We start from the raw sequence: 55,046 nt of genomic DNA, 5'->3' as shown, positions 1-55,046 counted from the left end.
ATGGCGGTGATGGATCACGGCCGGCTCGTCCAGATCGGCCCGCCGGACGAAATCTACGAAGCCCCGGCCAACCGCTACGTCGCGGAGTTCGTTGGCGACATCAACATCATCGAAGGCCATGTGGTCTTGGTCTCGGGCGATCTCGTCGCCGTCGAGACGGCGATGGCCGGACCGGTCGAACTCGACGAGGACGCACCTGCCTTCGCTGCGGGCGACGCCGTGCTCGTGGGCTTGCGGCCCGAGAAGATCGCGCTCTCGCACGACGAGCCGGTGCAGGCGGTCAACAAGGTCCGGGGCGAGATCTGGGACATCGGCTATCTCGGCGACATGACGATGGTGCAGGTCATGGTCGGCGGGGAGGGCGGGCAGTTGTTCAAGGTCGCGCTCGCCAACAGGACGCGGCGGATCGCTCGGCCCTTCGCCTGGGAGGATGAGGTCTGGCTCTCCTGGGATGTCGAGGCCGGTCTGGTGCTGCGACCATGAGCGCGCGGGCAGGACGGCTGGTCGCAGGCGTGCCGTATCTGTGGCTTCTGCTTTTCTTTCTCGCGCCCTTCGCAATCGTGCTGCGGATGTCGCTCTCGGACGCGGCGACCGCGCTGCCGCCCTATCTCCCCCAGTTCGAGGGATTTTCGAAGCTGCGCGATTTCCTCGCCGCGCTCGATCTCGACAACTTCCGGCTGCTCGCCGAAGACGAGCTCTACTGGCAGAGCTATCTCCAGTCGCTGCGGATCGCAGCCACGACCACCCTGATCGCGCTCGCGATCGGCTATCCGCTTGCCTATGCCATGGCGGTTGCGCCGCGCCGCTGGCGGGGCGTGCTGCTGGTGCTGGTCATCCTGCCGTTCTGGACCTCGTTTCTGATCCGGGTCTACGCCTGGATCGGCATCCTGCGGCCGGACGGGCTGCTCGACGCCGTCCTGCTCCAGCTCGGCCTGACGCAGGAGCCGTTGCGCCTCCTCAACACGGAAGCCGCCGTGCTGATCGGCATGGTCTACAGCTATCTGCCCTTCATGGTGCTGCCGCTTTACGCCAGCCTCGAAAAGCTCGACCGGACGCTGCTGGAGGCTGCAGCCGATCTCGGCGCAAGGCCGACCAGCGCGTTCCTGACGGTGACGCTGCCGCTCTCGCTGCCCGGCATTCTCGCAGGCTGCGCGCTGGTCTTCGTTCCCGCCGTCGGCGAATTCGTCATCCCCGATCTGCTCGGCGGTCCCGACACCACGATGATCGGAAAAGTGCTCTGGACCGAGTTCTTCTCGAACCGAGACTGGCCGCTGGCCTCTGCGGTCGCGATCGTTCTGTTGCTCGTACTCGTCTTGCCGCTGATGCTGCTGCAACGCGCAAAGCTGGCGCGGGGAGAGGCGGCATGAAGCGGCTCGGACCCGGCCTCGTGCTCGCGCTCGTTATGGGCTTCGCCTTCCTCTATCTGCCGATCGTCGCGCTGATCGCCTATTCCTTCAACGCCTCGCGGCTGGTCACGGTCTGGGGCGGGTTTTCAACGCGCTGGTATGGCGCACTACTGGCCAACGAGCCCTTGCGCGAGGCGGCTTGGCTCAGCATCAGGCTGGCTTTCGTCTCGGCCACTCTGGCGACGATTCTCGGTACGCTGGCCGCGCTCGCCTTGACCCGCCACGGCGCCTTCCGCGGCCGGATGCTGTTCTCAGGCATGGTGCTGGCGCCGCTGGTGATGCCGGAGGTGATCACCGGCCTGTCGCTGCTGCTGCTGTTCGTGGCGCTCGATGTCGAGCGCGGCTTCTGGACGGTGACCGCCGCGCACGCGACCTTCGGGCTGGGCTTTGCCTGCATCGTCGTGCAGGCGCGGCTCGCGGGCTTCGATCGTTCGCTGGAAGAGGCGGCCCGCGATCTCGGCGCGACGCCGCTGGCGACGTTTGCGACCGTGACCCTGCCGCTGATCTGGCCTTCCGTCGCCGCCGCCTGGATGCTCGCCTTTACGCTCTCGCTCGACGATCTCGTGATCGCGAGCTTCACGACGGGGCCAGGCGCGACGACTCTGCCGATGCGGCTCTATTCGGCGGTCAGGCTCGGCGTATCACCCGAGATCAATGCCGCCTGCACGATCCTGATCGGCGCGGTTGTGCTCGCCGTGACCGCGGCGTCGCTGCTGCTCGGGCGCGAAGCGCGCTCCGCCAGCTAAATGGCGGGTGAATGGCCGGCTCAACGGCCGTTCAGGCTGGCAATGCGATGGTCTTGCTCAGGACGGGGATTGCCTCCGGCCTCCGCACAGGATCAAGGACCATGTTCCGTAAGATCGCTTCCACCAGCCTCGCAACCCTGCTGATAGGCGCGGCCGTCCTGACGGCCGCCAGCGTCGCGACGGCCGCCCCCGCCGCTGCCTACGACGGCCGCTACGAGCGCTACAGCGAGGGGCCGCGCCCCGGCTGGCGTCCGCCTCCGCCGGCGATGCATGGTTATTGGGGTCACCGGCAGTGGCGGCGCCACCATGACGGCTACGGCTTCCGCGCCCCGCCTCCGCCCTATGGCTATGGTTGGCGTTGACGTAGGGTGATCGGCGGCGGGGCCTCGTATCGCCGCCGCCGCCGCCGCTCATGGTCATCGCCCCCGAGCGCTTGGGAACAATCCGGCCGCGACCGGTGTTTGCCTGTCTGAAGAGAGGACCACGACAATGATCCGCAAGTTTCTCGCCGCATCGGCCACCGCCATCGTGCTCGGAATCGGTATTTTCGCGAGCTGGGGTGTCGCCGTTCCCACCGAGGCGGCAGCGCAGGGCTGGCGCGAATACGACCGCCGCTACGCCTATGATCGCCGTTACGACCGGCGGCGCGCCTATCGCCAGCCGAGCTATCGCCAGCAACCCGCTTACCGCCAGCAGCGCCCGGTCTATGGCGGTGGCTTTCGCAATGGCGGCGGCCTGCAGAATGTTCCTGCCGGTCCTGGCGGTCGGGGGCGCGCCGGCGTGCTGCCCAATGGGCGCGGCTACTATACGCCGCCGGGCGGCCAGCTGCCGAACGGGCAATCCTACGAGACCGGCCCCGCAAATCAGGGTGGCGGCCGCAACTGAGCCGGATTCAGTCGGGCTCGTTCACCGAAAAGGCAGCCGCCGGGGTCACTCGGCGGCTGATCTTTGCGCGTAGCCGAGACGCTGGTTGAGGTCTTCGAGCAACTTTTCGGCCGCATCGGCGATCACGGTGCCCGGCGGGAAGATTGCGCTCGCACCAGCCTCGTAGAGCGCATCGAAATCCTGCGGCGGGATGACGCCGCCGACCACGATCATGATGTCGGGGCGACCGGCCCGGGTCAGGGCTGCCTTCAGTTCCGGCACCAGCGTCAGATGGCCTGCAGCCAGCGACGAGACGCCGACGATGTGGACGTCGTTCTCGACGCCCTGGCGGGCGGCTTCGTCGGGCGTCGCGAACAACGGCCCGATATCGACGTCGAAGCCGAGATCGGCGAAGGCGGACGCGATGACCTTCTGGCCGCGATCATGGCCGTCCTGCCCCATCTTGGCGACGAGGATGCGCGGCCGTCGGCCATCGGCTTCCTCGAAGGCCTCCGTCATCATCTGCACGCGCGTGACCGCAGGGTTCATGGTGCCGACCTCCCGCTTGTAGACGCCCGAAATCGACTTGATCTCGGCCCGGTGACGCCCGAAGATCTTTTCCATCGCCATTGAGATCTCGCCGACCGTCGCCTTGGCGCGGGCCGCCTTGACGGCGAGGTCGAGCAGATTGCCATCGCCAGCAGCGCCGTTTGTCAGCGCCGTGAGAGCGGCCTGCACGTCGGTTTCGCTGCGCTCGGCTTTCAGGCGCCTGAGCTTGTCGAGTTGCTGGCTGCGGACCGAGGCGTTGTTGACCTTTAGAACATCGATCGAGGCCTCGTTGTCGGGCTTGAACATGTTGACGCCGATGATGCCCTGCTGGCGACCGTCGATGCGGGCCTGCGTCTTGGCGGCGGCCTCTTCGATGCGCAGCTTGGGAATGCCGGCCTCGATCGCCTTGGCCATGCCGCCGAGCGCCTCGACCTCGGTGATATGGGCCCAGCCCTTTGCCGCGAGCTCGGCGGTGAGGCGCTCGACATAGTATGAGCCGCCCCAGGGATCGATGATCCGACTCGTGCCGCTCTCCTGCTGCAGCACGATCTGGGTGTTGCGCGCGATCCGGGCGGAGAAGTCGGTCGGCAGGGCGAGCGCCTCGTCGAGCGCATTGGTGTGCAGCGACTGGGTATGCCCTTGTGTCGCCGCCATTGCCTCGATCATCGTGCGCGGCACGTTGTTGAAGACGTCCTGCGCCGTCAGCGACCAGCCCGAGGTCTGGCAATGCGTGCGCAGCGGGAACGATTTTTCCGAGGTCGCGCCGAATTCCTTGACGAGTTTGGCCCAGATCAGCCGGGCCGCCCTGAGCTTGGCGACCTCCATGAAAAAGTTCATGCCGATCGCCCAGAAGAACGACAGGCGCGGCGCGAAGGCGTCGACGCCCAAGCCCGCGCGCTGGCCGGCGCGGATGTATTCGACGCCGTCGGCCAGCGTGTAGCCGAGCTCGAGATCCTGCGTCGCTCCCGCCTCCTGCATGTGATAGCCGGAAATCGAGATCGAGTTGAACTTCGGCATGTGCTGCGACGTGTAGGAGAAGATGTCGCCGATGATCCGCATCGAAGGCGTGGGTGGATAGATATAGGTGTTGCGGACCATGAACTCCTTGAGGATGTCGTTCTGGATCGTCCCCGAGAGCTTCGCCGCCGGCACGCCCTGCTCTTCCGCCGCGACGATGTAGAGCGCCAGCACCGGCAGCACCGCGCCGTTCATCGTCATCGAGACGCTCATCTGGTCGAGCGGAATGCCGGAGAACAGCGTGCGCATGTCGTAGATCGAATCGATCGCGACGCCGGCCATGCCGACATCGCCGCCGACGCGCGGATGGTCGGAATCATAGCCGCGATGGGTCGCCAGATCGAAGGCGACCGAAAGACCCTTCTGGCCGGCAGCAAGATTGCGCCGGTAGAAGGCGTTGGAATCCTCCGCCGTCGAGAAGCCGGCATATTGCCGGATCGTCCAGGGTTGGTTGACATACATCGTCGGGTAGGGGCCGCGAACATAAGGCGCGATGCCCGGCAGCGTATCGACGAAGGGCAGGCCGTCGCGGTCGGCAGCCGTGTAGAGCGGCTTCACCGGAATGCCCTCGGGCGTCAGCCAGATCTCGCCTGCCGCCCAGGGTGCGGTGGCGATGTGCGTGGTGTCGAAGGCGATCTGCGTGAAATCCGGGATGGCGGTCATGACTGGCTCCCGTCGGGTTTGTCCCACCAATGATGGAAATGATGCACCGGTCCGTGGCCATGGCCAACTGGAACCTGGTCGGCGGCCGCTATCGCGGCGGTGATATAGGTTTTCGCGTGAGCCACGGCTTCCGGAAGATCGATTCCCCTGGCGAGCCCGGCTGCGATGGCTGACGACAGCGTGCAGCCGGTACCGTGGGTGTTGCGGGTCGCGTGGCGCGGTGCGTCGAAGCGCAGGCGCTGGCCGTCCGCCAGCAAAAGCAGGTCGGTGCTGGTTTCACCCGAGCCATGCCCGCCCTTGATCAGCACATTGGTCGCGCCGAGGTTTTGCAGCTGGAGCGCCTGCGCGTCGATCGCCGCCTCCTCCTGCGCCATGCTTGCGCCGAGCAGGGTCGCCGCCTCCGGAAGGTTCGGCGTGACCAACGTCGCCAGCGGGAAAAGATGGCGGCGGATCGCGTCGACGGCGTCGTCCTGCAACAATTTTGCGCCCGATGCCGCGACCATTACCGGATCGAGCACGATATTGCGGGCCTTGTGACGGAAAAGACCGGCGGCCACCGTTTCGATCAGCTCCGCCGTGGCGAGCATGCCGATCTTAACCGCCGTGATGTCGAGGTCGGAGAAGACCGCATCGATCTGCGCCGAGACGAATGCGGCCGGTGCGAGATGGATCGCGCTGACGCCCGTCGTGTTCTGCGCCGTCAGGGCGACGATCACGCTCGCGCCATAGACCTGATGCGCCGCGAAGGTCTTGAGATCGGCCTGGATGCCGGCGCCGCCGCTGGAATCCGAGCCGGCGATGGTCAGCGCGATCGCTGTCAAATGACCGTTCCCCGCGATGCCACCGCGATCGCGTGCGCATGGCTGAGCGCCTCGACGACATCGCCGCCCGCATGGATGAACGCGGTGACGCCGGCATCGTTCAACGCGGCCTCCAGTTCGCCGGGCCTGCCCGCGAGCCAGACCGTCGCGCCGCTAGCCTTCAGGGCTGTCGCAGCGGCTGCGCCGTCAGTCGTATAGCCGGCGTCCGAACCGCAAAGGCAGGCGAGGCGCGCGCCGGAAGCGACATAAGCCGAAACCAGGCCTGCGGTGTCGGTCGCGCCTTCGTTGTAGAACCCATGTCCGATTGGGGCGGCAAGCCCGCCGGCCTCGAACAGGTTTCGGGCGAAACCGGCGCGTGCCGTGAAGTCGGCGATGGGGCCCAACGTGGCGAGGAAGACCTGCGGCCGCTGGCTGTCGACAGTCGCGGCGTCGGCCCGATCGCGCAGCGCCTCGAACGGTTCGGCCAGCCGCACGGACGGCAGCGGCTCGGCCTTGAGACCTCCCGCCGGGGCGGAAGGTGTCTCGACTTTACGAGTTACGACATCCAGAACCTTGACCGGCGCCTCGGTCAGGTTGGGATATTCGCTCGTGCCGGTCAGCGGTTCGCGGCGCGTTGCTATGGCCTTGGCGCTGACGGCGCGCTGCCGGGCGAGGCCGCCCTGGACATGGCCGTTGGCAAGCGCGGCGACGATGCCGGGCATGTCGTCCCTGGCCTCGCGCTCCAGATCCTGCAGCTTCGTCCACGCCTGTTCGCAAAGCGCCTGCGTCAGCGCCTCGAAACCGCCCGCGCCGGCGGCGGGATCGACGACGCGCCAGAGACTGGCTTCTTCCAGCAGGACGAGTTGGGTGTTGCGGGCGACGCGGCGCGCAAAGGCGTCGGGCAGGCCAAGTGCCGCCGTAAAGGGCAGGACCGTTAGCGAGTCCGCGCCGCCGACGCCAGCCGAGAAGGTTGCTATCGTGGCGCGCAGCATGTTGACCCAGGGATCGCGCCTGGTCAGCGCGCGCCAGGAGGTTTCGGCGTTGAGCACCATCGGTTTCGGGTCGAGGCCGCAGGCCTCCTGCACGCGCGCCCAGAGCAGGCGGGCGGCGCGAAATTTGGCGATGGTCATGAACTCGTCGGTGTCGGTGACGAGCACGAACGAGATCGCGTCGCGCGCATCGGCGAGCGTCATGCCCTGCGCTTCGAGCGCGCGCAGATAGGCGATGGCCGTGGCCAGCGCGCCGCCAAGCTCCTGCGCCTCGGTCGCGCCGGCCTCGTGATAGGGGCGGGCATCGGCTGTGACGAACGGGCCGGCGAAGCCTTGTCCCTTCAGTGTCGCGACCGTCTCGGCCAGATCGCGGCCGGTCTCGGGCCAAGAGACTGCAAGCCGTCCGGTGCTTGCAAAGAGCCCGATCGGGTCGAGTCCGAAATCGATCGATACGCCGGCAGGCGGCAGGGCGCGCTTCTCGACCAGAGCCGCCAGCATGAGCGCATTCGCGCGTCCCTGTGGCGCGGGATCGATGCGCAGGCCGATCAGGTCGAGCATCACCCCGTCGAGCGCGGTATCCAGCGCTGCGACATCCCCAGCGGCGAGCCCGAAGCCTCGCGCGGCCTGCGCTCCCGCAAAGCTCAGCGCGAGCGAATCCGCCCCGCCCTCGAGATCGGCAAGCGCCAGCGTGCGCGCTTCGTCGGCGTCGGGATGGTCGACACGGGCGCAGACCTGCCAGCGGCCTGCCTCCGCGCGCAACGGGCGCTGGGCCGGGTTTGCGGCAGCGTAGAGCGGTTCGATGCGAATGCCGTCAGCGCTGCGGGCGACGAGGCGCTTCTCGAAATCGCCGCCCTTGAGCACCTTGTCGACCGCTGCACGCCACTGCGCCGTATCGGGCAGCGGAAAGGCGTCCATGAAAGGCAGGTCTGACAAGGGGGCCGAGTTCATCTGCGCCGGTGCTCCTTACGCCCCGCCATTGTGCAATCGCGAAGCGCTGATTGCCATGGGTGCTGCCGCACCGCCATCCCTACTTCGTCGCAAGCGGCGTGCACGGATGTGCGCAGCAACGCAAAACGCCGCCACGAGGGCGGCGTTACGCGATCGCGGATCGGGCAGCGTGAAAGCTCAGACGAACTGGCTCAGGCCCGGAATGGCGCCGACGATCGCGCCCATCGTATCCTCGCCGGCCTGCTCGCGGCCGACCGCGAACATCTCCTTGGAGACGGTCTGGATCTGGCCCATCGACAGGCCCGCGCCCATCAACTGGCCACCGAGCGCCATCACGCCGCCGCCACCGCCCATCAGGCCGCCTACCATGCCCATCAGTCCGCCCTTGGCGCCGCCCTCGGCATCCGCGAGTTCCTGCGCGCCGGGAAGCGCCGCCATCAGCTGGCCGATCTCGGCCGGGGGGCCTTCCTTCTGCAGGAAGGCGAGGATGATGCCGATCGCCTTGCGCGCGAGTTCCTCATTGAGGCCCGAGGCCGCGATGATGCGGGAAATCAGTTCGTCCATGGCTCTCATCCTTCAGTGGAGTGGCAGCGGATAGTTCACATATTAACGATCTATTCAAGCCCGGATCGGGCTTCCGCCGACAGTCGCGGTTCGCTACACCCTTTGCCTGACGCATCGATAACACAACAGGCAGACATCATGAGCGATGACGGCGCGATTCTGATCGGCAAGAGCTGGAAAGAGGAAAATCTCCTGCTCAAGCTCGCCAACCGCCATGGCCTGGTGACCGGCGCGACCGGCACCGGCAAGACGGTGACGCTGCAGGTCATGGCCGAGGGTTTCGCCCGTAACGGCGTCCCGGTCTTCGCAGCCGACATCAAGGGTGATCTGTCAGGCATCGCCGCGCCGGGCAGCTCCCAGCCGGCCTTCGTCAAGCGCGCCAAGGAAATCGGCGTCACCTACGAGGCCGACCAGTTCACCACCGTGTTCTGGGATGTCTTCGGCGAGCAGGGGCACCCGGTGCGCGCCACGATCTCGGAGCTGGGGCCGCTCCTGCTGGCGCGCCTGCTCGATCTCAATGACACGCAGGAGGGCGTGCTGAACATCGCCTTCCGCATCGCCGACGAGCAGAAGCTGCTGCTTCTCGACCTGAAGGATTTGCGCGCGATCCTGTCCTACATCGCCGAGAACGCGCAGGACCTGACGACCAAATACGGCAACGTCACCGCACAATCGGTCGGCACGATCCAGCGCTCGCTGCTCGTGCTGGAGAACCAGAAGGGCGACTTGTTCTTCGGCGAGCCGGCGCTGGACATCAACGACCTGATGAAGACCGACCGCGACGGGCGCGGCATCGTCAACATCATGGCCGCCGACAAGCTGATGGCCAATCCGCGGCTTTACGCGACCTTCCTGCTCTGGCTGCTGTCCGAACTGTTCGAGCAGTTGCCGGAGGTCGGCGATCTCGACAAGCCCAAGCTCGTCTTCTTCTTCGACGAGGCGCATCTGCTGTTCAACGGCGCGCCCAAGGCGCTGCTGACGGCAGTCGAGCAGGTGGTCAGGCTGATCCGCTCCAAGGGCGTCGGCGTCTATTTCGTGACGCAGAACCCGCTCGATATTCCCGATACCGTGCTCTCCCAACTCGGCAACCGCGTCCAGCATGCGCTGCGCGCCTTCACCCCGCGCGACCAGAAGGCGGTCAAGGCGGCCGCCGAAACCTTCCGTCAGAATCCGAAATTCTCGACCGAGGAAGCGATTACCCAGCTTGCCGTCGGCGAGGCCCTGACCTCGACGCTGGAGGGCAAGGGCACGCCGACCATGGTCGAGCGCACGCTGATCGCGCCGCCGATGGCGCAGGTCGGCCCCTGCAGCGTGCAGGAGCGCCAGCAGGCGCTGGCCAATTCCGGCTTCAAGGGCAAATACGACACCATGATCGACCGCGAGTCGGCTTATGAAGAGCTGATGAAACGCAAGAACCTCCAGCCCGACGGGACGCCGGTCGAGGCGTCCACGACGGGTGGAGGCGGCATCATGGACACGATCGGCGGCTGGCTCGGCACGGCGACCGGCAGCGCGCCGCGCCCCAAGACCGGCCCCGGCAGCCGCGGCGGCGCGATGCCCCAGAGCATGACCGAGAAGATCATCACCTCGGCGGCCCGCTCCGCCGCGACCTCGATCGGCCGGCAGGTCGGCACCGCGATCCTGCGCGGCGTGCTCGGCTCGATGATGGGGGGCAAGCGCTGAGGCGGAAGCCGTCCGCCCGGGCTTGACCCGACATCTTCTGGAAGAGCTTCCCGGGTCTGGGCTGCGCTCCGCCCGAGAATGATGCGCAATCGCGCCATGCGGCGGGGCGGGCTGACGAACTCGTCCGGCCTTGCCATGATGGCGCAACCTGAATCGGCTCCCGCCCGAGCCATCACAACAAGTCGAGTGCCATGACAAAGCTTCCCGCGATCCTCTCCCGCCTCGATGCCGATCTCGACGGCTCGCTTGCAAGGCTGTCGTCCTGGCTCGAAATCCCGTCGATCTCGACCGACGCAACCTATTGGCCCGACAGCCGCCGTGCCGCCGAGTGGTTGAGCAGGGATCTTGAATCGCTCGGCTTCAAGGCCGGCCTGCGCGAGACGCCGGGCCAGCCCGTGGTGCTCGGCCACCGGCCGAAAGCCGGCGCGCCGCATGTATTGTTCTACGGCCATTACGACGTGCAGCCGGTCGATCCGCTGGAGCTCTGGGAGACCGACCCGTTCAAGCCGGTGATCAAGGAGCTCTCGCCCGGCCGCAAGATTATCGTCGCGCGCGGGGCCTGCGACGACAAGGGCCAGGTCATGACCTTCGTCGAGGCGATGCGCGCCACCATCGCCGAAACCGGCGACCTGCCGGTCGGCGTCACCATCCTGGTCGAGGGCGAGGAGGAATCGGGCTCGGTCAGCCTGCCGGCCTTCGTGCGCGAGAACGCCGAGGAGCTGAAGGCCGATTTCGCGCTGGTCTGCGACACCGGCATGTGGGACCGGCAGACCCCGGCGATCACCGCCTCGCTGCGCGGCATGGTGTATCAGGAGGTCGCGATCACCTGCGCCGATCGCGACCTGCATTCGGGCCTGTTCGGCGGCGCGGCCGCCAACCCGGTGCATCTGCTGGCGCGCATCGTCGCCAGTCTGCATGACGAGACCGGGCGCATCATGGTGCCGGGCTTTTATGAGGGCGTCGAGGAGCCGACCAATCAGCAAAAGGCCGATTGGGCCGATCTCGGCCTCACCGAGGAGGAGTTTCTCGGCCAGATCGGCCTGAAGCACTCTATCGGCGAAAAGGGCCGCATGCTGATCGAACAGATCCAGTCGCGCCCGACCTGCGACGTCAACGGCATCTGGGGCGGCTATACCGGGCAGGGCACCAAGACGGTGATCGCGGCGAAAGCCTCGGCCAAGGTCTCGTTTCGCCTCGTCGGCAAGCAGGACCCGCAGAAGATCGCCGCCGCTTTCCAGGCGTTCGTGCGCGAACGGCTGCCCGACGATTGCACGGCGGAGTTCATCACCCATGGAGCCTCGCCGGCCATCGCCGTACCGCTCGATTCCCCGGCCCTGCGCAAGGCGCAGGCAGCGCTGACGCAGGAATGGGGCCGCAAGGCGGTGACCATCGGCTCGGGCGGCTCGGTGCCGGTCGTCGGCGATTTCAAGCGGCTGCTTGGCATGGATACGCTGCTCGTCGGCTTCGGCCTCGACGACGACCGGCTGCACTCGCCCAACGAGAAATATGATCTCTCGTCGTTCCACAAAGGCCAGCGCTCCTGGGCGCGCATCTTGCAGGCCTTGGGTACGGAAGAGGTTGGTGCATGAAATCGGTTTGTGTCTTCTGCGGCTCCAATCCCGGCAATGATCCAGTCTATGCGGCCGCCGCGCGCGCGATGGGGGCGGAAATCGCCCGGCGCGGGCTGGTGCTGGTCTATGGCGGCGGTGCGGTCGGGCTTATGGGCATCGTCGCCAACGCCGCGCTGGACGCCGGCGGTGAGGTCCATGGCGTGATCCCACGCGCGCTACGCGAAAAGGAGGTCGGGCATCACCATCTGACCCGGCTCGAGATCGTCGAGACCATGCATGTCCGCAAGGCGCGCATGGCCGAACTCTCGGATGGCTTCATCGCGCTGCCCGGCGGCATCGGCACCTTCGAGGAACTGTTCGAGATCTGGACCTGGGGCCAACTCGGCATCCACTCCAAACCGCTCGGCCTGCTCAATGTTGCGGGCTTCTACGACCCGCTGGCGACGTTCCTCGACGCCACGGTCGAGGCCGGCTTCCTCAAGCAGACGCATCGCGCCATGGCGATGACGGACACGGAAGGCGCGACCCTGCTCGACCGGATGGAGCAGTATGTGCCGGCTGCGACGATCAAATGGGTCGAGAAGGAGGAGGTGTGAGATGGGCGAGGTCAGGATAGAGCATTGCGTCCTCGGCTCCCAGCATGTCTTCACATCGCCGGATGTGCCTGGGCTTTTCGTTGCGCATACCGATCGAGAGACAGCCGAGCGCGATGTCCCGGCAGTGATCGACATGTTGAAGCGCATGCAGGAACGGCTCGCCCTGCGGAGGCAAAAATAGGACTGGTCGGCATGTAGTAATTCCCGGACCCAACTATTATCGTTCGCGGGCGAGTGCGTCGTGACCCCGCTCAGTCGCAAGCCGTGGCTGCCGTCCGGCTTTTCATTTCCTCTCTGGATTGCCAGAGCCCGCCAGAAGGCGCAGGGCCCTAATGCCAGTACAGGTATTCGCTGACGAAAGTGAAGGCGCTCCCCCTGGGGTGCGCAATCATTTCGTTATGGCTGGTCTGATCGGTTATTCGGAGGACTGGGCGCTATTTTCGGACGAATGGCGCATTTGCCTTCTCAGTGGTCCTCGTCGTCTCGCCTATTTCGAGATGAAGGAAGCTGCCGGACTCAGTGGCCTCTTCTATGGATGGTCGGAAGGTGAGCGCGATGAAAAAGTCCGCGCGCTCGCAAAGATCATAAATAAGTACGCCAAAATATGCATTTGGTCGGTCATCGACCTTGAGGCTCATGCCCAAATTTGGGCAAAACGGCTCCCCAAACCAAACTCAGAGCCCTATTTTTGGCCCTTTCAAAATACGATCTTAGCCGCCTGCTTTACGCTGTGGGATGCTGGCCTGCGTGAGAGATTTGAGATGATATTCGACGAGAATGTCATCTTCGGCCCTCGCGCAAATGCTTGGTATCCGATGGTTCGGGAAGTGGGATCGATCCGTGAGCCGGAAGCCTCGGTGATACTTCCCGTCGATCCTCTGTTTAGAGATGACAAGGAATTCTTGCCGCTGCAGGCAGCGGACCTCTACGCGTGGACGATCAGAAAGGCGACCAATGAGCCCACGTACAAAGGGTTTCACTGGCTCTTAGATGAATTGAGAGACGTCCGGGCGACTGAGTATTCGCAATATTACGACGCGGAACGCATGGAGTCCGTCTGGGCAATGACGATGGAGAACGTTCGCGAAAAGAAGGTCCCTAACCACTTACTCGAAAGAGCAAGGACCATCCGGGGAAGCGCGCCCTCGGCGCGTATCAGATCATTCACGCCAGGCTAGGTTTAGGTGCGGTTGCCGCATCGTCGTACCCTATGATATGAAAAATAGGAATTTATCCCTTGACATCGTGACGCTGATCCGATAGACATCAGGAACGCTCACGAAGTGTGACCAGACGCCAAGCCGCCGCGCTCTCCAGCCGGCGGCTTTTGTGTATCCGGTCCCGGAGATTTCGCCATGTCCGACGATGAAGACGACGCTCCGGCCTTGCCGGCGGCGAAGGGCAGGCGTTTGCCCGTCAGCCGCAAGGCGGTGGTGACGAAGCTCTGGCGCGCCGCGAAACGCCAGCTTGAAGCGCATGAGGCGCATCTCGACGAATTGCCGAAGGGCGCGGCCGCCAGCGAAAGCGACGCCAAGGCGCTGGCGGTGCTGGCCCGCACGGTCCGCGAACTGGTCGCGCTCGAAGGCGCGACCGCCAGCCACGAGGGCAAGTCCAACGATGATCTCTCGCCCGCCGCCGGACTGCGCCATGTCGCCGAACTCCGAAAGGAGCTTGCACGACGTCTTGATGCGCTTGCCGATCGCGAGTTGGGCGAGGCTCATTCCCAAGGATCTCCTGCCGGATCTGAGCCCTGACCTTACAACGGTCCTCGGCGAGACCTGGCGCCTCTTCGGCCGGAGCGACCAACAGCCCGGAAAGCCGCCGCAAAAGCCTGTCTGGCTAGTCCTCGGCGGGCGTGGCGCCGGCAAAACCCGGACCGGGGCCGAATGGGTCAAGGGTATGGCGCTCGGGCACGCGCCCTTTGCGGACCGGCCGACCGAACGGATCGCACTGGTCGGCGAGACGCAAGGCCAGGTCCGTGACGTCATGATCGAGGGCGTCTCCGGGCTGCTCTCGATCCATACGCGGTGGGAGCGGCCGACCTGGCATCCCTCTCGCCGGCGGCTGGAATGGCCCAATGGCGCGATCGCGCAGGCCTTCTCGGCGGAAGACCCCGAAGGGCTGCGCGGTCCGCAATTCGGCGCGGCCTGGTCGGACGAACTGGCCAAATGGCCCAATCTTCAGGAGTGCTGGGACATGCTGCAGTTCGGCTTGCGGCTCGGCGACAGGCCGCGCCAGATCGTGACCACGACGCCCCGCCCGCTGCCGCTGATCAAGCGGCTTCTGGCCGATCCCCATGTAGCGGTCAGCCGGGCGGCGACAGGCGCGAACCGCTTCAATCTCGCTCCCGAATTCCTGCGCAGCATCACACACGCCTATGGCGGCACAAGGCTCGGGCGACAGGAGATCGACGGCGAAATCGTCGAGGAAAGCGCCGACGCGCTCTGGACACGCGCCATGATCGAGGATTGCCGCGTGGCGACCGCGCCGGCGCTGGTGAGGATCGTGGTCGCGGTCGACCCGCCGGCATCCTCGTCGCAACGGGCCGATTCCTGCGGGCTCGTCGTCGCCGGCGTGGATCGCGATGGCATCGGCCATGTGCTGGAGGACGGCACGGCCTCGGGCGTCCGCCCGCATGAATGGGCTGCGAAGGCGGTGGCGCTCTATCAGCGCTTCGAGGCCGACGCGCTCGTCGTCGAGGTCAACCAGGGCGGCGAAATGGCGGAGAGCGTCATTCGCGAGGTCGCTTCCGACGTGCCGGTGACGGCGGTCAGGGCGACGCGCGGGAAGTATCTGCGGGCCGAGCCGGTCGCTGCGCTTTATGCGCAAGGCCGGGTGCGCCATGCCGGCCGCTTTCCGCAACTCGAAGACGAGATGTGCGATTTCGGCCCGACTGGCTTGAGTTCCGGGCGCTCGCCCGACCGGCTCGACGCGCTGGTCTGGGCGCTGACGCATCTGATGCTCGCAGCCAGAGGAAGGCCGCGGGTGAGGGGGATTTAGAGGGCGTCATTCTCGGGCGAAGCGCAGCGCAGACCCGGGAAGCTCATGACCAGTTCTGAACGTCATGCTCGGGTCGAGCCAGAGCATGACGACGCGTCCTGACTGCAACAGCGAGACATTCATGCTCAACTTCCTTCGCAACCTGCGCGGCACAGCCGCGCCGGACCAGAAGCGTTCGCGCGTCGGGCCGCTGATCGCGCTGCATGAGGCCGGGCGACCGGTCTGGACGCCGCGCGACTATGCCGCGCTCGCCCGCGAGGGCTATGAGCGCAACCCGGTCGTCCATCGCTGCGTCCGGCTTATCGCCGAGGCGGCAGCCCAAATGCCGTTCGTCGCCAAGATCGGCGGGCGCGAGGAGCCGGAACATCCGGCGCTCGCGCTGATCGAGCGGCCCAACCCGCGCCAGGGCGGCATCGCATTCCGCGAGATGCTCTATGGGCATCTGCTCGTCGCCGGCAACGCCTATATCGAGGCGGCCAGCGTGGGTCGCGAGCCACGCGAACTTTTCGCGCTACGGCCGGACCGAATGCGCCTCGTGCCGGGCCGCGACGGCTGGCCCGAAGCTTACGACTACACCGTCGGCGGCGAGACGGTCCGCTTCCGGCAGGACGAGGGCGCGCTGCCCTCGATCCTGCATCTGACGCTGTTCCATCCGGTGGACGACCACTACGGGCTCTCGCCGATCGAGGCCGCCGCCTGCTCGCTCGACATCCACAATGCCGCGAGCAACTGGCACAAGGCGCTGCTCGACAACGCGGCCAGGCCCTCGGGCGCGCTGGTCTATGACGGGCCCGATGGCGCGGGCCTGACCGACGTCCAGTTCGAACGGCTGAAGGCCGAGCTGGAAGAGAGCTTCCAGGGCGCGCGCAATGCCGGCCGGCCGCTGCTGCTGGAGGGCGGGCTCGACTGGAAGCCGCTCTCGCTGACGCCTGCCGAACTCGATTTCGTTGCCGCCAAGGGTGTCGCGGCGCGCGAGATCGCGCTCGCCTTCGGCGTGCCGCCGCTGCTGCTGGGCCTGCCGGGCGACAACACGCACGCCAATTTCGCCGAGGCCAACCGCGCCTTCTGGCGGCAGACCGCGATCCCGCTGGTCCGGCGCACGGCGCAGTCGCTGGCGCAGTGGCTTGGGCCGGCGTTCGGCGATGCGCTGACGCTGGAGCCCGATCTCGACGCCATCGAGGCGCTGGCCGACGAGCGCGAGTCGCTATGGCGGCGCGTCGATGCCGCGACTTTCCTCAGCGACGACGAGAAGCGCGAAGCGGTCGGCTATGGCCTGAAGGCGCAGACGCAGGAGGCGTCCCCATGAACGTGCTCGACCAGATCATCACCGCCTTCGTCGGGCGCGGCGATGTCGGCCATCTCGGACTTTTGCTCTGGGCGGGATCGGCCTCGGCCTTCGCCTATTTCATGCTGCGCGAGCTGACCGCCGCCAATCGGCGCTTCGACGAATTCGTTCGCGAACTCAACCGCTTCAACGCCCGCCATGAAGGAGAACAGCCATGACGCGTGCCAATGAGAAGACACCGTCGCCATCTGCATCGACCAGCGCGGGCCGCAGCCAGAAGCCGACGCGGCCGAGCGCCGGCGCCGAGGCGTTCGGCCGCTTCGTCGGCACGCTGGCCAGGCTCGAAGGCGGTTCGCCAGGCAAGGGCCAGTCGCGCAGCGGCAAGGAGGGTGGTCGATGAGAATGGCTCCTGCCGCAGGCCCCTTCGCGCGCGAGTCGAAGTTTCTGGCGCAGCCACCGACCAGGGTTCGGCTCGACGGCATGTTCGAAGGCTATGCCAGCCTGTTCCGCATCGCCGATCTCGGCCGGGACGTGGTCGAGCCCGGCGCCTTTCGCGAGAGCCTGGTGCGACGCGGGCCATCCGGGATCAAGCTGCTCTGGCAGCATGATCCAGCCGAGCCGATCGGCCGCTGGATCAGCCTGATCGAGGATTCGCGCGGGCTGTTCGTTCGCGGCCAGCTTTCGCTCGCCGTCGGGCGCGCCCGCGAAATCCACGCGCTGATGCGAGAAGGCGCAGTCGACGGCCTGTCGATCGGCTTTCGGCCCGAAAAGGCCCGCACCGAACCGAAGACGGGCCTGCGCCGTCTGGAGCGGGTCGATCTCTGGGAAATCTCGCTCGTCACCTTCCCGATGCTACCGCAGGCCCGCGTCTCCGCCGTCAAGGCGCTGCCGGGTGCAGCGGCTTTTGCCCACGCCTGAACCTGTTCCATCCCCGAGGAGAGACTATGACCACCTTGAACCATGCTCCCGAGACCAAGGCCGCCGGCGCCGATCTGTCGCTGGCTTTCGAGGATCTGCGCTACACGCTGGAAAGCTATCGCGTCAGCAACGACGAGCGCCTGGCCGAGATCGAGACCCGGCGCGGCGTCGACCCGCTGACGCAGGAGAAGATGGCGCGCATGGATGCCGCCCTCGACGAGACGCTGCAGAAGGTCGACCGGCTGACGCTCGACCGCAACCGCCCGGCGCTCGGCCGGGAGGACCATCGCGATCCGCTCGTCGGCGAGCACAAGGCCGCCTTCGCTTCCTATATCCGCAGCGGCGAGGCCGGTGGCCTCAAGCGGCTCGAAGGCAAGGCGCTGTCGGCTGGCTCGGGTCCCGACGGCGGCTATCTCGCGCCCTCCACGGTCGAGAGCGAGATTCTGCGTGGCCTCGCCAATGCCTCGCCGATCCGCGCGATCGCGACGGTGCGGACGATCTCGTCGGGCACCTACAAGAAGGCGTTCTCGACCACCGGTCCGGCTTCGGGCTGGGTCGCCGAGGCTGCCGCGCGTCCCCAGACCGGCTCGCCGACGCTGGCCGAGTTGTCCTTCCCGGCGATGGAACTCTACGCCATGCCGGCGGCGACGCAGACGCTGCTCGACGACGCCATCGTCAACATCGACCAGTGGATCGCCGAGGAGGTCGAGAGCGCCTTCGCCGAACAGGAGGGCGCCGCCTTCGTTTCAGGCGACGGGGTCGACAAGCCTAAGGGCTTCCTGGCCTATCCGACGGTGGCCGACGCAAGCTGGAGCTGGGGCAATATCGGCGTGCTCAATACCGGCGTCGCCGGCGCTTTCGCGGCGTCCAACCCTTCCGACATCCTGGTCGACCTGGTCTATGCGCTGAAGGCCGGCTATCGCCAGAACGGCTCCTTCGTGATGAACCGCAAGACGCAAGGCGTGGTGCGCAAGTTCAAGGACTCGACTGGGCATTATCTCTGGCAGCCGCCGGCCTCGGTCGGCGCGCCGGCGACGCTGATGGGCTTTCCGCTGGTCGAGGCCGAGGACATGCCCAACATCGCCAACAACGCGATCTCGCTGGCGTTCGGCGACTTCCGGCGCGGCTATCTCGTGGTCGACCGGGCGGGCGTGCGCATCCTGCGCGACCCCTACTCCGCCAAGCCTTACGTGCTGTTCTACACGACCAAGCGCGTCGGGGGTGGCGTGCAGGACTTTGCCGCGATCAAGGGCCTGAAGTTCGCCGTATAAGGCTTCGCCATGTGCGTAATTCGCCTCGGGTCGTTCTTGCGATCCGGGGCGAAGGCTTGTCGGCTCAGCGCGAGAACCACCAGCTGTAGCCGGCGCGCGGGACTGCAGGCTCGCTGCGGCCGTCGCCGCCCAGAGCGAGCAGGCGGCCGCTCGCTTCCGAAATCCAGGAGCGGTGGTCGCTGACCGGCGTGATCGCGGTGAAGCCGCCGCAAATCCGTCGGATGCGCGAGTTCAGCGGTCCGCTCGACCAGCTGATGATCCCGACGAGGTCGCGCGAATCCCCCGCGCCGCGCAGGACCGGGCCGCCGGAATCGCCCCGGCAGGCGCCAGCGCCGGGGCTCTCGCCCCTGGCTTCGGCGTCGACCGCGACCTTGACGGTGTTGGCGGTGGTGTAATTGCCGGCATTCACCAGCCGCGTCTCGCGCAGCTTGCGGGCGGTGTTCTTGTTGTCCTCGATGGCCAGCCCATAGCCCGCCATCGTTACGGTCTCGCCCTGCCAGAGACCGCCGCCGAGCGTCAATGGCTCGATGTCGCGCGGCAGGGGCGAGGCCAGACGCAGCACCGCGAGATCGGCTCCGGGCTGGGTGCGCGGCGTCGTGCCGGGCACGAAACTCGGATGCGGTAGCACGGCGATGACCAGGTGCCGGCGCGGACGGAAGCGCGGGTCGAGGCTGACGACGCTGACCGAGCCGCCGCCCATCAGGCAATGCGCGGCCGTGATGACGAGTTCGGGCGCGATCGCCGCGCCGGAGCACAATTCGCCCTTGCTGGTCTCCACGCGAAGGGTCGAGGCGCGCACGCCGCCGGCATCACGCGAAGCGGTTCCGCCGACGACCGCCAGCGCAGGCGAGGCGACAGTCGCGAGGGCGGCAACGAGAACGAACGCACGTAAGATCATCGGAGCAACCGGGTCCAGAGCAGCCCGCAGTCTATGGGTTGCAGCGGGCCAGTCCAGTCCTTCGCTCAGCGGCGTATCGTCCATGAGGCGCTCTCGCCCCAGTTCGACAGGGTCGTGTCGATCCAGTTGCGTTGCGGCGCGACGAGAACGCCCTGGCTCAGAAGGCCGCAGCTTTTGCCTGATGGTCCCGTGGACCAGCTTGTGACGGCGACGACGCCGCCATCGTCGAGCGTCATCGGCCCGCCGGAATCGCCCTGGCAGGCGCCAGCGCCCGCCTTCTTGCCACGGCCGGCGGAATCGGCCGCCCAGATCAGGATGCGGCCGGGTCCATAGGGCTCGACCGTGGAAAGCCCGGCCGAGCGGTAGGTACCGGTCGTGCGCGCTTCGCCCTCGCGGCTGACGCCATAGCCGGCGAGCGACACGGGCGAACCGGCGCGTGGCAAGTCGCCGTCGACCAGCGTTGCTGGCGCAAAGCGCGGCGGCAGGGACGTTTGGACACGCAGCAGGACGAGATCGATCGAGCGCTGGCGATTGGCGACCGCGCCGCCGTTGAAGCCGGGATGGATCGCAACGCCAACCGGCGCGATCAGCACGGGTTCGTCGCTGCCGCCTTCCTTCCAGTGCAGCCGGAGATCGACATCGCCTGCGGCGCAATGGGCGGCGGTCAGGACCGTGCGCGAGGACAGCACGATCCCGGTGCAGACGCCGCCCCGGGCATTCAGGACCATCAGCGTCGAGGCGGCCGCCGGGCCGCCCTCGCGCCCGCCGACCACCGCATGCGCCGGCACGGCAGTCATTGCCGCACCGAATGCGACGCACGCCGTAGCCATCCATCGTCCGATGTTCATCAGGCGCTCCTTGTCCGGGAGCGCTGGATAGCGCGTCGGCTCCCTGATTTGAACCCGCAATCGGAGCGACCATGACGCCCCTTGCCCTGACCCCGCCGGCTGCCGAGCCGGTTTCCCTGTCCGAGGCCCGGATCTATCTCCGGCTCGACCAGGCCGACGAGGATACCCTGCTCGCCACGCTGATCACGGCCGCGCGGCTGATGATCGAGGCGGTGTCGGGCCGCATGCTGATCGACCAGTCCTGGCGGATCGTGCTGGATCGCTGGCCCGATGGCGGGGAAATCAGGCTGCCGCTGTCGCCGGTCCGCACACTCTCGGCCGCGCGCGTCTATGACGCCGTTGGAGCGGCGCAGGCGGTGGATGGCGCGGCGCTGCAGCTGGATGTCACCGCCGATCCGCCGGTCGTCAGGGTCACTGGCGTGGTGCCGACGGTCGGTCGGTCGCGGGCCGCGATCGAGATCGATGTCGTCGCCGGCTATGGCGGAAGCGCAGCCAGCGTACCTGCTTTGCTGCGGCAGGCGGTGCTTCTGCTGGCGGCGCGCTGGTTCGAGCAGCGCGGTGACATCGCCGGCCGTGACGCCGCCGTGTTGCCGCCCGAGATCATGGCGCTGGTTGCGCCCTTCCGCCGCGCGAGGCTTTAGCGCCATGGCGGGACACGATCACCGTGAAGGCACAGTCGGCGCGCTGAGGCGTCGGCTCGTACTGGAAGCGCCTGTCGCTACGCCGGACGGGCTCGGCGGCGCGACGGAGAGTTTCCAGACGGTCGCAAGCCTGTGGGGCCAGGTCGAATGGCTTGCCGGCCGCGAGATGTGGCGCATGGGCCGGCCCGAACAGCTCGCCACGCATCGCGTCACGCTGCGCTGGCGGCCAGGCGTCGATGCCGGCCAGCGCTTGCGCGACGGCGCGCGCCTTTTCGATATCCGCGCGGTCGCCGATCCCGATGGCGGGCGGCGCCGGCTCGTCTGCCTCGTCGAGGAGAGCACGCCATGAGCGACGCCATTCTCGCATTGCGCGCCGCGATCCAGGCGCATCTGGCAGGCCATGCCGGGCTGACGGCGGCCATCGGCGCGGAGCGTGTCCATGACGAAGCGCCCCGCGCGATGAGCGGCGTGTACGTCGTTCATGGCGAGGTCGAGGCACAGGACTGGTCGACCGGCAGCGACGATGGCAGCGAGCAGGACGTTACGCTGATCGTCTGGGCCGGCCAGAGCAGCTCGTCGCGACAGGCGCTCGAGGCGGCCGCCATCATCGTGACGGCGTTGCATGACGCGGCGCTGACGCTCGTCGGGCACCGGCTGATCAACCTGCGCTGGCGTTCGAGCCGGCTGGCGCGCGACGCCCGAACCGGGCTCGGCTTCGTCTCGATCCGCCTGCGCGCCGTCACCGAGACGCTCTGAATTCAACGCAAAAGGAGAAGCCGATGTCGGCACAGAAGGGCAAGGATCTGCTGCTCAAGGCGGCGGACGGCGGCGGCGATTTCGTCACCGTCGCGGGCTTACGCGCCCGCCAGATCGCGTTCAACGCCGAGGCGGTCGACGTGACCCATGCGGAATCGGCCGGGCGCTGGCGCGAATTGCTGGCCGGGGCGGGCGTCAGGCGCGCCAGCATCAGCGGCGCGGGCATCTTCAAGGACGAGGCTTCGGACGCGCTGGTGCGCCAGATCTTCTTCGATGGCGCGATCCGCGACTGGCAGGTGATCGTGCCCGATTTCGGCACGATCGCAGGACCGTTCCAGCTCTCCAGCCTGGAATATCGCGGCGACCATGCGGCCGAGGTGACATTCGATCTATCGCTCGAATCGGCCGGGCTGCTCACCTTCACGCTGCTTTGAGGAGGCGGGACATGGTCAACCGCTACCGGGGCGAGACACCCCTGCTCGTCGACGGCGAGACCTTGCCGATGCGCCTGACGCTGGGCGCGCTCGCCGAACTGGAGGACGCCTTCCGCGTCGACAGCCTGCCGGCCTTGGGCGAGCGCTTCGCGACGGGACGGCTTTCGGCCCGCGACGTTACCCGTATCCTGGCGGCGGGCTTGCGCGGCGCAGGCAGCAGCGTCGCCGACGATCAGGTCGCCGGGCTCGCTTTCGACGGTGGCCTCAACGGCGCGATCGCAGCCGCGATCCGGCTGCTCGACGCGACCTTCGGCGAGCCCGCCGGGAGCGAGGCCAGGCAGCCGGACCCTCTGACGCCGCCGTCCGCGTAAGGCCGGCGGCGGCTCCCTTTCCCTGGCGCGAGATCATGAGCTTTTGCCTCGGGCGGCTGGCCTGGACGCCGGAGACGTTCTGGACTGCGACGCCGCGCGAGATCGCCGCCGCGCTGCAGGTGCATCAGCGTCCACGATCACAGGCGACCGAACGCGCGGCGCTCGACGCGCTGATCGCGGCGCATCCCGATCGGTGAAGCGCCCCAACCTCCGATCCCGAAAAGGTTCGAAATATCATGAGCGATGACGAACTGGTTTCCCCGTCGCGCCTCTCCGACCTGCGTTCGTTGAACTCCCTGACTCAATCTCTGAGCAAGGCTTCGGAAAGCTTTGGCAAATCGATCACAAACGCTTTCGCCAAGGGCATCGTCGAAGGCAAGCGCTTCGAGGACGTGTTGCGCAGCGTCGGCAAATCGATGACCGAGAGCCTGCTCAAGAGCGCGCTCAAACCGCTCCAGTCCGGGATTTCGAGCCTGCTCGGCAGCGGCGTCAAAAGCCTGAGCGGGCTCTTGAGCGGCGGCCTCGGCGGGAGCCTGGGCGGTGGCGCGGCGAATATCCCTGTCGCGCCCTTCGCCGATGGCGGCGTCGTGGCTTCGCCCTCCTATTTCCCGCTCGGACGTGGCCTTGGATTGATGGGTGAGAGCGGGGCCGAGGCGATCATGCCGCTGGCGCGCGGGCCGGACGGGAAGCTCGGCATCCGTGGTGGGGGGACGGGCGGGCGACCGCTCAGCGTCACTGTGCAGGTCTCGACGCCCGACGCCGACAGCTTCCGCCGTTCGGAGGCGCAGGTCTCGGCGGCCATCGCCCGCGCGGTCGCGCGCGGCAGCCGCGCGTTGTGATGACGGGAGCTTCTCGATGAGCGATTTCCACGACATCCGCTTTCCGCTCGACATCGCGCGCGGCGCGCGCGGCGGCCCCGAGCGCCTGACCCAGATCGTCGCGCTGGCCTCTGGCCGCGAGGTCCGCAACAGCCGCTGGGCGCATTCGCGCCGGCGCTACGACGCCGGCTTCGGCATCCGCACGCTCGATGCGCTCGCAGAGGTCGTCGCCTTCTTCGAGGAGCGGCGCGGGCGGCTCCATGGCTTCCGCTGGCGCGACCAACTCGACTGGAAGAGCTGCCCGCCCTCGCAGACGCCATCGCCGACCGACCAGACGATCGGCATCGGCGACGGCACGACGCGCAGCTTCCAGCTCAGCAAGGACTATGGCTCCGGGATCGCCGACTATCGCCGGCCGATTACCCGACCCTGGGCCGGCGAGGTGCTCGTCGCGGTCGACGGCGTGACGCAGCCGCAGCCGGGCAACGTCGCCTGCGATGCCTCGACCGGCGTCGTCACCTTCGCGCTCGCCCACACGCCCGCAGCCGGCGCGGCGGTGACGGCCGGCTTCCTCTTCGACGTGCCGGTGCGCTTCGACATCGACGCGATCGAGGTCGACCTCTCGGCGTTCGAGGCCGGCGAAATTCCGAAGATCCCGATCATCGAGATCATGGCCTGAGGGCACATCATCATGCGCGACATTCCCGCCGGCCTAGCAGCCCATCTCCAGCAGGGCGCAACACGGCTCTGCCGCTGCTGGAGCCTGACGCGGCGCGACGGCCTCGTGCTCGGCTTCACCGATAATGACAGGTCGATCTCTTTCGACGGTGTGACCTTCGCCGCGACGACTGCGCTGGAGGCAGCCGAGACCACGTCTGAACTCGGCTTCGCCATCGGCGGCGGCGAGGTCTCGGGCGCGTTTGCGGCGGTCGGGCTGAACGAAGCCGATCTCGCGCGCGGGCTCTATGACGATGCGCGGGTTTCGGTCTGGCTGGTGAACTGGAGCGATGTCGGCCAGCGCATGCTGCTCGATAGCGGCTTCGTCGGCGAGATCCGGCGGGACGATCTCGGCTTCACCGCCGAGGTGAGGGGCCCGGCCAAGGCTTTCGACGAGGAGCGCGGCCGGCTCTATACGCGCTCTTGCGCGGCCGATCTCGGCGATGCGCGCTGTGGTGTGGTTTTGGTCCCGGTCGAGGCCGAAGTGGCGACCAGCGACGGCCGCATCGGTCTGACGACATCGGGGCTGTCAGCCTTTGCCGACGGTCATTTCACCGGCGGCCGGCTGACCTTCACCAGCGGTGCGAATACGAGCTTCGTCACCGAGATCAAGCGCCACTCCGCCCGCGATGGTCTCGTCGCGCTCCAGCTCTGGCAGCCGCCATCAGTGCCGATCGCTCCCGGCGACGCCTTCACAGTGACGGCCGGTTGCGACAAGAGCTTCGCGACCTGTCGCGGCAAGTTCGCAAATGGCATCAACTTTCGCGGCTTCCCGCATATCCCCGGCAACGACTTCATCATCGGCGGCGTCAGGCCCGGCGATGGCGGGCTCGATGGCGGAAGCCTTTTCCGATGAGCGTTGCGCGTGCACGGGTCGTGGCCGCCGCGCGGCTCTGGCTCGGCACGCCCTATCATCATCAAGCCTCGCTGCGTGGCGTCGGCTGCGATTGTCTCGGGCTGGTGCGGGGCGTCTGGCGCGAGCTTTACGGGCCAGAGCCTGAAGCGCTGCCACCCTATTCGCCCGCCTGGGCCGAAAGCCTGCGCGAGGATGCGCTGGCCGAGGCCGGGTTGCGCCATCTGCAGCCGCGCCCTTGCGGCGAGGAACAGCCGGGCGACGTCCTGCTGTTCCGCTGGCGGGCGCATCTGCCGGCCAAGCACTGCGCCATCCTGAGCGGGCCGGGCGCGATCATCCACGCCCATGATGGCGCTGCGGTCAGCGAAGTCGCCTTCGCGCCGTGGTGGCGGCGTCATCTCAGCCACGTCTTTTCATTCCCGGAGATGTCCGACTGATGGCAACGCTTCTTCTCCAGGTCGCAGGTCGGGCGCTCGGCACGGCGCTGGGCGGGCCGATCGGCGGCATCATCGGCCAGGCCATCGGCGGGATTGCCGGCGCGCAGATCGATACTGCCTTGCTGAACAGCGGCGGTGGCAACCGCGTCGTCGAGGGGCCGCGCCTGAAGGAGATCGGTGGTCTCGCCTCGACGGAAGGCGCGGCGATTCCGCGCGTCTATGGCCGCGCGCGGCTCGGCGGCCAACTGATCTGGGCGACGCGCTTCGAGGAGGAGATCAAGGTCAGCGTCACCCGCTCAAAGAGCGGCGGCAAGGGCGGCAAGTCGCAGAAGACCTATGAGACGACCTACAACTACTACGCCAATCTCGCCATCGGGCTGAGCGAGGGCGCGATCGCCTTCGTCCGGCGGATCTGGGCCGATGGGCGCGAACTCGATGTCACGACCGTGCAGATGCGTGTCCATCCCGGTCATGAGAATCAGGAGCCCGACCCGCTGATCGCGGCCAAGGAGTCCGGCGATGCGCCGGCCTATCGCGGGCTTGCCTATGTCGTGTTCGAGCGCTTTGCGCTGGCGGATTACGGCAACCGCGTCCCGCAATTTTCCTTCGAGGTCGTGCGTGCGGTCGATGGCCTGCCCGCCATGCTGCGCGCGGCGGCGCTGACGCCAGGCGCCGGCGAGTTCGTCTATGAGGCGCGCGCGGTCAGCCATGAGCCCGAGCCCGGCGTGACCGAAAGCCTGTCACGCCATCAGCTTTATGGCGGCGCCGATGTCGACACGGCGCTCGGTCACCTCGTCGCGCTCTGCCCGAATCTGCGGCGCGTCTCGCTCGTCGTGGCGTGGTTCGGCGATGATCTGCGGGCCGGCTCCTGCACGGTCGCACCGCGCGTCGAGATTCCGCACAAGCCGACGATCGGCGCGGACTGGGCGGCTGCCGGCCTGACACGCGCCACCGCCAGGGTCGTCAGCGAGGCCGATGGCCGCCCGGCCTTCGGTGGCACACCATCGGATGAAAGCGTCGTCGCGCTGATCCGCAGCCTGCGCGAACACTATGGGCTGGAGGTCGTGCTCTATCCCTTCCTGCTGATGGATATTCCTGCGGGCAATGCTTTGCCCGACCCGCATTCGGGTGCGACCGGCCAGCCGCGCTATCCCTGGCGCGGCCGCATCACCAGCGATCCGGCTCCCGGCTTGCCTGGAGGCGTCGATGGCACGGCCTCGGCCAGTGCGCAGGTCGGGACGTTTCTGGGCACCGTCGGGCCGGCCGATGTCTCCATCGCCGGCGAACAGGTGCTCTGCGCCACGCCCGACGAATGGAGCTATCGCAGGATGGTGATGCATTACGCCAGGCTGGCCGAGATCGCCGGCGGCGTCGCCGGCTTCATCCTTGGCTCCGAGATGATCGGCCTGACGCATCTGCGCGGCGATATCGGCTATCCGATGGTCGACGGGCTGGTGGCGCTGGCTGATGATGTCAGGATGGTGCTGCCCGACGCGAAGCTCACCTATGCGGCGGACTGGACCGAATACGGCGCCGATGTCCGGGGCGGCGGGGCCGATGTCGATTTCCCGCTCGACCCGCTTTGGGCGTCGCCGGCGATCGATGCGATCGGGATCGATTTCTATCCGCCGCTTTCCGACTGGCGCGATTCCAGCGACCATGCCGACGCCGCCATCGCGCGCGGGCCCAGCGATCCCGGCTATCTGCGCACGCGCCTGGACTCGGGCGAGGCGCATGACTGGTACTATGCCGACGCGGCCGGCCGGACCGCGCAGACACGGCTGCCGATCAGCGACGGCGCCTATGGCAAGCCCTGGGTCTTCCGGCCCAAGGATCTGACGGGCTGGTGGAGCAACCCGCATGTCCGGCGCAGCGGCGGAGTCGAGACGACCGCAACCGCTTTCGTGCCCGGCGGAAAGCCAATCTGGCTGACCGAGATCGGCGTGCCGGCGGTCGACAAGGGCGCCAATGCGCCCAACGTCTTTCCCGACGCGCGCTCTTCGGAGGGCGGCTACCCGTATTTCTCCAGCGGCGCGCGCGACGATCTGGTCCAGGCGCGCGGGCTCGAGGCCATCATCTCGGGCTTCGATCCGGCACGGGCCGGCTTCGAGGCGGCGCGCAACCCGGTCCATCCGGAGACCGGCATCCGCATGGTCGACCCCAACCACATCTTCGCCTGGAGTTGGGATGCACGGCCCTTTCCGGCGTTCCCTGATCTCGCTGGAATCTGGGCCGATGGCGCGAATTTCGAAACCGGCCACTGGCTCAACGGACGCATCGAAGGCGCTCCGGTCGATCGTCTCGTCAGCGCGATCCTGGGTGATTTCGGCTTGCCCGCCGCGAATGACCTCGTCATCGACGGTTTCGTCGATGGCTATGTGATTGAGCGCCCGATGTCGGCGCGGCAGGCGCTGGAGCCTCTGGCGCAGGCCTTCGGCTTCGACGCGACGATGAGTGCGGGGCGGCTCGCCTTTCGCGGTCGCGGCGGCAAGGTCGCGCGCTCGCTTGGTCCAGACGACCTGCTGCTCGATCGCGACGGACGCCCTTTCGATCTGCGCCGCGCCCAGGAGACCGAACTGCCGCGCGAGTTGCGGCTCTCCTTCAGCGATGGCGAAAGCGACTACCGCAACGCCGCCGCGGGTTCGCGCCGGCTCGCGGGCGCTGCCCGTCGTGAAAACGCGGTCGAGACCGCGATCGTGACGCGCCCGGCCGAAGCGCAGCGCCTGGCCGATCAGCGCCTGCAGGAGGTCTGGGCCGGCCGCGAGACCATCGAACTCGATCTGTCGCCGCGCTGCCTCGATCTCGAACCCGGCGATGTTGTGTCGCTGCCGGTCGACGGGCAGGATCGCCTGTTCCGGCTGACCCGGATCAGCGACGGGCCGAGCCGCAAGGCGAGCGGCCGTGCGGTTGAGCCGGCGGTCTACACGAGCACAGGTTCGCTCGGCCAGCCTCGCCCGCCGCGCGCCGCGCCTCCCTTGCCCGGACGCCCATTGGTGGTGCCGCTCGTTCTGCCGATCGTGCGCACGCAACCGCCGCCGCTGCTGTCGCTGGCGGGCTTCGCTTCGCCATGGCCCGGCGCGCTGGCGATCTGGCGCGCCGACGATGCCGGGCAGTACGAGCTGTTCAGGCTGATCGAGGCGCCCTCGATCGTCGGCGAAACGCTGACGGTCCTTCCGCCGGGCCCGCTCTGGCGTACCGATGCCCGCGCCATCCTCGACGTGAAGCTGCGCGGCGGCGTCCTGGCCTCGGTCCCGCCGGAGGCTGCACTGGCGGGAGCCAATGCACTTGCGCTGATCGACGCCGCCGGCGAAGTCGAGATCGTCAGCGCCGCGCGCGTCGAGCTGGTCGGCCCCCGGACCTTCCGCCTGTCGGGCATGGTACGCGGCATCGGCGGATCGGAGCCTGCCGCTACACGCAGTCTGGCCTCCGGGTCGCGGATCGTGGTGCTGGATGGCGCTGCCGTCACGCTGACGAGCGACCTGTCGGACCTCGGCTTGAGCCGCCGCTACCGGATCGGGCCGGCGCAGCGCGATGTCGGCGACCCGTCAATGGTCGAGCAGGTGCTGGCGGCAGGGAACGCGGCGCTGATCCCGCTTTCGCCGGTCGGGCCGCGCGCTTGGCGCGCGGGCGCGGAGATCCGGCTCGAATGGATCAGGCGGACGCGGATCGACGGCGATTCCTGGGACATCGTCGAAGTGCCCATCGGTGAGGAGAACGAACGCTATGAGCTCACCATCCTCGATGGCGACACGCCTGTCCGGACGCTGTCGACGACGCTGCCCGGCTGGAGCTATCCTGCGGTGCTCGAACTCGCCGATTTTGGATCGCCCCGGAGCGAGATCTCGCTTGCCATCGCGCAGCTCAGCACGGTCGCCGGACGCGGGCATGAATGGCGTGGACGCGTGCCGGTGCGCTGACATACTCTGCCCGCACACGCATCGGTATTCATGGCGCGTTCAGTCGCCCGGGATTAGCGCATGTCGATGATGCCCGTCGAACCTATCTTTGCCCTGGCCTTGCTGGCCACTCCGCTCCCGATCGTCATGATCGACGATCCGACGCCGATCTCCTGCCTCACGGCCGAGGAGATGCGCGAAGCTGTGAGCGACGGCCGCGTCATCCAGCCGGCCCAGGCCTCGCGCCATGCCCGCACGGCAGCGCCCGGCGAGGTCTTGCGGATCAGGCTTTGCCGGCAGGGCGAAGAATATGTCTATGTGGTGACGACCCTTAAGCGCGACGGGCGAGTCGCTCGTGTCACGCTCGAAGGTCAGTCCGGTAAGGTCGCGACCATACGCTGAGCCCTGCCAGGCTGCGGCACGGCATCGTCAACAGGCAGGCCGTCCCAACAGGCAGACAGTCTGAACAGGCAGAATGTCCCAACAGGAGTGACCCGACCGTGAGACTGCTCGTCGTCGAGGACGACAAGGACCTCAACCGCCAGATCGTCACCGCGCTGGAGAATGCCGGCTATGCCGTCGACAAGGCGTTCGACGGCGAGGAAGGGCTCTATCTCGGCGAGACCGAGCCCTATGACGCGGTCATTCTCGATCTCGGTTTGCCGAAGGTCGACGGCGTCGCCGTGCTGCAGGGCTGGCGACGCGCCGGCAAGATCATGCCCGTGCTGATCCTGACCGCGCGCGATCGCTGGAGCGACAAGGTCTCCGGCTTCGACGCCGGCGCCGACGATTATGTCGTGAAGCCTTTCCATATCGAAGAGCTGCTGGCGCGCGTCCGCGCCTTGCTGCGACGCGCGGCGGGGCATGCGACCTCCGAGCTGATCTGCGGACCCGTCCGGCTCGACACCCGCGCCAGCCGCGTCGTCGTGGACGGCAACCCGGTAAAGCTGACGTCGCATGAATACCGGCTGCTCGCCTATCTCATGCACCATCAGGGCCGGGTCGTGTCGCGGACGGAGCTGGTCGAGCATCTCTATGATCAGGATTTCGACCGTGATTCCAACACGATCGAAGTCTTCGTCGGCCGTCTTCGCAAGAAGCTCGGTGTCGATGTCATCGAAACCGTCCGGGGCCTCGGCTACATCGCCGCCGCGCCCGAAAAGGCCTGATCCGGCGCGATGCCATTCAGCTCGCACCGCTATTCGCTCGGCGCGCGGCTGTTCGTTTCGGCGGCGCTCTGCTGTGCGCTGGTGCTCATGCTGGCGGGCTTCGGCCTGACGACCTTCTACCGGCGCTCGGCCGAGCGCGGCTTCGACGAGCGCCTCAGCGTCTACATCAAGGAACTGGTCGCCGATCTCGCCGCCCCCCCGGAGGCCGAACGCCAGGCGATCGGCGATCTCGGCGAGCCGCGCTTCGACCTGCCTCTGTCGGGCTGGTACTGGCAGATCATCCGGCTCGACGGCGATCGGCCGACGGTCAGGACTTCGCGCTCGCTGGTCGGCGGCCAGCTTCCCAAGCTGCTCGACCAGCAACTGCCGCCCAATGCGCGCGGGCTGCGCGAGAACTACATCTCCGGTCCTGACGAGCGCTCGCTGCGCATTCTCGAACGCGAGATCGATGTCGGCGAAGACGGACAGTTCACGGTGGCGGTCGCGGCGCCGACCGACGAGATCGATGGCGACATCCGCGATTTCCGCTTTACGCTGACCATGACGTTTCTTCTGCTCGGTCTGGCGCTCGTCGCCTCGACCATCGTTCAGGTCCGTTTCGGGTTGCGGCCGCTCGTCAGGCTGGGCTCGGCGGTTGGCGCGGTCCGGACTGGCGACGCGCCGCGTATCGCCGGGCGCTACCCGCCCGATCTCGCCCCGCTCGCTGGCGAACTCAACCAGCTCATCGACGCCAACCGCGAGATTCTCGAACGCGCCCGTACGCAGGTCGGCAATCTCGCCCACGCCCTCAAGACGCCGCTCAGCATCATGCAGAACGAGGCGGAGGCGGGCGAGGGCGCATTGCCGCAGCTGGTCAAGACGCAAGCGGCGATCATGCGCGACCAGGTGCAGTACTATCTCGACCGGGCGCGGGCGGCGGCATTGTCTGGTGCGCTCGGCGGCGTCTCGGAGGTCGCACCCTCGCTCGACGCGCTGATCCGCACCTTCGCCAAGATATCGCAGGGGCGCGGCATCACTGGCTCCCACAACATCCCAGCCGGTGCGCGTTTCCGCGGCGAGCGCCAGGATTTCGAGGAGATGCTTGGCAACCTGCTCGACAACGCCTTCAAATGGGCCGAATCCACTGTCGAGGTCAGCCTTGCTCCTCCCGACAATGCCGGCGCGGGGCGGATTGCGCTGCTCATCGACGACGACGGGCCGGGTCTCCCCGATGATGCCAAGACCGATGTGCTGAAACGTGGCCGCAGGCTCGACGAGACGACACCCGGCTCGGGGCTAGGTCTTTCGATCGTCGTCGACATGGCCAAGCTCTATGGCGGCGAACTCTCGCTGGAGACCTCGCCGCTCGGCGGCCTGCGGGCGCGCCTCGTCCTGCCTTCGGTCTGAGGTCGCCATTGCCGATGACGTGCCCGCGTGACCCTTTGTCGCCATCTTCGCACATGAAGCGAAGCCCGCGATTGGCTATGAACGCGTCATGCTGATCTGGATCATCTTCGCGGCCATGACGGGAGCGGCGGTCTTCGCGCTGCTCTGGCCGCTGGGGCAGGGCAACGCCGGTTCCTTTGCTGATACCGCGGACGCCGCGAGCCTCTATCGCGCGCAGCTCGGCGAAATCGAGCGTGATGTCGGCCGCTCGCTGATCGGCCCCGCCGAGGCGGACGCCGCACGCGCCGAGGCCGCCAGAAGGCTGCTGCGCTCGGCTGGCGATACGGTGGGGCCGGCCGGCGAAACCGAATCCTCCCTGCGCCGTCGTCGTGCCAGCTCTGCGCTGGCATTGTCCTGCGTGCCGCTGCTCGCCTTGCTCGTCTATGGCGCCTATGGCTCTCCCGACAGTCCAGACCAGCCTTTGTCGGCGCGTCTGCAAGGCGATCCCTCCCAGCAGGACTTCGCCGTTTCGCTGGCGCGGATCGAGACGCATCTTGCCGCCAACCCAGGCGATGGTCGCGGCTGGTCCGTGCTCGCTCCGATCTACCTGCGGCAGGAGCGCTATGACGAGGCGGTGCGCGCCTTTTCGGCCGCGATCCGCAACGGCGAGAACGGCGCGGATATGCAGGCCGGCCTTGGCGAGGCGCAGATCCTCGCTGCCGGCGGCGTCGTAACGGCTGCTGCCCGCGAAAGCCTGGCCGAGGCGGTCAGGCGTGATCCGAAGAGCGCCCGCGCCCGCTTCTTCCTGGCCATGGCCAGCGAGCAGGATGGCGATGTGGCGGGCGCGATGGCGGGCTTGCGCGCGCTGTTGGCGGATGCGCCGGCTGGCGCGGGTTGGGCCGAGGGTGTGCGTCAGCGGCTGGCGCAGCTTGAAGCCGGGAGCACGATCGCCGCGCTGCCGTCCGCCGACCAGCAGGCCGCGATCCGCGGCATGGTCGAGGGTTTGGCGCAGCGCCTGAAGGAAACCGGCGGCAGCGTGGCGGAATGGACGCGCCTGATCCGCTCGCAGGCCGTGCTTGGCGACACGCCCGCCGCGCGCGAGGCTGTTGCCACGGCGAGACAGCGCCTCTCGCAGGATGTTGCCGCGCTTGCCGAGATCGATGCGCTGGCGGGCGAACTCGGCCTGAAGGAAACGGCGCCATGACGACGGCCGATCCTGTCCGCGCGATACCCGGCAAGCGTCGAATGACCCGCAAGCAGCGGCGGCTGGTGTTGATCGGCGCGGCCGGCCTCGTCCTATGCATCGCGGCGGGGCTGGTTCTGGTCGCGATGCGCGACACCATCGTGTTCTTCTACGGGCCGACCGAGATCGCCGAGAAAGGCCTTGCGCCGGGCACGCGCATGCGGATGGGCGGCCTCGTCGAGAAAGGCTCTCTCATGCGCGGCCCGGGCCAGCGCGTCGCTTTCGCCGTGACCGACAGCAAAACCACGCTCAATGTCAGCTATGAGGGTCTGCTGCCGGATTTGTTCCGGGAAGGGCAGGGCGTCGTCACCGAGGGCGTCTATGAGGGCGCGGGCCGCTTCCGCGCCGATTCCGTGCTCGCCAAGCACGACGAGACCTACATGCCGCGCGAAGTCGCCGACACGCTGAAGAAGCAGGGCCACTGGCAGCCCGGCGCGGCCGGCACCGCTCCATCCCCGAAACCGGCGACGACGCCAAAACCTGCGACAACGCCATGAGGCGCGCATGATCGTCGAGATCGGCCATTTCGCGCTGGCGTTGGCGCTCGGCGTCGCCGTCGTTCAGGCTCTGGTGCCGCTGTGGGGCGTGGCGCGGCAGGACCGTGCGCTGGCCTCGGTCGGCTCGGCTGCGGCGATCGCCTGCTTCCTGCTGGTGGCGCTGTCGTTCGCTGCGCTCGTGGCATCCTATGCGCGCTCGGATTTCTCCGTCGAGAACGTCGCGTCAAATTCGCATTCGCTCCAGCCGCTGATCTACAAGCTGACCTCGACCTGGGGCAATCACGAAGGCTCGATGCTGCTCTGGGTGCTGATCCTGACGCTGTTCGGGGCGCTGGTCGCGCTCTCGCGCCGCTCGCTGCCGGCACGTCTGCGGGCCGGTACGCTCGCCGCGCAGGGCATGGTCACGGTCGCCTTCCTAGCCTTCACGCTGCTGACCTCGAACCCGTTTCGCCGGCTCGTGCCGGCCCCGGCGGAGGGTCAGGATCTCAATCCGATCCTGCAGGATCTCGGCCTCGCGATCCATCCGCCGCTGCTTTATGTCGGCTATGTCGGCTTCTCCATCACCTATGCCTTCGCCGTCGCCGCGCTGATCGATGGGCGCATCGACGCGGTCTGGGCGCGCGCCGTCCGGCCCTGGACGCTGCTCGCCTGGGTGTTCCTGACGCTCGGCATCGCGATGGGCTCCTACTGGGCCTATTACGAACTCGGCTGGGGCGGCTGGTGGTTCTGGGACCCGGTCGAGAACGCCTCGCTGATGCCCTGGCTCGCCGGCACCGCTCTGATCCATTCCACCGTGGTGATGGAGAAGCGCGATGCGCTCAAGGTCTGGACCATCCTGCTGGCGATCCTGACCTTCTCGCTCTCGCTGCTGGGCACCTTTATCGTGCGCTCGGGCGTGCTGACCTCGGTGCACTCCTTCGCCAGCGACCCGGCGCGCGGGCTCTTCATTCTGGCGATCCTGGTCTTCTTCGTCGGCGGTTCGCTGGCGCTTTTCGCCTGGCGCGCGCCGCTGCTGCGGCAGGGTGGACTGTTCGCGCCGGTCTCCCGCGAAGGCGCGCTCGTCGTCAACAACGTCTTCATCGCGACCGCCTGCGCCACAGTCTTCATCGGCACGCTCTATCCGCTGGTGCTGGAGATGGTGACTGGCGACAAGATCTCGGTCGGTCCGCCCTTCTTCAACGCCACTTTCGTGCCGCTGCTGGTGCCGCTGCTGCTGGTGCTGCCGGTCGGCCAGTCGCTCGCCTGGAAGCGCGGCGACCTGCTCGGCGCGAGCCAGCGCATGGCGGCTGCCTTCGGGCTCGGCATCCTCGCGACGTTGACGCTGCTGGCGCTGACGCAGGGCGGGCCGGTGCTCGCGCCGCTTGGCATCGGGCTCGGCGTCTTCCTCGTCACGGGCGCGGCGTTCGATCTCGGCGAGCGTGTCGTCGCGCGTGCCAGCGGGGCTGCGGCGATCTGGTCGCGCGCGAAGGGATTGCCGCGCTCGGCCTGGGGCACGGCCTTCGCCCATGCCGGCGTGGGCCTGAGCGTCATCGGGGTCGCGGCGGCCGCCTGGAGCACCGAGGCGATCGGTGTGCTCAAGCCCGGCGAAAGCCTGACCAGCGGCCGTTTCACCGTGGTGCTTGAGCGAATTTCGCCGCGCGCCGGGCCGAATTTTCGCGAGGACGTGGTCCACTTCCAAATCAGGTCGGGCAGCCGGACCCTGCAGCCGGTCGAGGCGATGAAGCGGATTTACACCGCTCGCGCCATGCCGACGACCGAAGCCGGCATCCGTACCGACGGCCTGAGCCAGGCCTATGTCAGTCTCGGCGAACCCCAGGGCGACAACGCCATCGCGGTCAGGCTCTACGACAAGCCGCTGATCCTGCTGATCTGGATCGGCGCGATCGTCATGGCCTTTGGCGGCGCGCTCTCGCTCACCGACCGGCGCTTCCGGCTGGCCGCGCCGAAACGTGCGGCGCCGGCGCGCGCCGCGCCACAGCCGGCGGAATGACGCGGATGCGCCGCGCGGCCGCAACACTGGCGCTGGCTCTCGCGCTCGCCGCACCGGCGCTTGCAGTCCAGCCCGACGAGATCTTGCCCAATGCCGCGATGGAGCAGCGCGCCCGCGCGATCTCCGGCGGGCTACGCTGTCTCGTCTGCCAGAACCAGTCGATCGACGATTCCGACGCGCCGCTCGCCCGCGACCTGCGCATTCTCGTGCGCGAGCGGCTCGTCGCAGGCGATACCGACGCTGCGGTTCAGGAATTCGTCGTTGCCCGCTATGGCGATTTCGTGCTGCTGCGCCCGCCCTTCAATATTCGCACGATCGCACTCTGGGCGGCGCCGTTCCTGATCCTGCTGGCCGGTTTCGGCTTCATCTGGCGGCGCGGGCGCGCCATGCCGGATGCGCCACAGGCGGCCGCCCCGCTCTCGGCGGAGGAGCGTGGCCGGCTGGAAGCGGTCCTGAAGGCCGACGATCGTTAGTGCGACCTAACGGCTGATGCCGCACTGGCTGCGGAGTTCTCCGACATAGGCTGTTTCGTCCCGGCCCGAGATCGCGCGGTGAACCCTGCCATTGCTGGACGGCCGCGTGGAGGCGAACGTCGCATAGGTCCGCGCAAAGCATGCCGCTTGCGGTCCGGTATGTCCGCGCTGCGCCGCGACCCTCAATCCGGCGGAATAGGCCCCGCCGCCGACCCCGTAGGATGGCATCGCCGGCCGTGCCTGCCTGCGCGCGGCGATATCCGCGAGCCGATCGACGCCGCAGCGCTGCCGCTGCTCGGCGTTGTAGGCGGGCGTTGAGGCGGCATACCAGTTCCGGCGACGGTCGACATGCTCCACCACCACCGCGTGTCTTGCAAAGACCTGAGCGTAGCAGGACGGGTTGGCGTAGCCGCGCTTCTGGGCCAGTTGCAGGCCCGACTGATAGGCCGTGACGGTTTGTGCGCAAGCTGCGCTGCCGGAGAGCGCCAGCACGGCGACAATCCCAAATCTCGCAAAACGCATCGCTCGCCCCCACGTCCCGATCTCGCGCAAAGAGTGTTTCGGTTCGCGGTCAATCGTCAAGCGCGCAGCCGGTGGCGCTGCAGAAACCTTACGAAACCTTCATCCGGGAGCGAAGCCGGCGTAAGGCTGCGCCCGTCATGGTCCTGAGCACAGACAGGGATGTCCCTGCCTCCCGCATCGAGGGTTTCGCCATGACGACCATCCCGTCCCCCAAGAAGTCCATCCTGAAGCGCGGCATCATGATCGCCGGCGCAGCCACGCTCGGCATCGGCCTTGCGGCTGGTCTCGCCGACGGCGCGCTCAAGCTCGACCACAACGCCTACGCCCAGCCGATCCAGCTTTCTGGCGTCCAGGCGCAGCTCCCTTCATTCGCCGACATCGTCGAGAAGGTGAAGCCGGCCGTCGTCTCCGTCCGGGTCAAGACGCAGGCTGTCGCCGCGACTGACGAAGACGGGCAGGACAGCCTCGAGGATCTGCCTCCGGGCCTGCGCCGCTTCTTCCGCGATCAGGATCCGCGCCAGGGCCGCCCGCAGCCCCGTCAGGGCATGTCGCAGGGCTCCGGCTTCTTTGTCAGCCAGGACGGCTATGTCGTGACCAACAATCACGTCGTCCAGAACGCGGTCGAGGTCCAGCTCGTCACCGATGACGGCAAGACCATGGAAGCCAAGGTCGTCGGCACCGATCCGCGCACCGATCTGGCGCTGCTCAAGGTCAAGGATGGCGGCAACTTCCAGTATGTCGAGCTGTCGCATGCCAAGCCTCGCATCGGCGACTGGGTGCTGGCGGTCGGCAATCCCTTCGGGCTCGGCGGTACGGTGACGGCCGGTATCGTCTCCGCCCAGGGCCGCGATATCGGCTCGGGTCCCTATGACGACTATCTGCAGATCGACGCGCCGGTGAACAAGGGCAACTCCGGTGGCCCGACCTTCAACCAGAAGGGTGAGGTCGTCGGCGTCAATACCGCGATCTTCTCGCCCTCGGGCGGCAGCGTCGGCATCGCCTTCGCCATTCCCGCCTCGACGGTCGAGCAGGTCGTCGCCTCGCTCAAGAAGGACGGCTCGGTCTCGCGCGGCTTCATCGGCGTGCAGATCCAGCCTGTGACGACCGAGGTCGCCGACGCCATCGGCCTGAAGGAGGCGCGCGGCGCGCTCGTCGCCTCGGCCGAACAGAACGGCCCCGCCGCCAAGGCCGGCATCAAGCGCGGCGACACCATCGTCGCCGTCAATGGTGAGACCGTGAAGGATGCCCGCGATCTCTCGCGCAAGATCGCGAAATTCGCGCCGGGCACGAAGACCAGCATCACGGTCTTCCGCGACGGCAAGGAGCGTCAGCTCTCGTTCGAGGTCGGCCGCCAGCCGGCGGCCTGACAGGGGTAGGCGGGTTCTCCCGGTATCCTGTCGCCCCCACCGGGAGGGCAGCCTTCACCGCGGCAGGCCGGATGTTTTCATCCGGCCTGCCGTTTTTCCGTTTCGTGAGATAGACTTGAAGCCATGAAGCTCCTGATCGTCGAAGATGATGCCGAGGCTGCGGCCTATCTGGTCAAGGCCTTCCGCGAGGCCGGCCATGTCGCCGACCATTCCGGCGACGGGCTCGACGGCTATGGCATGGCTCAGGGCGGCGGCTACGACGTGCTTGTGGTCGACCGCATGCTGCCGCGCATGGACGGGCTGTCGCTGATCCGCTCATTGCGCGAGCAGGACGACACGACGCCCGCGCTGATCCTGTCGGCGCTGGCGCAGGTCGACGACCGCGTGAAGGGCCTGCGCGCCGGCGGCGACGACTATCTGCCCAAGCCCTATGCCTTTTCCGAGCTTCTCGCCCGCGTCGAAGTCCTGGCCCGCCGCCGCAGCGGCCCGGCCTCGGAGCCCACGACCTATCGCGTCGGCGATCTCGCGCTCGACCGGCTGGCGCATCGCGTCACCCGCGCCGACGAGGATATCCTGCTCCAGCCGCGCGAGTTCCGCCTGCTCGAATATCTGATGAAGCATGCCGGCCAGGTGGTGACGCGCACCATGTTGCTGGAAAACGTCTGGGATTATCATTTCGACCCCCAGACCAACGTCATCGACGTGCATGTCAGCCGCCTGCGCGCCAAGGTCGACAAGAGCTTCGAGCATCCGATGATCCACACTGTTCGCGGCGCGGGCTACATGGTCCGGGACACGGCGCGCTGACATGGCCGGGCAAAGTGCGACCAAGATGACGATGGCGGAAAAGCCGGCCTCGCGCCTGCTGCCGAACCTGTTTCGCACGACGGCCTTCAAGCTGACTGCGATCTATCTCGTCATCTTCGCGCTCTTCGCCGGCTTCGTGCTGGGCTATGTCGCCTGGAACGCCCGCCGCCTGCTCGACGACCAGATCCGCTCGACCATCGACGCCGAGATTCAGGGCCTTGCCGAGCAGCAGCGCCAGGGCGGCATCAGGCGTCTGGTCAACATCATCGAGCGCCGTTCGCGCGGGCCGGGCGCATCGCTCTATCTCGTCACCACGCCGGTGGGCGAGCGCGTCGCCGGCAATGTCGAGGCGCTGCCGCCCGGCGCGCTCGACCGCCCCGGCGAAAGCGAGATCGAATATTCCCGCTCCAGCGACACCGTGGAAAAGCCGAGCCGCGCGATCGTGCGCGTCTTCATGCTGCCGGCCGGCTTTAGATTGCTGGTCGGCCGCGATGTCGAGGAGCGCGAGCGTCTCGGCGTCGTCATCCGGCGCGCCGCCGGCTGGTCGCTGGCGCTGGTCTTCATCCTCGGCTGCTTTGCGAGCTGGTTCGTCGCGCGCCGCGTGCTGAAGCGCGTCGACGGCATGACCGACACGGCCCAGTCGATCATGGCGGGCGATCTCAAGGGCAGGCTCTCGATCTCCGGCACCGGCGACGAACTCGACCGGCTGGCGCTCAACCTCAATGCGATGCTCGACCGCATCGAGGAACTGATGGCGGGCATGCAGCAGGTCTCCGACAACATCGCCCACGACCTCAAGACGCCGCTGACGCGCCTGCGCAATCGCGCCGAGGAAGCGCTGCGCACCGCGACGAAGCCCGACGAATTGCGCGCCGCGCTCGACGGTTCGATCGACGAGGCCGACAACCTGATCCGCGTCTTCAATGCGCTGCTGATGATCGCGCGGCTGGAGACGGGGCGCATCCAGGACAGCATGGACGCGCTCGACCTCTCCGAGATCGTCTCCGGCATGGCCGAGCTCTACGAGCCGCTGGCCGAGGAGGCGGGACTTAGCCTGCTGACGGAGATCGCGCCCGAGCTGCATGTTCTGGGCAATCGCGAGCTTCTCGGCCAGGCGCTCGCAAACCTGATCGACAATGCCCTGAAATACGGCCAGCCGACCGCTGGCGGGGAGGCGACTGTCATCGTCGCGGCGGCTTCGCTCGGCGGGCAGATCGAACTTGCCATCGCCGATCATGGGCCGGGTATCCCCGAGGCCGATCGCGGCCGCGTGCTCGAACGCTTCGTGAGACTCGACCAAAGCCGCAGCAAGCCGGGCTTCGGCCTCGGTCTTTCGCTCGCGGCCGGCGTCGTCAGGCTGCATGGCGGCCAGCTTCGGCTGGAAGACAATGCGCCCGGCCTGCGCGTCGTGATGACGCTGCCGCAGGTTCAGGACCAGCCGAAGCCTGTGGACATGCAGTCCATAGTTTCCAGCCCGCCCTCGACAGCGCCCGCGAACCCTGTTGGCCTGCAATCGGCATAGTGTTGGCGTTTTGGCGTGGAAACACCGCGTCATCCTGGCCGCAGCGAAGCGGAGCGCCGGGATCCATCATAGAGCGCGGTCTTGTTCTACGATGGATTCCGGGACGACCGGGACGACCTTTGGTCGCCCAGGATGACGCAGTGGTTCCACGGCAGGCCGACAAATTCTGGCGTGGCGGGACAATGCGATGGTGGAGCGGCTCTGCGAAAGGCTGACGGCGGCTCCCGTCCTGCCGGCCCGCGCAAAGGCGGAAGCGCTGCTCGCGCGCGATCTGATCGAGCGCCTGCGCGACGACGACGCAGCCGATGCCTTGTCGCGGCACTTCGCCGCTCATCCTGCCTCAGCCGCGCTGGTCGCCGGCATCCTTGCGCATTCGCCCTTCCTGACCCAGATCATGCGCCTCGACCCTGTCGGCCTGCTGGCGGCGCTCGAACAGTCGCCGGACGACCGGCGCGATGCGCTCCTCGCCGGGATCGTCGCCTTCGGCCAGTCCGGTCCCGAAACTGCGGAGTTGATGCGCGCTCTCCGGCGCTTCCGGCAGGCAATGGCGCTGCTGATCGCACTGGCGGACATCGGCGGCGGCTGGGATGTCGAGACCGTGACGTCCGCGCTGACCGCGATGGCCGACACCGCCGTGCGGCTGGCGTGCGACCACGCGCTGCGGCAGGCCGCCGGTCTAGGCCGCATCCGTTTGCCCGACGAGGCCGATCCCGGCCTGGGCTGCGGGCTCGTCGTGCTGGCGCTCGGCAAACATGGCGCCGGCGAGCTGAACTACTCCTCCGACATCGACATCGTCGTTTTCTTCGATCCCGATATCGCCGAAGCCATCGGCGTCGCCGAGCCGTCGAGCTTCTTCGTCAGGCTTACCCAGCTCATCGCCCGCATCATCCAGGAGCGCACGCCCGACGGCTACGTCTTCCGCGTCGATCTGCGTCTGAGGCCCGATCCAGCCTCGACCCACGTCGCGGTTTCGCTGCCTTCAGCCTATTCCTACTACGAGACGGTCGGCCAGAACTGGGAACGCGCCGCCATGATCAAGGCGCGGCCGGTGGCGGGCGACATCGCGCTGGGCAAGCGCTTCATCGCCGATCTCGCGCCCTTCATCTGGCGCAAATACTTCGATTTCGCCGCGATCGCCGACATTCATGCGATGAAGCGTCAGATCCAGACCGTGAAGGGCCATGAGACCATCGCGGTCGCCGGCCACAATGTGAAGCTCGGTCGTGGCGGCATCCGCGAGATCGAGTTCTTCGTCCAGACGCAGCAGCTGGTCTTCGGCGGCCGGCGTGTCGCCCTGCGCGGCCCGCGCACGCTCGACATGCTCGCCGAACTGACGAGGGAGGGCTGGATCACGCCCAGGGCGCGCGACGAGCTCGGCCAGTCCTATCGCTTCCTGCGCACGATCGAGCATCGGCTGCAGATGCGCCATGACGAGCAGACGCAAACCCTGCCCAAGGCCAAGGCCGATCTCGAAGCCTTCGCGCGCTTTTGCGGCTATCCCTCGACAGCGGCCTTCGGCAAGGCGCTGACCGGGCACGCCAGGCGCATCGAGGGGCACTATGCCCTGCTGTTCGAGGACGGGCCGAGCCTCGCCAGCGAGGCGGGCACATTGAGCTTCACCGGCGCGGAACTCGATCCCGAGACGCTCGCGACCCTGCGCAAGCTCGGCTTCCGTGACCCGAAAATCGCCGCCGAGACGGTGCGTGGCTGGCATTTCGGCCGCCGCGCCGCCGTCACCAGCGCGCGTGCCCGCGAGGTGCTGACGGAGCTTACGCCGGCGCTGCTCGTGGCGCTCGGCCGCACGGTCGATCCCGACGGCGCGCTCGCACATCTCGACAATGCCTTCGTGCGAATGCCGGCGGCTGTCGAATTGCTGACGCTGCTGCGCTCGCATGGCTCGCTGCTGACGATCTTCGCCGACATCCTCGGCAGTGCGCCGCGCCTCGCCAAGGTGGCCGCGCTCTATCCCCATGTCCTCGACGGCATCATCGACCCGGCCTTCACCTCGGCCATGCTCGACACTGAGGCGCTGACGCGGCGCATCCGCACCGTCGTGGGCAACCCGCCGCCGAGCGTCGAGGACGGGCTCGACCGTTTGCGCGACGCGGCAAGGCAGGAGAATTTCCTCGTCGGCGCCAGGCTGATCTCGGGTGTCTATTCCGCCCAGGCCGCGGGGCAGGCTTTTTGCGCGGTCGCCGAGGGCTGTCTGCGCGTCGCCTTCGACGATACGCGCGCGGCCTTCGCCGCCGACCATGGTGTGGTTGCGGGAGCGGAAGCCGTCGTGCTCGGGCTCGGCCGCCTCGGGGCGGGAGAACTCACGCCCTCATCCGATCTCGACCTGATCATGCTCTATGATCGCCCGACGGATGCCGAGGCGAGCGACGGCCGAAAAAGCCTTGACCCTGTGACCTGGCATGTCCGCTTCACCCAGCGTTTCGTGGCTGCGCTGACTGTGCCGACGCGGCGCGGCACGCTCTATCAGGTCGACATGCGCCTGCGCCCCTCAGGCGGCAAGAGCCCGGCCGCGACCCAGTTCGCTGGCTTTGAGGCCTACCACACCGGCGAGGCCGAGATCTGGGAGGAGATGGCGCTGACGCGCGCCCGCGTCGTCGCCGGCGATGCCGGGCTGGCGCGGAGGGCGCGGGAGGCGATCGTCCAGATCCTGCGTCGCGAGCGCCAGCCGGCCACGGTAGCCAGTGCCGTTCTGGAGATGCGCGCGCTGATCGCAAGGGAGAAGGGCGAGAGCGACGACTGGGATCTCAAGCTCGTCGTTGGCGGCCTCACCGATCTCGATTTCCTCGCCCAGTTCCTCGTCCTCGCGCATGCCTCAAACCATCCCGGGCTGATCGCACGCGATACGGCGTCCGTGGTGGCGGCGGCGCGTCAGGCTGGGCTGCTGGAGACCGGCGACGCGGCTTTTCTCGGCGATGCCTGTCGTCTGATCGGCGATGTGCAGCTGTGGCGGCGCTTCACGGTGGAGGAGGGCGTCGATCCTGCCGCGGTGCCGGCTCGCGTGCTGAAGCGGATCGCGACGGCGGTCGGGCGGCCCGATACGAAGGTGCTGAAGGCCGAACTCGACGAGATGCGCGTTGGCGTCCGCGCGCTGTTCCTGAAGATACTCGGCGACGCGGCGCGCGGCTGACGTCGCAAATGGCTCTCAGGCGGCCTTGGCGGTGATGCGTCCGGCGCCGCCGTCGAGCGGCAGATGCACCATCACGATGGTGCCGGCGCCGATCGCCGAGCGCAGGCGCAGCGAACCGCCATGCAGTTCGGCAAGCGAGCGGGCGATGGCGAGCCCAAGGCCGGAGCCCGGATAGCTGCGGGTCAGATCGCCCTCGACCTGCTCGAAGGGCCGGCCGATGCGGTCGATCTTTTCCCTCGGGATGCCGATGCCGGTATCCTCGACATAGATGTTGAGGGCACCGGGAACCTGCCGCAGCCGGATCGCGATCTGGCCGCCTTCAGGCGTGAATTTGACCGCGTTGTCGAGCAAATTGCCAAGGATTTGATAGAGCGCGTGGGGATCGGCCTCCAGATGCAGGTTGCGCGCGCCCTCGACGCTGAGAGTGAGGTTCTTGCGGTCGATCTCGTCGCTGGCCTGGCGTACGGCCTCGTCGACGACCATGCCGATCGCGACGTCGGCCTTCTCCAGCCGCATCTTGCCGGCCTCGATCCGCGACATGTCGAGGATGTCGTTGATGACACTCAGAAGATAGCCGCCGCTCGACCGGATATCGCGGACGTAGTCGACATAGCGATCTGAGCCGAGATTGCCGAACAGGCCGTTCTCCATGATCTCGGAGAAGCCGATGATGGCGTTGAGCGGCGTGCGCAGCTCATGGCTCATATTGGCGAGAAATTCGGATTTGGCGCGGTTGGCGCTCTCGGCGGCGGCCTTCTGCTCCAGATAGCGTTCGGCGAGGTCGGCCAGTTGCTGCGCCTGCGCTTCCAGCTTCTGGCGCGAGGCCCTGAGATCTGTGACGTGCATCAGGAGCTGATGCTCGGATTGGGTCAGGTGTTCTTCCTGCTGCTTCAGCTTGGTGATGTCGGTGCCGACCGAGACCGAGCCGCCATCCTTAGTACGGCGTCCGTTGATCTGGAGCCAGCGGCCGTCCGAAAGACGGGCTTCGTAGGAGGAGGCGCCGATCGTGCCACGCTGGGTGCGGGCCGGCTCGCGGTCGATATTGGGCTGGGCGCTGACCGCCATGACCTCGTCATGGCTCAGGCCGGCGTGAAGGAGTTCGCCCGGCAGCTGGTGCAACTGCTGGTATTTGGCGTTGCACAGGACGAGGCGGTTGTCGGCGTCCCACAGCACGAAGGCTTCCGAGATCGCCTCGACCGCGTCGCGCAGCCGCGCGTCGGCGGTAGCGGTGCGCTGCGCCATGCGGTGCTGCTCTGAAATGTCGACGGCGATGCCGACGAGGTGCTGCGAATGCGTGCGCCGGTCGGTCACGAGCTCGGCGCGCGCTTTCAGCCAGACCCAGTCGCCATTGGCGTCGCGAACGCGGAATTCCTGGTCGAGATGATCGGCTTCGCCGCGGCTGATCGCGTCGGCGAGCGCATAGAGATCGACATCCTCGGGATGAATGAAGCTGCTGACTTCGCCGAAGGACATATAGTCGCCGGCGCGATCGTAGCCGAGCATGGCGTACATGGAATCGGACCAGTAGATCCGTCCGCGCGCCAGATCCCAGTCCCACAGCCCGCAATGGCCGCGATTGAGCGCGGTATCGATGCGCTCGCGAACGCAGTCGCAGTCCTCGTCGGCGGCCCGCGCCCGGCGCGATTGCAGCATGAAGGCGAGGGTCAGCGCGGCGAGCACCAGCCCGGCCGAGGCGAACAGGCCCACTAGCGCGCTACGGCGCTCCTGCCAGATCGAGAGTACATGCGAGACCGGTTGCAGCACGGCGATCTGGCCCAGCGGTGCGCCGAGGTTGCGAACCGAGGCAAGTACGTCTTCGCCGCCAGGTAACGTGATCCGCATCACGCCGGCGCGGTCGCCGAAGACGGTGAGCGGTTGGGTCTGGCCGAGGAAATCGACCAGCTGGCGCTCGGTCTGGCCGATCGCCGGCACGCTGGCGATGACATGGCCGTCGGCGTCGCTGACATGGACGACGCGGCCATGGGGGGAGATGTGCCGTGCGGCAAGAGCTGCAAGCACAGTTGCCGGCGATTTCTCCGTCAGCACGGCCATGTCGAGCTCTCTTGCGATCAGCGCGGAGACGAGATCGGTGCCATTGACGGCGTTGATCATGGTGTCTTCACGCATCGCCGTGATCTGCACGATCGCGCCTGCGGCAAGGATCAGCGCGAATACGCCGACAAGAGCGGGAAGAACTGTCCGGAATATCGGCTCGAGGCTCTCAAAGCGCTGATACAATGGATGGGTCAGCGATCTCGCAACACCCAGAATCGTGCGAGCGCGCACAGATGCGCTGCTCGCGTTCGCACGCGTCATGCCCGTCCCCCTTCGGATAAACTGTACCGTCAGCAAGATCGGGAGACGTGCCGCATCCCCGCGAATCACCTTTAATTGAATCCGCGCGAGGTCTTTTGTCCAGCCTTGAGTTGAATCGAAATGAAAGAATTCGCCTTCAGGTTGCAAGCGATATTGCAATGAATCCTGTGCGGGTAATGAAGCGTTAATGTTTTGGACAGGTTGGCCCTTAGCCGGTTCAGGCGAGCGCCCGTTCGGCGATATCGGCGACGTCCCGCGACAGGCCTGGCGTCCGCGCGACCATCGACAGCGCGGCCTCCGCCTGTCCCTTGCGCGCCCGTTCGAGCATGCGCCAGGTCTTGAACGAACCGAGCAGGCGCGAGGCGACCTGGGGGTTGGTCCGGTCCAGTGCGATCACGAGATCGGCGACGAAATTATAGCCCGCCCCGTCGCGCCGGTTGAACTGCGTCAGGTTTGCCGCGAAGCCGCCGATCAGCGCCCGCACCCGGTTGGGATTGCCAAGCGAGAAGGCGGGGTGCCGCATCAGCCCCTGCACACGCTCCAGCGTGCCGGCTTCCGCGATCAGGGCCTGCGCCATCAGCCATTTGTCGAGCACCAGCGGTTCGGCTGCATAGCTCTCGCCGAAGCGTGCGATCAGCGCCTCGCGCGCCGCGCCCGGGATCAGCGTCATCGCGGCCAGAGCAGCCAGCCGGTCGGTCAGGTTGTCGGCGGTTGCAAACTGCTTCTCGGCCAGATGCGCGCCTGTCTGGGGATCGGCCAGTGCGATCAGGCCGAGCGCTTCGTTGCGCAGGGCGCGGCGTCCGGCCGAGGCCGCGTCGGGGTTGTAGCGAGCGCCACTCTCCAGCGAGCCTCGCAGGTCGGCAAGCGTCGCACCCAGCGCCTTGCCGATCGCGGTCGCGAGCAGGCGATGCGCGGCGTAGATCGCATCGGGGTCGATCTCGGCCCCGATCTCGCGGGCGATGTCGGCGGGCGCGGGCAGGCGCAACACCTGTGCGGCGAAGGCAGGGTCCTCCAGCCCGCGCTCGCGCAGGAAACGACCCAGTGCTGCCGCGATCTCGCCGGCCTTGGTCGCCAGCACGCCGCGATCGCCATCGGTTCGCCCGGCTGCGACCAGCGCCCGCGTCGCGACGCTCTGCAGCGCCTGCCAGCGGTTGAAGGAATCGCTGTCGGCCGAGAACAGCCGCAGCAGGTCTGCGTCCGCGAGGTCGAGTTCGAGCCGGGCCGGGGCCGAAAAGCCGCGCAGCAGCGAGGGGATCGGCGGCTCGGCGACGTCGTTGAAGGTCACGGTCAGCGAGGCCTGGTCGAGCACGATCAGGCCGCCGCCGGCATAAGCGGGGCAGGTCGTGTCGAGCGCAAGGTCGCCCGCCTTGCCGACGAGGCCGAGCGCCACCGGCAGTACGACCGGCTGCTTGTCGGGCTGCCCCGGCGTCGGCGGCGTCGTCTGGGCCAGATCGAGCGTGTAGCGCTTCGCCCGCGCATCGTAGCGGCCGGACGCCACGATCGTCGGCGTGCCCGCCTGCTCGTACCAGCGCGCGAAATGCCCGAGATCGCGGCCCGAGGCCTCGGCGAAGCAGGCCAGAAACTCCTCGATCGTCGCAGCCGTCCCGTCGCAGCGCTCGAAATAGAGTTCCATGCCGCGCTTGAACGCGTCCGCGCCGATCAGGGTCTTGAGCATGCGGATGACCTCCGCGCCCTTTTCGTAGACGGTCGGCGTGTAGAAGTTGTTGATCTCCTTGTATGCGCGCGGCCTGACCGGATGGGCCAGCGGCCCGGCATCCTCGGAAAACTGCGTCGCGCGCAGTGTCCGTACGTCGGCGATGCGTTTGACCGGCCGCGAGCGCTCGTCGGCCGAGAATTCCTGGTCGCGGAAGACCGTCAGGCCCTCCTTCAGGCAGAGCTGGAACCAGTCGCGGCAGGTGATGCGGTTGCCGGTCCAGTTATGGAAATATTCATGCGCGATGATCGCCTCGATCGAGGCGTAGTCGCCATCGGTCGCGGTCTGCGGATCGGCCAGCACATATTTGTCGTTGAAGATATTGAGGCCCTTGTTCTCCATCGCACCCATGTTGAAGTCGGAGACGGCGACGACGTTGAACACGTCGAGATCATAGTTGCGACCGAAGACGCGTTCGTCCCAGCGCATGCAGCGGATCAGCGAGTCCATCGCCCAGCCGGCGCGGTTCGTCTTGCCCGGCTCGACATAAACCGCCAGCTCGACTCTTCGACCATCGGCCGTGACGTAATCCTCGCGAACATGGTCGAGCGCGCCGCCGACCAGGGCGAAGAGATAGGCGGGCTTGGGGTGCGGGTCGTGCCAGACGGCGAAATGCCGCTCGCCGCCGATGACCTCCCCTGTCGCGACGAGATTGCCGTTCGAGAGCAGGACCGGCGCTTCGGCCTTCAGGGCTTCGAGTCGGACGGTGTAGACGCTCATCACGTCGGGGCGGTCGAGGAACCAGGTGATGCGGCGAAAGCCATCAGCCTCGCATTGCGTGCAGTAGACCTGGCTGGAGCGGTAGAGCCCCATCAGCTTCGTATTCGCTGAAGGATCAAGAATAGTCTCGATCGTCAGGGTGAAGGGACGCTGCGGTGGATCGAGCACGGTCAGCGCCTGAGCCGTCGCTGCATAGGCGGTGACGTCCAACGCTACGCCATCGATCGCGATGAAGCCGAGCGAAAGGTCGTCGCCGTCCAGAATCAGCGCGGTGCCTGCCTGCCCCGCCGGATTCGGCCGCAAGGCGAGCAGGGCCCGCACTCTCGTCTTCCGCGCATCCAGACTGATGTCGAGATCGACCGTGTCGATCAGCCAGTCCGAGGGCTTGTAGTTCTCGAGGCGGATCAGGGGGGCATCTTCGGCGCGCATCGGAATCCTGGATCGTGACGATGTCAGACGCCGTGTGTAGCCCGCGCCCGATCTCACCGGAAGGGCGTACGCGCCGGGGCCTTGCGCGGGCGCTGCGTCAGCGGACCGATGATGGCGAGACGCTCGAACAGCCGCCGCGTCTCTGCGTCCGCGGCCTGCGGCCCGCATTCGAACGGCCGGACATGCTGCATCAATGCGGTGAAGACGCCGCTGCGCGACCAGCGCTGGAAGCGCCGGTAGACGCTGCTCCATTTGCCGTAGCAGTCAGGCAGATCGCGCCAGGGCTGCCCTGACGACGCGACCCAGAAAATCCCCTCCAGGACGGCGCGGTTGTTGCGCGGCGGCCTGCCGCGCTTTTCGGTCGCGAGCGGCAGGCGCTGGCTGAGCCAGAGCCATTGCCGTTCCGACAGGATCGGGCTGTCCCCGTCATCGAGAGGTTCGGCGAAGACCGCGATTTGAGGCTCCGGTGCCGGCAGTTCGGTCTGGGCAAGCTTCGGCATGGCCGGCACGCTCCATTTATTTGTCAACACGATGATCAGTATTCGATGATTTTCAATCGCGATTTTTGTCAACACATGAAAGTAAATAACTTGTGACTTCTGAGTGATCTTTGTGCGTGACAGCGTCGTTACGTCGGAAGAGCAAAATAATCCGCAAAGTAAATTACTGGAACGACCGTTTCTGAGGGGGAACGCGCAATGTTTATGCCCGTATCGGGAAAGAAGATCCTTGCAACCGCGATGGTCTCGGGCCTTGCCCTTGTCGTCTCCGCGGCGGCCGCGAGCGCTCAGGACCAGACCGCGCGGCTCGAAAAGCTGATCCGCGAACAGCAGAAGCAACTGGAGGCGCTGCGCCGCGAGGTCGGCGTCATCAAGAGCCGCGATGCGCGCCACCCGGCTCAAGCTCCGCGCGGGACGCTCGTCGCCAAGGCCGCCGACGAGCCTTATGTGCTCAAGGGCGGCCTGCCGTTGAGCTGGCGCTTGCCCGGCACCGATGTCGACATCAAGATCGGCGGCAAGGTGAAGGCGGATGTGATCGGCCGCGTCGGCGGGCGGCAATCCTCGGGCGCGCAGGATCTTTTCGCCGTCACGGGGATCGACACGCGCGGCACGAGGTTCGGGGACGACGCGTTCCGCATCCACGCCCGCGAAAGTCGGCTGAACTTCGAGATCAGCAAGAAGGACACGCCGCTTGGCCCGTCGCGCGCCTTCATCGAGGGCGATTTCTTCGGAGCTGTCGGCAATCAGGTCGCGTCGAACTCCGACTCTTTCCGCCTGCGCCATGCCTTCGTCGAGATCGGCCCGCTGCTGGCGGGGCAATGGTGGACGACCTTCAGCGACCCCTCCGCCTATGCCGAGACGCTCGATTTCCAGGGTTCAGGCGGGCAGGCCTTCATTCGTCAGGGCCTGGTCAAGCTCGAGCATAAGTTCGCCAACGGCTTCTCCGTCGCCGGCGCGATCGAGAACCCGGAGGGCCGCGTCCAGTTTGGGCCGGCCGCCGCGATTGCATCCTCGCGCGACACGCTGCCCGATTTCGTCGGCCGGGTCCGCTATCAGGGTGCTCTCGGGCATCTGCAGGTTGCAGGCGTGGTGACGCGGACCAACGGTCCCAATGGCCTGGCCAGCGACGAGACCGGCTATGCCGGCACGGTGACGGGGCGCCTCAACCTTCCATTCCTCGCGCAGAAGGACAATCTGCGCTTCCAGGCGACGTACGCCAACGGAGCAACGCGCTACATTCAGGAGACCGCCGGCGTCCTGCCGAGCGTGTTCTACAACCCTGCAACGGGGCAGTCGGAAAAGCAGAAGACGTTTGGCGGCTATGTCGCGTTCCAGCACTGGTGGACGAACGAACTGCGCAGCAACCTCGTCTATAGCTATGTCCGTTCCGATCTGCCGAATTTCACGCTCGCCGGCACGTTCAAGCACAGCCAGTACGCGGCTGCGAACGTGATCTGGAGCCCGTGGCCGGAGGTCGATCTCGGCTTCGAGGGCCAGTATGGCCTGCGCGAGGACCGGGACGACAGGCGCGGCCGCCAGACCCGCCTGCAATCCACAGCCACTTATCGGTTCTGAACCGCATTCGCGCGGCGAAGGGGGCTTCGCTGCCGCGGACGGCAAGCCGGCGCTGCACGCCCCCGCAGCGCCGGCCTGCTCGTCATGTCCCCGGTCCGGCGCGCTGCGTCTGGAGGGATTGGACGATATGCGACGCCAGCCGCGCCGCCGCCGGTGTCGGTTGGCCCGGTGCAGCGTAGAGCACGATCTCGGTATCGGCGAGGGCCGGCAGCCGGTTGTGCCGCGCGTCGAGCACGACGAGGTCGGGCGGCACCATGCCTTTCGGCAGCACGCTGACGCCGAGTCCGGCGCGCACCGCCGCGTGTTGGCCGGCGAGGCTTGGACTGGTCAGGACGATCCGCCAGTTTCGACCGGCGCTGTCGAGCGCCGCCAGCGCACGTTTGCGATAGATGTCAGGCGCCGGCGCGAGCACGAGCGGAAGCGCGCTCCCGGGTTCGAGGGCTTGGAACCGCGACGACGACGCCCAGACCAGCGGCTCGCTCCAGATACCGGTGCCGCCGCCGCCGAACGCCGGCTGCGGATCACGCTTGAACAGGATCAGATCGAACAGGCCGCGGCCAAATCCGTCGAGCAGATTGACGGAGAAGTCGCAGGTGACTTCGAGATCGACATGCGGATGCGCCCGCGCGAAGCGCGCCAGGATGTCGGGCAGGTGCCATGTCGCGAAATCCTCCGGCGTGCCCAGCCGCAGCCGCCCCTCGATCTCGGGCGCGAGCAATGCGACGCGGGCCTGCTCGGAGAGCTGCAGGATGGGGCGGGCGTGGGCGAGCAGCGCCTCTCCCGCGAGCGTCGGCACGATTCGCCCGCCGCTGCCGCTTCGGCGCTCGAACAGCCGCTGGCCCAGGGCCGTCTCCAGCTTGCGGATCTGCAGGCTGATCGTCGACTGGGTGCGCCCGAGCCGCTCGGCCGCGCGCGTGAAACCGCCATTGTCGAGGATCGCCGTGAAACTGCGCAGCAGGTCGATGTCGAAGGGTGGAAGCGGGAACGGCATGATCGATCGTTCATTGAAATAATCAATCAATATCATCGCGATCATCGTGTTTTGTCAATGTCATCGCGATGCTAGTGGCCCGGCCATCGCAACGATGGAGCATCGCGTGGCCAGCTTCGACATCGCCTTCCAGAACCTGATCTCTCCGATGACGCTGTGCTTCGTGCTCGGCGTCGTCGCGGTCGCCGTCCGCAGCGATCTGACGATGCCCGAACCGATCGCGCGGTTCCTGTCGCTTTACCTGATGCTGGCGATCGGCCTGAAAGGCGGGGCGGAACTGGCTCGGACCTCGCTGGCCGATGCCTTGCCTTTCTTCGCCGCCGGCCTGGCGCTCACGCTCGCTATCCCGCTTTGGGTCTATGTCGCGCTCAGGCGGCTGACGCGGCGCAGTCCGGCCGACTGCGCCGCCATCTGCGCGCATTACGGCTCGGTCTCTGCCGTGACCTTTATCGCCGTGACCGCCTTTCTCGACGGCGCCGGGATCGGTTATGGACCGCATGCCACGGCGCTGCTGGCCCTGATGGAAGCGCCGGCCGTGGTCGTGGCGATCGGGCTCGCGCGCTTGGCCGAGACCGGCGCATCGCCGCCGGGGAGCGTGCTCGGCAGTACGCTGGCGAGCAAGAGCGTCGTCCTGCTGGCCGGGGGCCTGGCGATCGGCGCGATCGTCGGCCCGGGCGGCTTGCAGCCGGTGACGCCGCTCTTCGGCGACCTTTTCCGGGGGCTACTCTGCCTGTTCCTGCTCGATCTCGGCATCCAGGCGGCGCGGCAGGGCGGCGCCATCCGGCAGGCCGCTCCGATGATCCTCGTGCTGGGCGTCGTCGTCCCGCTGGTCAACGCAGCGCTTGGCCTGTCGCTGGCGCGGCTGATCGGGCTGCCGGTCGGCGAAGCGACGATCCTGGCGACACTCTCGGCCAGCGCATCCTACATCGTCGCGCCCGCCGCCATCCGCAGCGCCTTGCCGGAGGCGGACGCGGGCCTGGCGTTGACGGCGGCGCTGGCGGTGACGTTTCCCTTCAACCTGCTGCTGGGTCTGCCGCTTTATCTCGGCGCGGCTCGGCTGCTGGCCGGCTGATCACGCGCATGGACGACGGCCGGCTCGGCATGGCTGACGAGCCGGCAGACCTGCGGCCGCGCGATCCTGACCGCGCGCTCGATGGCATCGACGGCGGCGTGGACGGCGGCGACGTCGAGCGCGGGGTCGACGCGGCAATGATAGTTCACCACGAGTCCGTTCTCGGTCTGGCGCACGCGCACGCTGTGGATGTCGTGGACAGGCCCTGCGAGCTTTGTCGCCTCGCTCGCGAGCGCCTTGCCGATATCCTCGACCGTTTCCCAGGCGGCGTTGTGGCCTGAGGGTTGGCCGGTCTCCATCGGCTCGATATGGGTCTCGACTTCGGTCTCGCCGCCGAACTCCGCCCGGATCGCGCCTTCGAGCCGCGTCGCGATCTCATGGGCCTCGCCGAGCGGCAATTTGGCGTCGACTTCCATGTCGAGGCTGACCGAAAGCTTGTCGCCGATGCTGTGGACGGTGACGTGATGGACGGGGATCCGCAGTTTCAGCGCGATCAGCAGCACTTTCTCCAGCACAGTCTCGTCATCGACCTGGATCGGATTGGCGATGATCGTGATTTCGGCGCCACGCTCCTCGCGCTCGATCGCGCTCGCGAGCGACTGCTTGATCGCGACGACGCGGTCGAGCGGCAGCGTCCGCGAGACCCGGATCACGATCTCGCCATGGGTGCGACCGCCCGACGGCCTGACCTTGAGCGAGTCGATCTCGACCACGCCGGGTACGGCCGCGGCCACATGGCGCAGTCGTTCGCTGACACCTTCCGGCGCGGCGTCGAGCAGCGTGTCGATGGTGCGCCGCCCGAGCTTGAAGGCGGAATAGGCGGTGAAGGCGGCGATCACGAAGGCGGCGATGGTGTCGGCCTTGGGCACGCCCATCCAGACGCCGACGAGGCCGGCCAGAACCATCGTCGAGCCGACGAAATCGGCCGAGAAATGCGTCGCCTCGGCTGCGAGCGCCTCGCTGCCGGTTTCCTTGGCGACCTTGCTCAGCGAACGCCAGCGCAACGCGTCGACCGTCATCGACAACAACATGACCCCGATGACGACCGGCGTGACGGCGACGTGCTCGGCGATGCCCTGCCACAGCCGCGAGCCGGCCTCCCACAGGATCGCTCCGGCAAGCGTGAACAGGATCGCGGTCTCGACGAGAGCGGCGAGCGCCTCCAGCTTGCCGTGGCCGTAATGGTGCTCCTCATCGGCCGGCTTGTCGGCGGCATGGACGGCAAACCAGGTGAACAGCGTCGAGCCGATGTCGACCAGTCCCTGCAGCGCGTCCGTCAGCAGCGCAAGCGACCCCGAGATCAGGGCTCCGGCGACCTTCGCGCCCGTCAGGACAACCGTCGCCAGCACCGACAGCATCGCAGCCCGGCGCTTGATCGCGCTGATCCGCGCTGCGGTCGGCATCGCCCGGGCGTCGGCGTCCTGCGTGCTCGTCATGGCAAATCCCGTCTGCGGGGGCTAGGAAAGCATGGGGTGTCGCCCGATCTGTCATCGGGATCAACCCGGCAGCAGCCGAATCCAAGGGACCTTCCACGATGCGATATCTCCACACCATGCTTTGACGGCCCTAACTGTTTGATTGGGCTGTATCAGGAGGGTGCGGGGGTATTCACCGCGTTGTTGGCAGTTTCAGCCCTTTTTGGCCGGTAACACGCGGTTGCGTGCTTTTGCGTGCCGGGGCGATTTGGCGGTATATTGCGGCCATGGCAGGGCGCGGGGTCTGATGGGCGGCGAGAAACTCTATACCGAGGACCAACTGGAGAAAATTGGCGAGCTTCGTGCTTCCATCCAGTTCGCCGAAATTCAAAAAGAACACCTGCATCAATATGCGGAGCTGCAAGGCCGGAGTTTTCGAGAGGAGACTGTAGTCGGAAGCCTGTGCCTCGGTGGTGTTGGCATTCTAGGCCTCGTGGACAAAGCTTGACCTGAGACTCGCGGATTGATTCAAGGCTTCTTTTTGGAGGAACCCTTGGGCGATCGGATTGGTCTGACGGATGAGGAATGGGCGCTGATTGGGCCTTTGCTGCCGGCCGAGCACGGGCGCGGTTGCCGACCGGCGCAGGACAACCGCCGCTACTTTGAGGGCATGATGTG

Annotated in this window: 53 protein-coding genes and 1 pseudogene (1 of these 54 running past the window's edge); 42 read left to right on the top strand and 12 right to left on the bottom strand. The window is 67.3% G+C overall.

The genetic code is table 11. From position 1 onward, the window contains the following. From AC1DZY_RS04385 to AC1DZY_RS04365, 5 genes are all read left to right on the top strand, one after another. A protein-coding gene (locus AC1DZY_RS04385; protein ID WP_476818856.1) for an ABC transporter ATP-binding protein crosses the window boundary here: on the top strand, positions 1-483 show its 3' end. It extends 672 nt beyond the left edge of the window; only the last 483 of its 1,155 coding nucleotides appear in the window; its start codon lies off the left edge, out of view; it ends in the stop codon at positions 481-483. After that, on the top strand, positions 480-1,367 hold the full coding sequence (locus AC1DZY_RS04380; RefSeq protein ID WP_476818855.1) for an ABC transporter permease: 888 nt from the start codon (positions 480-482) through the stop codon (positions 1,365-1,367). The genes AC1DZY_RS04385 and AC1DZY_RS04380 overlap by 4 nt, the downstream gene beginning before the upstream one ends. Further along, positions 1,364-2,152, top strand: coding sequence for an ABC transporter permease (locus AC1DZY_RS04375; RefSeq protein ID WP_476818854.1), 789 nt, complete (start codon positions 1,364-1,366; stop codon positions 2,150-2,152). The genes AC1DZY_RS04380 and AC1DZY_RS04375 overlap by 4 nt, the downstream gene beginning before the upstream one ends. A 101-nt stretch (positions 2,153-2,253) precedes the next feature. Further along, entirely contained in the window at positions 2,254-2,514 is a 261-nt protein-coding gene (locus tag AC1DZY_RS04370) for a hypothetical protein (protein ID WP_476818853.1), read from the top strand. Between the two features lie 127 nt (positions 2,515-2,641). Beyond that, positions 2,642-3,037, top strand: a complete 396-nt coding sequence (locus AC1DZY_RS04365) for a hypothetical protein (RefSeq protein ID WP_476818852.1) — start codon at positions 2,642-2,644, stop codon at positions 3,035-3,037. Between the two features lie 45 nt (positions 3,038-3,082). Here AC1DZY_RS04365 and scpA read toward each other — a convergent pair whose 3' ends face one another. The 4 genes from scpA to AC1DZY_RS04345 form a co-directional block, all read right to left on the bottom strand. After that, positions 3,083-5,245 carry a methylmalonyl-CoA mutase gene (scpA, locus tag AC1DZY_RS04360; protein ID WP_476818851.1) on the bottom strand — a complete coding sequence of 721 codons (2,163 nt, stop codon included), beginning with the start codon at positions 5,243-5,245 and terminating at the stop codon, positions 3,083-3,085. Then, the gene (gene thiD, locus AC1DZY_RS04355) at positions 5,242-6,066 is read right to left on the bottom strand and encodes a bifunctional hydroxymethylpyrimidine kinase/phosphomethylpyrimidine kinase (RefSeq protein ID WP_476818850.1); all 825 of its coding nucleotides are present in this window, start codon (positions 6,064-6,066) and stop codon (positions 5,242-5,244) included. Before thiD ends, scpA begins: the two co-directional genes overlap by 4 nt. Beyond that, a complete protein-coding gene (locus AC1DZY_RS04350) occupies positions 6,063-7,982 on the bottom strand; it encodes a methylmalonyl-CoA mutase family protein (protein ID WP_476818849.1) in 1,920 nt (639 codons plus the stop codon). The genes thiD and AC1DZY_RS04350 overlap by 4 nt, the downstream gene beginning before the upstream one ends. Positions 7,983-8,159: 177 nt before the next feature. Continuing rightward, positions 8,160-8,546: a DUF2267 domain-containing protein gene (locus AC1DZY_RS04345; protein ID WP_476818848.1), complete on the bottom strand. Its 387-nt coding sequence runs from the start codon at positions 8,544-8,546 to the stop codon at positions 8,160-8,162. 138 nt (positions 8,547-8,684) lie between these two features. On the opposite strand from AC1DZY_RS04345, the gene AC1DZY_RS04340 reads away from it, so the two are divergent. The 12 genes from AC1DZY_RS04340 (at position 8,685) to AC1DZY_RS04285 (ending at position 18,870) form a co-directional block, all read left to right on the top strand. After that, complete coding sequence (locus tag AC1DZY_RS04340; RefSeq protein ID WP_476818847.1) at positions 8,685-10,229, top strand: helicase HerA-like domain-containing protein; 1,545 nt, start codon at positions 8,685-8,687, stop codon at positions 10,227-10,229. A 191-nt stretch (positions 10,230-10,420) separates the two neighbouring features. Beyond that, entirely contained in the window at positions 10,421-11,818 is a 1,398-nt protein-coding gene (locus AC1DZY_RS04335; RefSeq protein ID WP_476818846.1) for a dipeptidase, read from the top strand. Then, entirely contained in the window at positions 11,815-12,396 is a 582-nt protein-coding gene (locus tag AC1DZY_RS04330) for an LOG family protein (RefSeq protein WP_476818845.1), read from the top strand. The genes AC1DZY_RS04335 and AC1DZY_RS04330 overlap by 4 nt, the downstream gene beginning before the upstream one ends. Position 12,397: 1 nt before the next feature. Further along, complete coding sequence (locus tag AC1DZY_RS04325; protein ID WP_476818844.1) at positions 12,398-12,577, top strand: hypothetical protein; 180 nt, start codon at positions 12,398-12,400, stop codon at positions 12,575-12,577. A gap of 151 nt (positions 12,578-12,728) precedes the next feature. Continuing rightward, on the top strand, positions 12,729-13,574 hold the full coding sequence (locus tag AC1DZY_RS04320) for a DUF3800 domain-containing protein (protein ID WP_476818843.1): 846 nt from the start codon (positions 12,729-12,731) through the stop codon (positions 13,572-13,574). A gap of 177 nt (positions 13,575-13,751) precedes the next feature. Further along, positions 13,752-14,150 carry a hypothetical protein gene (locus AC1DZY_RS04315; protein ID WP_476818842.1) on the top strand — a complete coding sequence of 133 codons (399 nt, stop codon included), beginning with the start codon at positions 13,752-13,754 and terminating at the stop codon, positions 14,148-14,150. Next, the gene (locus tag AC1DZY_RS04310; protein ID WP_476818841.1) at positions 14,083-15,396 is read left to right on the top strand and encodes a DNA-packaging protein; all 1,314 of its coding nucleotides are present in this window, start codon (positions 14,083-14,085) and stop codon (positions 15,394-15,396) included. Before AC1DZY_RS04315 ends, AC1DZY_RS04310 begins: the two co-directional genes overlap by 68 nt. Before the next feature lie 121 nt (positions 15,397-15,517). After that, positions 15,518-16,702, top strand: a complete 1,185-nt coding sequence (locus tag AC1DZY_RS04305) for a phage portal protein (protein ID WP_476818840.1) — start codon at positions 15,518-15,520, stop codon at positions 16,700-16,702. Further along, positions 16,699-16,899: a hypothetical protein gene (locus AC1DZY_RS04300; protein WP_476818839.1), complete on the top strand. Its 201-nt coding sequence runs from the start codon at positions 16,699-16,701 to the stop codon at positions 16,897-16,899. Before AC1DZY_RS04305 ends, AC1DZY_RS04300 begins: the two co-directional genes overlap by 4 nt. Beyond that, positions 16,896-17,081, top strand: coding sequence for a hypothetical protein (locus AC1DZY_RS04295; RefSeq protein WP_476818838.1), 186 nt, complete (start codon positions 16,896-16,898; stop codon positions 17,079-17,081). The genes AC1DZY_RS04300 and AC1DZY_RS04295 overlap by 4 nt, the downstream gene beginning before the upstream one ends. After that, a complete protein-coding gene (locus AC1DZY_RS04290) occupies positions 17,078-17,599 on the top strand; it encodes an HK97 family phage prohead protease (protein WP_476818837.1) in 522 nt (173 codons plus the stop codon). The genes AC1DZY_RS04295 and AC1DZY_RS04290 overlap by 4 nt, the downstream gene beginning before the upstream one ends. Positions 17,600-17,625: 26 nt before the next feature. Beyond that, positions 17,626-18,870 (top strand): phage major capsid protein, encoded by a 1,245-nt coding sequence (locus AC1DZY_RS04285; RefSeq protein WP_476818836.1) that lies wholly within the window; start codon positions 17,626-17,628, stop codon positions 18,868-18,870. A gap of 64 nt (positions 18,871-18,934) precedes the next feature. On the opposite strand, the gene AC1DZY_RS04280 is transcribed toward AC1DZY_RS04285, so the two are convergent. Next, entirely contained in the window at positions 18,935-19,768 is an 834-nt protein-coding gene (locus AC1DZY_RS04280) for a S1 family peptidase (protein ID WP_476818835.1), read from the bottom strand. 65 nt (positions 19,769-19,833) lie between these two features. After that, positions 19,834-20,616 (bottom strand): S1 family peptidase, encoded by a 783-nt coding sequence (locus tag AC1DZY_RS04275; protein ID WP_476818834.1) that lies wholly within the window; start codon positions 20,614-20,616, stop codon positions 19,834-19,836. Positions 20,617-20,687: 71 nt separating this feature from the next. Between AC1DZY_RS04275 and AC1DZY_RS04270 the strand changes: the two genes are divergently transcribed. The 18 genes and pseudogenes from AC1DZY_RS04270 to AC1DZY_RS04185 all read left to right on the top strand — a co-directional run bounded on the left by AC1DZY_RS04270 (position 20,688) and on the right by AC1DZY_RS04185 (position 36,276). Continuing rightward, positions 20,688-21,257 (top strand): head-tail connector protein, encoded by a 570-nt coding sequence (locus AC1DZY_RS04270; protein ID WP_476818833.1) that lies wholly within the window; start codon positions 20,688-20,690, stop codon positions 21,255-21,257. Between the two features lie 4 nt (positions 21,258-21,261). Then, positions 21,262-21,606, top strand: a complete 345-nt coding sequence (locus tag AC1DZY_RS04265; RefSeq protein ID WP_476818832.1) for a phage head closure protein — start codon at positions 21,262-21,264, stop codon at positions 21,604-21,606. Beyond that, on the top strand, positions 21,603-22,013 hold the full coding sequence (locus AC1DZY_RS04260) for a DUF3168 domain-containing protein (protein WP_476818831.1): 411 nt from the start codon (positions 21,603-21,605) through the stop codon (positions 22,011-22,013). Before AC1DZY_RS04265 ends, AC1DZY_RS04260 begins: the two co-directional genes overlap by 4 nt. A 23-nt stretch (positions 22,014-22,036) precedes the next feature. Then, complete coding sequence (locus AC1DZY_RS04255; protein WP_476818830.1) at positions 22,037-22,447, top strand: phage major tail protein, TP901-1 family; 411 nt, start codon at positions 22,037-22,039, stop codon at positions 22,445-22,447. An 11-nt stretch (positions 22,448-22,458) separates the two neighbouring features. Beyond that, positions 22,459-22,818 carry a gene transfer agent family protein gene (locus tag AC1DZY_RS04250; protein ID WP_476818829.1) on the top strand — a complete coding sequence of 120 codons (360 nt, stop codon included), beginning with the start codon at positions 22,459-22,461 and terminating at the stop codon, positions 22,816-22,818. A 29-nt stretch (positions 22,819-22,847) separates the two neighbouring features. Beyond that, positions 22,848-23,015: pseudogene (locus AC1DZY_RS04245) on the top strand (phage tail assembly chaperone); the annotation flags it as partial. Positions 23,016-23,054: 39 nt separating this feature from the next. Beyond that, positions 23,055-23,657, top strand: a complete 603-nt coding sequence (locus AC1DZY_RS04240; RefSeq protein ID WP_476818828.1) for a phage tail tape measure protein — start codon at positions 23,055-23,057, stop codon at positions 23,655-23,657. 16 nt (positions 23,658-23,673) lie between these two features. Then, positions 23,674-24,315 (top strand): phage distal tail protein, Rcc01695 family, encoded by a 642-nt coding sequence (locus tag AC1DZY_RS04235; protein ID WP_476818827.1) that lies wholly within the window; start codon positions 23,674-23,676, stop codon positions 24,313-24,315. A gap of 12 nt (positions 24,316-24,327) precedes the next feature. After that, positions 24,328-25,209 carry a DUF2163 domain-containing protein gene (locus tag AC1DZY_RS04230; protein ID WP_476818826.1) on the top strand — a complete coding sequence of 294 codons (882 nt, stop codon included), beginning with the start codon at positions 24,328-24,330 and terminating at the stop codon, positions 25,207-25,209. Next, entirely contained in the window at positions 25,206-25,643 is a 438-nt protein-coding gene (locus AC1DZY_RS04225) for an NlpC/P60 family protein (protein WP_476818825.1), read from the top strand. Before AC1DZY_RS04230 ends, AC1DZY_RS04225 begins: the two co-directional genes overlap by 4 nt. Next, positions 25,643-29,560 (top strand): baseplate multidomain protein megatron, encoded by a 3,918-nt coding sequence (locus tag AC1DZY_RS04220; protein ID WP_476818824.1) that lies wholly within the window; start codon positions 25,643-25,645, stop codon positions 29,558-29,560. The genes AC1DZY_RS04225 and AC1DZY_RS04220 overlap by 1 nt, the downstream gene beginning before the upstream one ends. 60 nt (positions 29,561-29,620) lie before the next feature. Further along, positions 29,621-29,941, top strand: coding sequence for a PepSY domain-containing protein (locus AC1DZY_RS04215; protein ID WP_476818823.1), 321 nt, complete (start codon positions 29,621-29,623; stop codon positions 29,939-29,941). Between the two features lie 98 nt (positions 29,942-30,039). After that, on the top strand, positions 30,040-30,708 hold the full coding sequence (locus AC1DZY_RS04210) for a response regulator transcription factor (protein WP_476818822.1): 669 nt from the start codon (positions 30,040-30,042) through the stop codon (positions 30,706-30,708). Positions 30,709-30,717: 9 nt separating this feature from the next. Further along, on the top strand, positions 30,718-32,094 hold the full coding sequence (locus tag AC1DZY_RS04205) for a sensor histidine kinase (RefSeq protein WP_476818821.1): 1,377 nt from the start codon (positions 30,718-30,720) through the stop codon (positions 32,092-32,094). An 88-nt stretch (positions 32,095-32,182) separates the two neighbouring features. Then, the gene (gene ccmI / locus AC1DZY_RS04200) at positions 32,183-33,277 is read left to right on the top strand and encodes a c-type cytochrome biogenesis protein CcmI (protein ID WP_476818820.1); all 1,095 of its coding nucleotides are present in this window, start codon (positions 32,183-32,185) and stop codon (positions 33,275-33,277) included. 41 nt (positions 33,278-33,318) lie between these two features. Beyond that, a complete protein-coding gene (gene ccmE, locus AC1DZY_RS04195) occupies positions 33,319-33,813 on the top strand; it encodes a cytochrome c maturation protein CcmE (RefSeq protein WP_476819157.1) in 495 nt (164 codons plus the stop codon). Positions 33,814-33,820: 7 nt separating this feature from the next. Beyond that, the gene (locus AC1DZY_RS04190) at positions 33,821-35,803 is read left to right on the top strand and encodes a heme lyase CcmF/NrfE family subunit (protein WP_476818819.1); all 1,983 of its coding nucleotides are present in this window, start codon (positions 33,821-33,823) and stop codon (positions 35,801-35,803) included. Then, positions 35,800-36,276: a cytochrome c-type biogenesis protein gene (locus AC1DZY_RS04185; protein ID WP_476818818.1), complete on the top strand. Its 477-nt coding sequence runs from the start codon at positions 35,800-35,802 to the stop codon at positions 36,274-36,276. The genes AC1DZY_RS04190 and AC1DZY_RS04185 overlap by 4 nt, the downstream gene beginning before the upstream one ends. Before the next feature lie 6 nt (positions 36,277-36,282). Here the strand turns inward: AC1DZY_RS04185 and AC1DZY_RS04180 are convergent, their stop codons facing one another. Further along, on the bottom strand, positions 36,283-36,858 hold the full coding sequence (locus tag AC1DZY_RS04180) for a hypothetical protein (RefSeq protein ID WP_476818817.1): 576 nt from the start codon (positions 36,856-36,858) through the stop codon (positions 36,283-36,285). A gap of 77 nt (positions 36,859-36,935) precedes the next feature. Between AC1DZY_RS04180 and AC1DZY_RS04175 the strand changes: the two genes are divergently transcribed. From AC1DZY_RS04175 to AC1DZY_RS04160, 4 genes are all read left to right on the top strand, one after another. Continuing rightward, complete coding sequence (locus AC1DZY_RS04175) at positions 36,936-38,165, top strand: trypsin-like peptidase domain-containing protein (RefSeq protein ID WP_476818816.1); 1,230 nt, start codon at positions 36,936-36,938, stop codon at positions 38,163-38,165. A gap of 123 nt (positions 38,166-38,288) precedes the next feature. Beyond that, on the top strand, positions 38,289-38,972 hold the full coding sequence (locus tag AC1DZY_RS04170) for a winged helix-turn-helix domain-containing protein (protein ID WP_476818815.1): 684 nt from the start codon (positions 38,289-38,291) through the stop codon (positions 38,970-38,972). Between the two features lies 1 nt (position 38,973). Next, complete coding sequence (locus tag AC1DZY_RS04165) at positions 38,974-40,494, top strand: sensor histidine kinase (RefSeq protein ID WP_476818814.1); 1,521 nt, start codon at positions 38,974-38,976, stop codon at positions 40,492-40,494. A 187-nt stretch (positions 40,495-40,681) separates the two neighbouring features. After that, positions 40,682-43,636 carry a bifunctional [glutamine synthetase] adenylyltransferase/[glutamine synthetase]-adenylyl-L-tyrosine phosphorylase gene (locus tag AC1DZY_RS04160; protein WP_476818813.1) on the top strand — a complete coding sequence of 985 codons (2,955 nt, stop codon included), beginning with the start codon at positions 40,682-40,684 and terminating at the stop codon, positions 43,634-43,636. A 15-nt stretch (positions 43,637-43,651) separates the two neighbouring features. Here the strand turns inward: AC1DZY_RS04160 and AC1DZY_RS04155 are convergent, their stop codons facing one another. The 3 genes from AC1DZY_RS04155 to AC1DZY_RS04145 all read right to left on the bottom strand — a co-directional run bounded on the left by AC1DZY_RS04155 (position 43,652) and on the right by AC1DZY_RS04145 (position 49,315). Next, positions 43,652-45,763 (bottom strand): PAS domain-containing sensor histidine kinase, encoded by a 2,112-nt coding sequence (locus AC1DZY_RS04155; RefSeq protein WP_476818812.1) that lies wholly within the window; start codon positions 45,761-45,763, stop codon positions 43,652-43,654. 406 nt (positions 45,764-46,169) lie between these two features. Then, entirely contained in the window at positions 46,170-48,815 is a 2,646-nt protein-coding gene (gene pepN / locus AC1DZY_RS04150; RefSeq protein WP_476818811.1) for an aminopeptidase N, read from the bottom strand. Between the two features lie 53 nt (positions 48,816-48,868). Beyond that, a complete protein-coding gene (locus tag AC1DZY_RS04145) occupies positions 48,869-49,315 on the bottom strand; it encodes a transposase (protein ID WP_476818810.1) in 447 nt (148 codons plus the stop codon). A 198-nt stretch (positions 49,316-49,513) separates the two neighbouring features. Between AC1DZY_RS04145 and AC1DZY_RS04140 the strand changes: the two genes are divergently transcribed. After that, a complete protein-coding gene (locus AC1DZY_RS04140) occupies positions 49,514-50,890 on the top strand; it encodes a DcaP family trimeric outer membrane transporter (protein WP_476818809.1) in 1,377 nt (458 codons plus the stop codon). A gap of 82 nt (positions 50,891-50,972) precedes the next feature. On the opposite strand, the gene AC1DZY_RS04135 is transcribed toward AC1DZY_RS04140, so the two are convergent. Next, positions 50,973-51,881, bottom strand: a complete 909-nt coding sequence (locus tag AC1DZY_RS04135) for a LysR substrate-binding domain-containing protein (protein WP_476818808.1) — start codon at positions 51,879-51,881, stop codon at positions 50,973-50,975. A 106-nt stretch (positions 51,882-51,987) separates the two neighbouring features. On the opposite strand from AC1DZY_RS04135, the gene AC1DZY_RS04130 reads away from it, so the two are divergent. Further along, positions 51,988-52,953, top strand: a complete 966-nt coding sequence (locus tag AC1DZY_RS04130; protein WP_476818807.1) for a sodium-dependent bicarbonate transport family permease — start codon at positions 51,988-51,990, stop codon at positions 52,951-52,953. Here AC1DZY_RS04130 and AC1DZY_RS04125 read toward each other — a convergent pair. Further along, positions 52,920-54,389, bottom strand: a complete 1,470-nt coding sequence (locus tag AC1DZY_RS04125) for a cation diffusion facilitator family transporter (protein ID WP_476818806.1) — start codon at positions 54,387-54,389, stop codon at positions 52,920-52,922. The genes AC1DZY_RS04130 and AC1DZY_RS04125 overlap by 34 nt on opposite strands. A 286-nt stretch (positions 54,390-54,675) precedes the next feature. Between AC1DZY_RS04125 and AC1DZY_RS04120 the strand changes: the two genes are divergently transcribed. Further along, on the top strand, positions 54,676-54,876 hold the full coding sequence (locus tag AC1DZY_RS04120) for a hypothetical protein (RefSeq protein WP_476818805.1): 201 nt from the start codon (positions 54,676-54,678) through the stop codon (positions 54,874-54,876). The last annotated feature ends 170 nt before the right edge of the window (positions 54,877-55,046 follow it).

It is taken from the genome of Allobosea sp. P2_A10, from assembly GCF_056405115.1.
This window is presented reverse-complemented; position numbering and strand designations above follow the sequence as displayed.

What these genes read in the sequence shown, in the direction of transcription:
- AC1DZY_RS04380 (WP_476818855.1), top strand. Translation starts at nt 480, where the DNA reads ATGAGCGCGCGGGCAGGACGGCTGGTCGCAGGCGTGCCGTATCTGTGG.
- AC1DZY_RS04375 (WP_476818854.1), top strand. Translation starts at nt 1,364, where the DNA reads ATGAAGCGGCTCGGACCCGGCCTCGTGCTCGCGCTCGTTATGGGCTTC.
- AC1DZY_RS04370 (WP_476818853.1), top strand. Translation starts at nt 2,254, where the DNA reads ATGTTCCGTAAGATCGCTTCCACCAGCCTCGCAACCCTGCTGATAGGC.
- AC1DZY_RS04365 (WP_476818852.1), top strand. Translation starts at nt 2,642, where the DNA reads ATGATCCGCAAGTTTCTCGCCGCATCGGCCACCGCCATCGTGCTCGGA.
- scpA (WP_476818851.1), bottom strand. Translation starts at nt 5,245, where the DNA reads ATGACCGCCATCCCGGATTTCACGCAGATCGCCTTCGACACCACGCAC.
- AC1DZY_RS04350 (WP_476818849.1), bottom strand. Translation starts at nt 7,982, where the DNA reads ATGAACTCGGCCCCCTTGTCAGACCTGCCTTTCATGGACGCCTTTCCG.
- AC1DZY_RS04345 (WP_476818848.1), bottom strand. Translation starts at nt 8,546, where the DNA reads ATGGACGAACTGATTTCCCGCATCATCGCGGCCTCGGGCCTCAATGAG.
- AC1DZY_RS04340 (WP_476818847.1), top strand. Translation starts at nt 8,685, where the DNA reads ATGAGCGATGACGGCGCGATTCTGATCGGCAAGAGCTGGAAAGAGGAA.
- AC1DZY_RS04335 (WP_476818846.1), top strand. Translation starts at nt 10,421, where the DNA reads ATGACAAAGCTTCCCGCGATCCTCTCCCGCCTCGATGCCGATCTCGAC.
- AC1DZY_RS04330 (WP_476818845.1), top strand. Translation starts at nt 11,815, where the DNA reads ATGAAATCGGTTTGTGTCTTCTGCGGCTCCAATCCCGGCAATGATCCA.
- AC1DZY_RS04325 (WP_476818844.1), top strand. Translation starts at nt 12,398, where the DNA reads ATGGGCGAGGTCAGGATAGAGCATTGCGTCCTCGGCTCCCAGCATGTC.
- AC1DZY_RS04320 (WP_476818843.1), top strand. Translation starts at nt 12,729, where the DNA reads ATGCCAGTACAGGTATTCGCTGACGAAAGTGAAGGCGCTCCCCCTGGG.
- AC1DZY_RS04315 (WP_476818842.1), top strand. Translation starts at nt 13,752, where the DNA reads ATGTCCGACGATGAAGACGACGCTCCGGCCTTGCCGGCGGCGAAGGGC.
- AC1DZY_RS04310 (WP_476818841.1), top strand. Translation starts at nt 14,083, where the DNA reads ATGCGCTTGCCGATCGCGAGTTGGGCGAGGCTCATTCCCAAGGATCTC.
- AC1DZY_RS04305 (WP_476818840.1), top strand. Translation starts at nt 15,518, where the DNA reads ATGCTCAACTTCCTTCGCAACCTGCGCGGCACAGCCGCGCCGGACCAG.
- AC1DZY_RS04300 (WP_476818839.1), top strand. Translation starts at nt 16,699, where the DNA reads ATGAACGTGCTCGACCAGATCATCACCGCCTTCGTCGGGCGCGGCGAT.
- AC1DZY_RS04295 (WP_476818838.1), top strand. Translation starts at nt 16,896, where the DNA reads ATGACGCGTGCCAATGAGAAGACACCGTCGCCATCTGCATCGACCAGC.
- AC1DZY_RS04290 (WP_476818837.1), top strand. Translation starts at nt 17,078, where the DNA reads ATGAGAATGGCTCCTGCCGCAGGCCCCTTCGCGCGCGAGTCGAAGTTT.
- AC1DZY_RS04285 (WP_476818836.1), top strand. Translation starts at nt 17,626, where the DNA reads ATGACCACCTTGAACCATGCTCCCGAGACCAAGGCCGCCGGCGCCGAT.
- AC1DZY_RS04280 (WP_476818835.1), bottom strand. Translation starts at nt 19,768, where the DNA reads ATGATCTTACGTGCGTTCGTTCTCGTTGCCGCCCTCGCGACTGTCGCC.
- AC1DZY_RS04275 (WP_476818834.1), bottom strand. Translation starts at nt 20,616, where the DNA reads ATGAACATCGGACGATGGATGGCTACGGCGTGCGTCGCATTCGGTGCG.
- AC1DZY_RS04270 (WP_476818833.1), top strand. Translation starts at nt 20,688, where the DNA reads ATGACGCCCCTTGCCCTGACCCCGCCGGCTGCCGAGCCGGTTTCCCTG.
- AC1DZY_RS04265 (WP_476818832.1), top strand. Translation starts at nt 21,262, where the DNA reads ATGGCGGGACACGATCACCGTGAAGGCACAGTCGGCGCGCTGAGGCGT.
- AC1DZY_RS04260 (WP_476818831.1), top strand. Translation starts at nt 21,603, where the DNA reads ATGAGCGACGCCATTCTCGCATTGCGCGCCGCGATCCAGGCGCATCTG.
- AC1DZY_RS04255 (WP_476818830.1), top strand. Translation starts at nt 22,037, where the DNA reads ATGTCGGCACAGAAGGGCAAGGATCTGCTGCTCAAGGCGGCGGACGGC.
- AC1DZY_RS04250 (WP_476818829.1), top strand. Translation starts at nt 22,459, where the DNA reads ATGGTCAACCGCTACCGGGGCGAGACACCCCTGCTCGTCGACGGCGAG.
- AC1DZY_RS04240 (WP_476818828.1), top strand. Translation starts at nt 23,055, where the DNA reads ATGAGCGATGACGAACTGGTTTCCCCGTCGCGCCTCTCCGACCTGCGT.
- AC1DZY_RS04235 (WP_476818827.1), top strand. Translation starts at nt 23,674, where the DNA reads ATGAGCGATTTCCACGACATCCGCTTTCCGCTCGACATCGCGCGCGGC.
- AC1DZY_RS04230 (WP_476818826.1), top strand. Translation starts at nt 24,328, where the DNA reads ATGCGCGACATTCCCGCCGGCCTAGCAGCCCATCTCCAGCAGGGCGCA.
- AC1DZY_RS04225 (WP_476818825.1), top strand. Translation starts at nt 25,206, where the DNA reads ATGAGCGTTGCGCGTGCACGGGTCGTGGCCGCCGCGCGGCTCTGGCTC.
- AC1DZY_RS04220 (WP_476818824.1), top strand. Translation starts at nt 25,643, where the DNA reads ATGGCAACGCTTCTTCTCCAGGTCGCAGGTCGGGCGCTCGGCACGGCG.
- AC1DZY_RS04215 (WP_476818823.1), top strand. Translation starts at nt 29,621, where the DNA reads ATGTCGATGATGCCCGTCGAACCTATCTTTGCCCTGGCCTTGCTGGCC.
- AC1DZY_RS04205 (WP_476818821.1), top strand. Translation starts at nt 30,718, where the DNA reads ATGCCATTCAGCTCGCACCGCTATTCGCTCGGCGCGCGGCTGTTCGTT.
- ccmI (WP_476818820.1), top strand. Translation starts at nt 32,183, where the DNA reads ATGCTGATCTGGATCATCTTCGCGGCCATGACGGGAGCGGCGGTCTTC.
- ccmE (WP_476819157.1), top strand. Translation starts at nt 33,319, where the DNA reads ATGACCCGCAAGCAGCGGCGGCTGGTGTTGATCGGCGCGGCCGGCCTC.
- AC1DZY_RS04190 (WP_476818819.1), top strand. Translation starts at nt 33,821, where the DNA reads ATGATCGTCGAGATCGGCCATTTCGCGCTGGCGTTGGCGCTCGGCGTC.
- AC1DZY_RS04185 (WP_476818818.1), top strand. Translation starts at nt 35,800, where the DNA reads ATGACGCGGATGCGCCGCGCGGCCGCAACACTGGCGCTGGCTCTCGCG.
- AC1DZY_RS04175 (WP_476818816.1), top strand. Translation starts at nt 36,936, where the DNA reads ATGGTCCTGAGCACAGACAGGGATGTCCCTGCCTCCCGCATCGAGGGT.
- AC1DZY_RS04170 (WP_476818815.1), top strand. Translation starts at nt 38,289, where the DNA reads ATGAAGCTCCTGATCGTCGAAGATGATGCCGAGGCTGCGGCCTATCTG.
- AC1DZY_RS04165 (WP_476818814.1), top strand. Translation starts at nt 38,974, where the DNA reads ATGGCCGGGCAAAGTGCGACCAAGATGACGATGGCGGAAAAGCCGGCC.
- AC1DZY_RS04160 (WP_476818813.1), top strand. Translation starts at nt 40,682, where the DNA reads ATGGTGGAGCGGCTCTGCGAAAGGCTGACGGCGGCTCCCGTCCTGCCG.
- AC1DZY_RS04155 (WP_476818812.1), bottom strand. Translation starts at nt 45,763, where the DNA reads ATGCGTGAAGACACCATGATCAACGCCGTCAATGGCACCGATCTCGTC.
- pepN (WP_476818811.1), bottom strand. Translation starts at nt 48,815, where the DNA reads ATGCGCGCCGAAGATGCCCCCCTGATCCGCCTCGAGAACTACAAGCCC.
- AC1DZY_RS04145 (WP_476818810.1), bottom strand. Translation starts at nt 49,315, where the DNA reads ATGCCGAAGCTTGCCCAGACCGAACTGCCGGCACCGGAGCCTCAAATC.
- AC1DZY_RS04140 (WP_476818809.1), top strand. Translation starts at nt 49,514, where the DNA reads ATGTTTATGCCCGTATCGGGAAAGAAGATCCTTGCAACCGCGATGGTC.
- AC1DZY_RS04135 (WP_476818808.1), bottom strand. Translation starts at nt 51,881, where the DNA reads ATGCCGTTCCCGCTTCCACCCTTCGACATCGACCTGCTGCGCAGTTTC.
- AC1DZY_RS04125 (WP_476818806.1), bottom strand. Translation starts at nt 54,389, where the DNA reads ATGACGAGCACGCAGGACGCCGACGCCCGGGCGATGCCGACCGCAGCG.
- AC1DZY_RS04120 (WP_476818805.1), top strand. Translation starts at nt 54,676, where the DNA reads ATGGGCGGCGAGAAACTCTATACCGAGGACCAACTGGAGAAAATTGGC.